The organism is Arthrobacter sp. efr-133-R2A-120, from assembly GCF_030209835.1.
GTDB lineage: Bacteria > Actinomycetota > Actinomycetes > Actinomycetales > Micrococcaceae > Arthrobacter.
Genome location: NZ_JARVRF010000015.1, coordinates 114,770 through 162,484 on the forward strand (window position 1 = coordinate 114,770; position 47,715 = coordinate 162,484).

At 64.0% G+C, this 47,715-nt stretch carries 39 protein-coding genes (1 of these 39 running past the window's edge); 16 read left to right on the top strand and 23 right to left on the bottom strand.

Features of this window, described 5'->3' with window-relative positions:
* On the top strand, positions 1-15 hold the 3' portion of the coding sequence (locus tag QRN52_RS09780) for a hypothetical protein (RefSeq protein ID WP_284752527.1). Its footprint begins 606 nt before the window's first position; 15 of the gene's 621 nt are visible here — the last part of the coding sequence; the start codon falls outside the window, past its left edge; its stop codon occupies positions 13-15.
* A gap of 189 nt (positions 16-204) precedes the next feature.
* Here the strand turns inward: QRN52_RS09780 and QRN52_RS09785 are convergent, their stop codons facing one another.
* A complete protein-coding gene (locus tag QRN52_RS09785) occupies positions 205-1,368 on the bottom strand; it encodes a chitinase (RefSeq protein WP_284752528.1) in 1,164 nt (387 codons plus the stop codon).
* 530 nt (positions 1,369-1,898) lie between these two features.
* On the opposite strand from QRN52_RS09785, the gene QRN52_RS09790 reads away from it, so the two are divergent.
* Positions 1,899-3,299, top strand: coding sequence for a polysaccharide deacetylase family protein (locus tag QRN52_RS09790; protein WP_284752529.1), 1,401 nt, complete (start codon positions 1,899-1,901; stop codon positions 3,297-3,299).
* Positions 3,296-4,675 (top strand): glycosyltransferase family 2 protein, encoded by a 1,380-nt coding sequence (locus QRN52_RS09795; protein WP_284752530.1) that lies wholly within the window; start codon positions 3,296-3,298, stop codon positions 4,673-4,675. The genes QRN52_RS09790 and QRN52_RS09795 overlap by 4 nt, the downstream gene beginning before the upstream one ends.
* A 137-nt stretch (positions 4,676-4,812) precedes the next feature.
* On the opposite strand, the gene QRN52_RS09800 is transcribed toward QRN52_RS09795, so the two are convergent.
* Positions 4,813-5,550, bottom strand: a complete 738-nt coding sequence (locus QRN52_RS09800; RefSeq protein WP_284752531.1) for a hypothetical protein — start codon at positions 5,548-5,550, stop codon at positions 4,813-4,815.
* Between the two features lies 1 nt (position 5,551).
* Between QRN52_RS09800 and QRN52_RS09805 the strand changes: the two genes are divergently transcribed.
* The 7 genes from QRN52_RS09805 (at position 5,552) to QRN52_RS09835 (ending at position 14,249) form a co-directional block, all read left to right on the top strand.
* Positions 5,552-5,785, top strand: a complete 234-nt coding sequence (locus QRN52_RS09805; protein ID WP_284752532.1) for a hypothetical protein — start codon at positions 5,552-5,554, stop codon at positions 5,783-5,785.
* A gap of 536 nt (positions 5,786-6,321) precedes the next feature.
* Positions 6,322-8,976: a LuxR C-terminal-related transcriptional regulator gene (locus tag QRN52_RS09810; RefSeq protein ID WP_284752533.1), complete on the top strand. Its 2,655-nt coding sequence runs from the start codon at positions 6,322-6,324 to the stop codon at positions 8,974-8,976.
* A gap of 122 nt (positions 8,977-9,098) precedes the next feature.
* Entirely contained in the window at positions 9,099-10,433 is a 1,335-nt protein-coding gene (locus QRN52_RS09815; RefSeq protein ID WP_284752534.1) for an aminotransferase class V-fold PLP-dependent enzyme, read from the top strand.
* Positions 10,430-10,942, top strand: coding sequence for a Fe-S cluster assembly sulfur transfer protein SufU (sufU, locus tag QRN52_RS09820; protein WP_284752535.1), 513 nt, complete (start codon positions 10,430-10,432; stop codon positions 10,940-10,942). The genes QRN52_RS09815 and sufU overlap by 4 nt, the downstream gene beginning before the upstream one ends.
* A 68-nt stretch (positions 10,943-11,010) precedes the next feature.
* Positions 11,011-11,148, top strand: a complete 138-nt coding sequence (locus tag QRN52_RS09825) for a hypothetical protein (protein WP_284752536.1) — start codon at positions 11,011-11,013, stop codon at positions 11,146-11,148.
* A 558-nt stretch (positions 11,149-11,706) separates the two neighbouring features.
* Positions 11,707-13,263, top strand: a complete 1,557-nt coding sequence (locus tag QRN52_RS09830) for a polysaccharide pyruvyl transferase family protein (protein ID WP_284752537.1) — start codon at positions 11,707-11,709, stop codon at positions 13,261-13,263.
* The gene (locus QRN52_RS09835) at positions 13,260-14,249 is read left to right on the top strand and encodes a glycosyltransferase family 2 protein (RefSeq protein ID WP_284752538.1); all 990 of its coding nucleotides are present in this window, start codon (positions 13,260-13,262) and stop codon (positions 14,247-14,249) included. The genes QRN52_RS09830 and QRN52_RS09835 overlap by 4 nt, the downstream gene beginning before the upstream one ends.
* A 51-nt stretch (positions 14,250-14,300) precedes the next feature.
* Here QRN52_RS09835 and nhaA read toward each other — a convergent pair whose 3' ends face one another.
* The 3 genes from nhaA to QRN52_RS09850 all read right to left on the bottom strand — a co-directional run bounded on the left by nhaA (position 14,301) and on the right by QRN52_RS09850 (position 16,492).
* Entirely contained in the window at positions 14,301-15,608 is a 1,308-nt protein-coding gene (nhaA, locus tag QRN52_RS09840) for a Na+/H+ antiporter NhaA (protein WP_284752539.1), read from the bottom strand.
* A gap of 163 nt (positions 15,609-15,771) precedes the next feature.
* Entirely contained in the window at positions 15,772-15,993 is a 222-nt protein-coding gene (locus QRN52_RS09845) for an SCO4848 family membrane protein (RefSeq protein ID WP_284752540.1), read from the bottom strand.
* A gap of 1 nt (position 15,994) precedes the next feature.
* Entirely contained in the window at positions 15,995-16,492 is a 498-nt protein-coding gene (locus QRN52_RS09850; RefSeq protein ID WP_284752541.1) for a DUF2505 domain-containing protein, read from the bottom strand.
* A gap of 158 nt (positions 16,493-16,650) precedes the next feature.
* Here QRN52_RS09850 and mfd point away from each other — a divergent pair, with 158 nt between their 5' ends.
* Positions 16,651-20,379 (top strand): transcription-repair coupling factor, encoded by a 3,729-nt coding sequence (gene mfd, locus QRN52_RS09855; protein WP_284752542.1) that lies wholly within the window; start codon positions 16,651-16,653, stop codon positions 20,377-20,379.
* Between the two features lie 3 nt (positions 20,380-20,382).
* Positions 20,383-21,189, top strand: coding sequence for a metal-dependent hydrolase (locus QRN52_RS09860; RefSeq protein ID WP_284752543.1), 807 nt, complete (start codon positions 20,383-20,385; stop codon positions 21,187-21,189).
* A 44-nt stretch (positions 21,190-21,233) separates the two neighbouring features.
* On the opposite strand, the gene QRN52_RS09865 is transcribed toward QRN52_RS09860, so the two are convergent.
* From QRN52_RS09865 to QRN52_RS09900, 8 genes are all read right to left on the bottom strand, one after another.
* A complete protein-coding gene (locus QRN52_RS09865) occupies positions 21,234-23,678 on the bottom strand; it encodes a beta strand repeat-containing protein (RefSeq protein WP_284752544.1) in 2,445 nt (814 codons plus the stop codon).
* A complete protein-coding gene (locus tag QRN52_RS09870) occupies positions 23,675-24,184 on the bottom strand; it encodes a hypothetical protein (RefSeq protein ID WP_284752545.1) in 510 nt (169 codons plus the stop codon). Before QRN52_RS09870 ends, QRN52_RS09865 begins: the two co-directional genes overlap by 4 nt.
* A 1-nt stretch (position 24,185) precedes the next feature.
* Positions 24,186-25,025, bottom strand: a complete 840-nt coding sequence (locus QRN52_RS09875) for a COG1470 family protein (protein WP_284752546.1) — start codon at positions 25,023-25,025, stop codon at positions 24,186-24,188.
* Between the two features lie 86 nt (positions 25,026-25,111).
* Complete coding sequence (locus QRN52_RS09880) at positions 25,112-25,567, bottom strand: hypothetical protein (RefSeq protein ID WP_284752547.1); 456 nt, start codon at positions 25,565-25,567, stop codon at positions 25,112-25,114.
* 257 nt (positions 25,568-25,824) lie between these two features.
* Positions 25,825-26,049 carry a hypothetical protein gene (locus QRN52_RS09885; RefSeq protein WP_284752548.1) on the bottom strand — a complete coding sequence of 75 codons (225 nt, stop codon included), beginning with the start codon at positions 26,047-26,049 and terminating at the stop codon, positions 25,825-25,827.
* A gap of 53 nt (positions 26,050-26,102) precedes the next feature.
* Positions 26,103-26,807, bottom strand: coding sequence for a deoxyribose-phosphate aldolase (gene deoC, locus QRN52_RS09890; RefSeq protein ID WP_284752549.1), 705 nt, complete (start codon positions 26,805-26,807; stop codon positions 26,103-26,105).
* A gap of 95 nt (positions 26,808-26,902) precedes the next feature.
* Positions 26,903-27,808: an FAD-dependent oxidoreductase gene (locus tag QRN52_RS09895; protein ID WP_284752550.1), complete on the bottom strand. Its 906-nt coding sequence runs from the start codon at positions 27,806-27,808 to the stop codon at positions 26,903-26,905.
* Positions 27,809-27,949: 141 nt separating this feature from the next.
* Positions 27,950-28,960 carry a LacI family DNA-binding transcriptional regulator gene (locus tag QRN52_RS09900; RefSeq protein ID WP_284752551.1) on the bottom strand — a complete coding sequence of 337 codons (1,011 nt, stop codon included), beginning with the start codon at positions 28,958-28,960 and terminating at the stop codon, positions 27,950-27,952.
* Positions 28,961-29,093: 133 nt separating this feature from the next.
* On the opposite strand from QRN52_RS09900, the gene QRN52_RS09905 reads away from it, so the two are divergent.
* Positions 29,094-30,551 (top strand): sugar porter family MFS transporter, encoded by a 1,458-nt coding sequence (locus QRN52_RS09905; RefSeq protein WP_284752552.1) that lies wholly within the window; start codon positions 29,094-29,096, stop codon positions 30,549-30,551.
* Here the strand turns inward: QRN52_RS09905 and QRN52_RS09910 are convergent.
* From QRN52_RS09910 to nirB, 3 genes are read right to left on the bottom strand one after another with little or no spacing between them, the layout of a single operon-like run.
* Positions 30,548-31,708, bottom strand: a complete 1,161-nt coding sequence (locus tag QRN52_RS09910) for a uroporphyrinogen-III synthase (protein ID WP_284752553.1) — start codon at positions 31,706-31,708, stop codon at positions 30,548-30,550. The two genes, QRN52_RS09905 and QRN52_RS09910, sit on opposite strands and share 4 nt — an antisense overlap.
* A gap of 10 nt (positions 31,709-31,718) precedes the next feature.
* Positions 31,719-32,753 (bottom strand): uroporphyrinogen-III C-methyltransferase, encoded by a 1,035-nt coding sequence (cobA, locus tag QRN52_RS09915; RefSeq protein ID WP_284752554.1) that lies wholly within the window; start codon positions 32,751-32,753, stop codon positions 31,719-31,721.
* A gap of 13 nt (positions 32,754-32,766) precedes the next feature.
* Entirely contained in the window at positions 32,767-35,406 is a 2,640-nt protein-coding gene (gene nirB / locus QRN52_RS09920; protein WP_284752555.1) for a nitrite reductase large subunit NirB, read from the bottom strand.
* Between the two features lie 280 nt (positions 35,407-35,686).
* Here nirB and nirD point away from each other — a divergent pair, with 280 nt between their 5' ends.
* Entirely contained in the window at positions 35,687-36,058 is a 372-nt protein-coding gene (gene nirD, locus QRN52_RS09925) for a nitrite reductase small subunit NirD (protein ID WP_284752556.1), read from the top strand.
* A gap of 1 nt (position 36,059) precedes the next feature.
* On the opposite strand, the gene QRN52_RS09930 is transcribed toward nirD, so the two are convergent.
* The 5 genes from QRN52_RS09930 to QRN52_RS09950 form a co-directional block, all read right to left on the bottom strand.
* Positions 36,060-37,808 carry a phospho-sugar mutase gene (locus QRN52_RS09930; protein ID WP_284752557.1) on the bottom strand — a complete coding sequence of 583 codons (1,749 nt, stop codon included), beginning with the start codon at positions 37,806-37,808 and terminating at the stop codon, positions 36,060-36,062.
* 267 nt (positions 37,809-38,075) lie between these two features.
* Entirely contained in the window at positions 38,076-39,731 is a 1,656-nt protein-coding gene (locus tag QRN52_RS09935; protein WP_284752558.1) for a glycoside hydrolase family 32 protein, read from the bottom strand.
* Between the two features lie 104 nt (positions 39,732-39,835).
* The gene (locus QRN52_RS09940; RefSeq protein WP_284752559.1) at positions 39,836-41,440 is read right to left on the bottom strand and encodes a glycoside hydrolase family 68 protein; all 1,605 of its coding nucleotides are present in this window, start codon (positions 41,438-41,440) and stop codon (positions 39,836-39,838) included.
* A 506-nt stretch (positions 41,441-41,946) separates the two neighbouring features.
* Entirely contained in the window at positions 41,947-42,711 is a 765-nt protein-coding gene (locus tag QRN52_RS09945) for a YcnI family copper-binding membrane protein (protein ID WP_284752560.1), read from the bottom strand.
* Between the two features lie 827 nt (positions 42,712-43,538).
* Positions 43,539-44,339 (bottom strand): purine-nucleoside phosphorylase, encoded by an 801-nt coding sequence (locus QRN52_RS09950; protein ID WP_284752561.1) that lies wholly within the window; start codon positions 44,337-44,339, stop codon positions 43,539-43,541.
* Positions 44,340-44,484: 145 nt separating this feature from the next.
* On the opposite strand from QRN52_RS09950, the gene QRN52_RS09955 reads away from it, so the two are divergent.
* Positions 44,485-45,900, top strand: a complete 1,416-nt coding sequence (locus QRN52_RS09955; RefSeq protein WP_284752562.1) for an NAD(P)H-quinone dehydrogenase — start codon at positions 44,485-44,487, stop codon at positions 45,898-45,900.
* 189 nt (positions 45,901-46,089) lie between these two features.
* Complete coding sequence (locus tag QRN52_RS09960; protein WP_284752563.1) at positions 46,090-47,076, top strand: S66 family peptidase; 987 nt, start codon at positions 46,090-46,092, stop codon at positions 47,074-47,076.
* Positions 47,077-47,109: 33 nt separating this feature from the next.
* On the opposite strand, the gene QRN52_RS09965 is transcribed toward QRN52_RS09960, so the two are convergent.
* Positions 47,110-47,358: a type II toxin-antitoxin system RelE family toxin gene (locus QRN52_RS09965; protein WP_284752564.1), complete on the bottom strand. Its 249-nt coding sequence runs from the start codon at positions 47,356-47,358 to the stop codon at positions 47,110-47,112.
* Between the two features lies 1 nt (position 47,359).
* Positions 47,360-47,572: a type II toxin-antitoxin system Phd/YefM family antitoxin gene (locus tag QRN52_RS09970; protein WP_284752565.1), complete on the bottom strand. Its 213-nt coding sequence runs from the start codon at positions 47,570-47,572 to the stop codon at positions 47,360-47,362.
* Positions 47,573-47,715: the final 143 nt, after the last annotated feature.

Below are 47,715 nucleotides of genomic sequence, written 5' to 3' on the forward strand. Positions count from 1 at the left end.
AGCCAAGTGAAGTAGCCACGGCGGCCGGGGCCGTCCCAGGAACCCGGTACAAGCAGCCCCTCGAAAACTGGAGGTATCCATGCAGTGGCTTAAGAAATTGTTCCGGCACGGCAACGGCCGGCACCTCGCCCGACCGGCCGACGGCAAGAACCAGAACAGGGCGTAACGTACTGGCCCGGCATGATCCTCTCTTGATCGGCGGGATCAAGGCAGTTTGGCGTGGAATCCTGCACTCAACAAATCGGAGAAGCGCTGGGTTCCTTGATCGATGCCGCTGCACACGTGGCTGGCCGGATCCTCTGGAGTGTCCTGCGGGCACGACATATCCCGGTTCAGGGACCACATGGATACTCGTTGAACCCCCTTGCTGATGGCGAAGGAGTTCAATCCGCGGGCCGCATCAAGGTCGAACACTTCGCCCGGGAGATCGTTCCGGCCGATCATGGGGGTCAATCCCATCTTTCCCCAGATCTGTTCGCTGTTAAGGGCAATCCCCGCACGCTGATAGATGATGCTGAGCTGGTCGTTGGTGGACTGGGCCGCCGAGGTTCCGGCATCGAGCATGCTCTGCGATTGACTCCGGCTTGAACCGTAGTTCATGGTCATGATGTTGACCCCGGACAGCTGGACTCCGGCGGCGAGCATCTGGTCAACGGCTGAGGTTCCGGCGTCGGTCAGCCCTTGCGGGGTGACCGGGAGGGTCAGCCAAATTGAAAGGGCGTGCCCTTCCTTGACACGCTCCTTCTGGAGGGCAGCGACGGCTGCGGCGCGGCGCTGCCAGGCTGCGCTGTCCGCAAGGTTGTCGCCCTCGATGTCAAAGTCGATGGTTGCGGGGTTGTAGCGTTCGAGGACGGCCCGGTAGGCCCTTTCCAGATCTGTTGCGTTCTGGCAGGAGTTGGCGAGCTCACTGTTCACTGAGCCGCCGAAGGACACAGCGAAGGCGCCGCCGTTCGACCGGAGCTTGGCGATACGTTCTTCGAGCTTGAGTGAGGTCTTCGCGGCATCGAGGCTGTATGTGCTACCCCAACTCGGTGTGCAGGCCTGTCCAGCCATTGCCACCACAAACGCCAGAGTGACATTCTTGGTGCCCTCGCCCACGGGTGTCTCGAAAGCGTATTGAGGGACCACAGTGACGTCGACGTAGCCGGAAAACCACGGGGGCTCGAGGGAACCGTTTGCGTCCGTAGTAAACCGCCACACGAGGATGCCTCCCATCCCCACCACCACAAGGACTGCGGCAATGCAGGCCCGGGCGAAACCTGACAGCCGGCGGCGAGGTCCATTGGCTTGGGGCGACAAGCGACGGACGTCCCGCGCGCCGCCCGCCCCAGCCGAAACGGACGTGCCGCTTCCCTGTTTCCTGGACACGCTCTCCGCCATCCTTAAACTCCGACTGCCCTGATTGCACCATTTGACCATGAACAGGCCGGATTCGCCCCTGCCCGCGCCCCCGGGTTTGATCCCCGTGGTTTCGGCGCGTAGCGCACGAGTAGTGGTGCTGTCCGGACGCCAAGGTTGAGTGTAAAGACGGGTAGAGCCTACTCGTGTCCGTTGCCTCCCTAATTCATACGCTGATGGTGTCAGTTGGTTGAGGGCAACGGGGGAGAGACAGGTCTCACAATGGAAACGGACTCTCTGGTCCGAACGGCATCAGGACGCGGCGGATTCATCCGAGAAGGCGTTTGCCTCGAGTCCGAGCCTGTTCTTTGGGGATACAGCACAGTCCCTCCTATGGACCCAGCGCCAATTGACGGTGCTGCCGGACGGCAGCGCGCCCTCGCAGAGAGGGTCCCTGAGCGGGGGCCGGTGGTGAATAAGCCTTTGAGACCGAGGCTTCCCCCAGTCGCCACCGGCCCCTTCAGGAATCCCGGCAACTCGGGTTGGCAATGAGTCCCCGGGTGAAGGGCATCGCATCCGGCCCGGTCCGCACTTCGAGGAAGCGGGCAGGTCTATGGGCTGCCTCGTGGGTGTCGGTGTTGCTCTTGTTGACGGGCGCAACATCGCTGATCAACGGAAGCCAAGCTCCCGTCGGTGGGTCCGCGAACAATACCCCCACACCTTCTATCGCCCCGCTCTCTTCTGTCAGCTTGACGTTCGATGCGGGCCGGGCGAGCCAGATGGAGGCGGCCCGGATCCTGAAGGACCACGGACTCCGGGGCACCTTTTTCATCGACTCGGGCTTTGTTGGCGCACCTGACTACATGACAACGGACAATCTCCATAGCCTGGCCGCGGACCAGAATGAAATCGGTGGCCACACAGTCACCCTTGCCGATGTGACCTCCGTAGAACCCGATGAAGCGTCGAGACAGATTTGCAACGATCGGGTGAACCTCACGGACTGGGGCTTTAAGGTCACTTCCTTTGCCTATCCGTTTGCGGCTTCAACGCCGAAATCGGAGGAACTGGTCGCCGGATGCGGCTACAACAGCGCGCGAGGCCTCGGCGAGATCAGCACTCCTGTTGACTGCGTCGGCTGCGCGGCAGCAGAAACTGTCCGCCCCGCCGACTTGTTCCGGACGCGGGCGACCTCGGAGGTCGGCAGCAAATGGACGTTGGCCGACCTTGAGGCGACCGTAGCGCAAGCCGAAAAGGCCGGCGGCTGGTTACAACTGACCTTCTACGACATCGACAACAGCGGCAGTCCCCGCTCCATCAGCCCCGCGTTGTTCGAACAGTTCGCCACCTGGCTGGCGGCCAAGACCCAACCAGGGACGATGGCCGTGCGCACGGTACACGACGTGATCGGCGGCGTGGCGAAACCCGTGGTGAACGGTCCCGTGGCCGCTCCGGCAGCACCGGGACAGAACGCCATTCGGAATCCGGGGCTCGAAACTGCTGGAAAGTACGGCTTGCCGCAATGCTGGCAGGTGTCGTCCTACGGCAAGAACGCCGTCGTTCTGAGCACTTTGACTCCAGGTCGCACCGGTGCGGTGGCCCGTCGCCTGGACGTGACCGAATACGCCTCCGGTGACGCCAAATTGCTTCCCGTCCTCGATCTCGGAGCATGCGCTCCGAGCGTGAGTGCAGGCCACAGCTATTCGCTCAGGGCGTGGTACCAGTCCAACGCGAAGACCCAATTTGAAGTCTATTACCGCAACAAGCTGGGCACGTGGACCTATTGGACAGCCAGTCCGTGGTTCACGGCCAACACCAGTTACGAGCAGGCGATCTGGGAAACGCCGCCCGTTCCGGCAGGAGCCGAGGCCATCAGCTTTGGAATGAACCTCTTCAGTGATGGCCAGCTTGCTACCGACGATTACGAAATGTACGACACTGTGGGAGCACCGTCGCCGTGATAGTTCTTTCGATCTTTTTGGTTCTGGGAGTCAGCACGATCTTTTGGTCTCTTGCCGGGCTGGTCCGTCTCGCGGGTGAGGAGTCGTGGCGGGCCCGGGAATTGTCCTTCCGGATCCGCGGGTGGATCGCCTTGCTGCGCGGCGTCAACGCGCCGATCCCTCGACGTCAACGCGCCCGCCATCGCGCAAAGGGAGTGCGGATCTCCCCGGCGAATGTCGCGGTCCTCATGGCCGCCCACAACGAGGCTTTGGTCATCAGCGAGACAATCCTTGCCGCGTCCGCTTTAGTCCCTCGACGCAACATCCACGTCGTTTCGGACATGTCCACCGATGACACTGCGGCCATTGCGCGGGCCGCCAGGGTGAAGGTCCTTGACCTGGAACCGAACCGTGGCAAGGCAGGTGCACTCGCGGCGGGCATCGCCCATTTCGATCTGTGCAGGCGGTTCAAGGTGGTCATGCTCCTGGACGCAGACACCCGCCCGATGCCGGATTATCTCGAAACGGGGCTCCCGCTCTTTGACGACCCCGCGGTGGTCGCCGTCGCGGGACGGGCCAAGTCAATCATGAGCCCGGCACCTCCGACGGCGATGGGCCGCTTCCTTGTGGCCTACCGGGAGCGTTTGTACATCGCGGTCCAACTCCTGCTCAAGTACGGCCAGGCAGCCCAGGGTGCCAATGTCGTCTCCATCGTGCCTGGATTTGCCAGCATGTACAGAACCAGCGCGCTCGCGAAAATAGAGGTCTTGGCGCCCGGACTGGTGATCGAAGACTTCAACATGACGTTTGAAATCCATGCAAAAAAGCTGGGACGGATCGCATTCCATCCCTCGGCCGCTGTTGCGTACACCCAGGATCCGGACAATCTGAAGGACTACATCAAGCAGGTGCGGCGGTGGATACTCGGTTTCTGGCAGACCGTCAGGCGGCACGGCCTGCAGTTCAGCCGATTCTGGTTTGTCCTGGGTTTGTACATTGTTGAACTCGTAGCCAGCTGCCTCTTCTTCGTGCTTCTGGTGCCGGCTTTCCTGCTATCGTCCCTCGCTGCTGTCGAGGTGTGGATTTTTGGCAATCGATCGGACGTTTTTGTCTTTCTGTCGGGTGTCCTGCGGCCCCAGGACGTCCTCATTGGGGTCTTCCTGCCGGACCTTTTCCTGACAGTCCTTGCCGCAGTTTCGATGCGCAACCCGCGTTTTCTGTTGATGGCGCCCCTGTTTCCGCTGATGCGGATCCTGGACGCAGTCATCTGCCTCCAGGTCCTGCCCAGGGCGTACTCGTCGAGTTCGTCGGGAGTGTGGGTCAGCCCGGTCCGGAGGATCCAGCGCCAACCCCAGGAAGTCTCGACGCCGGGGCCTTCCGTCGTGCGGACGGGCTAGCGCACAATCTGGCGAAGTGAGCGGACACACGGACGCCCACGCTACACAGCCATCGCGGCTGTGTGGCGTGGGCGTCCGGCACTCCCGGAGTATGTAGTGTCCGGTTGACCCTCAGGGACCTGGGAACGCGTGTCGCGTTAGTTGGTCACTCCCGCGGTGGTGACAACAGAGAGCCACGGACCGGCGGGCACACTGGCGCGGTCAACGAAACGCCACGATACGTGGTCGTTGTCGCCGTCCAGATCAGCGAAGCCCAGGCAGCCGTTCAAGGCAGGTGACACATCCATGCCCGCACCCTGGCTCGGGTCGCCGGAGAACTGCTTGTTGGCAGGACGCGCGTTGTTCGCACCGAAGACGTAGGCGGAATCGTGGTAAAGGGAGCCGCTGGAGGGGCCGGCATCTTCGACTTGTCCGTAGCAGACGCTGCCATTGGGGCCGGTGATCTGGACCCATGCGTTTTTCATGTAGCTGTAGCTCGAGTCCGCGCAGTGGTTGACGCCCGTTTTGGCGTTGTCCGCGGCGGCCCACGGAATCACGTTGCAACGCTCGGCGAAGGCGACACTGTCATTGACGTCGTCGTAAGGCAGGTCCAGGTAGAACGGGTTCTGCAAAGGCTTGGGCTGGTGCAGCGGGAAGTACCCATTACTGGCAACGCGCTGTTCCGTGGCGCATTTGAAGCTCGTGCCGGTCCCGGAACTGACTCCGTCACAACCGCCGTAAGTGCTGCCGGGGCAACCGCTCGCGCTCGACGGAGTGGTTCCCATGTTGATGCCGGTGTGCTGCAGAGCCCACTGGCCGTTGTACGTGGAGCAGACCTGGGAGCCGTCCGAGAGGCTGGCATTGAAGATCTCGCCCACCCAGAAGGTGGTGCTCACGATGTTGGTGTGCAGCGGGTATGTTCCCGTGACGGGCAGGGGCGCTGCCGTTGGTGCGGGTGCGCCGGCGGCTGGAGCGGAAGCAGACGGTGCGGCCGGAGCGGGCGTGCTCGACGGCGTCGTGACCTTGGTAGGGGCCGGCGTCGGCGCCGGGGTGGAGGTGCGCGTTGGCGCGGATGAAGCGGAAGGCGACGAGCTCGGCCGCGAATATGAATCGCGGTCGCCGGCCTGGTAGGAGGATTTGTGTGATGACTGGACAGCGGACATGGTGGCGAACCCGCCGAAGGCAAGGACCGCCAAGGCGACTAGTGCTGTGAACAGGTGTTTCATATTTTGGGTGACATATCTGTTGGGGACATAGACATACGAGACCTGGGCAATGGGTAAGGCGATCTGCGGCCGAACGCGCCGCAGCGTCGTACACGGCCAAATGGTGTGTCACGACAGAGTGGTTACGAAAATCGGCTGCGCTTCAACTCCCCAGAAGTAGCCAGCCGGAACTTACTCTTGCGGCACCAGCTTACACAGTTAGATCACAGGGTGGTAACAGCGGATGCAAATTCGGCGAAGGAACCGGCCTGGAAACGACGCCTTGGCACTTCGCCTGGAGGCCCCGTGGAGCGGGGATATTCCGCGCTAGTAGCCCCGGAAAACCAAGTAGTTACCACTCAATTCAGGGCTGAAACCCGGAGGTAACGTTTGGAAATGACACCGGTCCGTGCCACAGCCGTCAGGAACGTGTGTCCGGCGGCCCGAAGATGAGACAGGACCATGGACGAAACCGAAGGGACCCACACCTCGCCCCCGATTATTCGGGCAGCCGAGCTCCAGGAGATTGTCATTGCCTTGTCAGGGCCGGAACCGGCCGGGATAGTCATCTCGGGACCGGGCGGCTCCGGAATGACCACCCTCTTGGACGCCGCGGCTTCAGTGCTGGGCGGGTCCTTTAGCGTAATCGCCCACAACGTCTCGGAGTCATTCGCGGACATTCCTTTTGGAATCGCCATGGCGCTTGTTCCGGACCTGCCGGCCAGGGCCAAGGTGTGGCCGGGTTCCATCGTGGCAGCTTGCCGCAAAGCAATACGTGGGGCTGCGACATCCGGATCCGCCGCCTTGCTGGTGCTGGACAACATCGATTTCCTGGATGACATGTCCCTTTGGCTCCTGAGCCAATTGCTTGTTGAACCGGACATCCGCCTGATTGCCACACACCGCTCGGACCGGCCCTTGAGGATGGAACTCATGGAGTCCGTGGTTTCACGGCAGCTTGCCGTTGTGACGCTGGATGATCTTACGGAGCAGCAGCTCCGCGAATTCCTTGATGATCGCCTCGGCGGGCGTGCTGCCCGCAGCCTGGTCCGGGACATCCATGCCCTCACCGGAGGAAACCTGCAGACCGCGAAGTTGCTGGTGGACGAAGCCGCGGCGCGTGGCGAGATCGTGGAGCAGGCTGATTCCTGGATATTGTCCGGGCCGATCCGCCTGGACGGTTCGCAAGCGCTCGAGCTGACCCGCCACCGGCTTGAGGGCTATTCCGTGCCGCAGCGGCAGGTCGTGGACATTCTGGCGGTGGGGGAGCCCATACCGCTGGCAGTCCTTGACCAACTTGTCCAAAAGCGGGCGATCGAAGCGCTGCGGGCCGACGGAACGATCCGTGTCCAGAAAGACAGCCAGGAGACGGCAACGCTCAGCCACGCCATCGAGGGAAGGCTGGCCCGGCAGCAGCTGGGAGCTGCACGGATCCTCGAACTACGCCGGAGCATCTACGCGTCGTTTTCACCCGTTGCCGATGACTCGCTCTGGACGCTGTTCCGTCGCGTGGACCTCGAACAGGCGAGTGGTTTGCCGGTGCCCGACGCCGATCTTTTGGCCGTGGCCATTGCCGCAAACGACATTCACGACAATCGGAGGGCCCGGCGGTCCGCGGAAGCGGTGCAGGCGCCGGAACTCGGGCTGGTTGCAGGTGTGGAACTGGCAAGGGCGCTCTACCAAACAAGGGATTTCTCCGGGGCGGTCAGGGTCCTGAAGGGTTTGGTGGCGAACACCCCCGACGTCCTGACTCTGGACTTCGCCCACGCGGTATGGCTCCTGCTGCATGCGCTTTTGCCGACATCGCCCGGGGCCAGTGTGCTGCAGGCGGTCCTCCAGGATGCCCGACGGCGGCTGGAGGCTGCCGCCGTCGGAATCCAGCCGGGCGGGGAGGCCCATCGTGACCATTCGGCCGTCCGGGACGAACTGGATGTTCTCCAGCTGTATCTGGATGCGCAGAACGGCACCTGGCCTTCAGCCAGCGGTGAGCTGTTCCAAAGGCTTAGCCATAGCCAATTGGTCGATCCTGGATTGCGTACGGAGCGCCATCCACCACCGCCTACCCAGGCTGGCGTGCTGTTGATGGCCCTCGTATCCCAAGGGCTGGCCGTCAGCGGACGGTTCGCGGACGCCGTCGCCCTTTCGACGCTGGCCCTCGAAGCCGTGGGGCGGCTGCCACGGTGCCCCGTGGACTTCCACTCCACGGTGCTGACCATCCACGGGTCCAATCTGATCTGGCGCGGGCAATGGGGCGGCCCCGAAATGTTCTGCGCCGGCAGTTCCAGCTACAGCAACCGGATGAGCTATTTCGGCGGCTCCGCCCACCTTTACAGGGCGCTCGTCCTCGCCAGGCAGGGGAGCCTGGAACTGGCGTGTGAACAATTCCGCCAGGCCAAGGCCCGGCTCGATGAAGCCGACCCCGACGGGCTCCTGCCACCGGCCCTCGGAGGACTTGCCGCGGCTGCGTGGTTGCTGGGCGATGTCAACCAGGTACGTCGCGCGTTGGCGGCCTACGACTCGCGGGCCAGCGGCGGGAACTATCTCGCCTCGCAGCTCGCCGAAAGCTATTCGTCCGCCGCCCGGTCAGTGCTGGTTGGCGCGGAACACTCGCACCGGAAACTGCTCCAACTTGCCGGTTCTGCCGCCAAGAAGGGACACCGGGCCCTCGAAATGTTGAATCTCGGCCTGGCTGCCCGCACAGGCAGCCGGGGATACAGGCAGCTGGGAGCGGGAGTGTCCGAACTGGTGTGGAGCGTCGAGTCCGGCATACCGTCGGGACAGGAAGCAGGACAGGAAATGGGAACAGGGCAAGTCAGCACGGGGGAATCTCAGCAAGCGTTCGACCAGGAGGAAGCGTTCGCTTTTGACGAGCCCCACCCGGTCGGTCCGGAGACCGGGTCCTCGGTCCTTCCCGGCATTGTCAAGCTTTCACAGCGTGAACGGGAAGTCACCGCCTTGGTGGCCTCCGGGCTGAGCAGTGCTGAGGTGGCTGCTCGATTGGGTATTGCGGTGAACACGGTCAACGCCCACCTGCAGCGGGTTTACGGCAAGCTCGGGGTTTCGCGCAGGCAGAAGCTCTCCGAACTGTGGGACGAGTTGGCGAAGCCGGAGGAGTAGGGTCGGCGCTCCGCGGATGAAGGCAGCGAAGCCGATTGGTGGGACAATTACTAGGTGACGCCGCCACTCCTGGCGGTCAGCCGCTGGCGATTGCCACGTAGTCCTAACAAGGAGCACCGGTTTTGACAATGGTTTCCACCCCCGCGAGGGGAGATGCCCAGGTTTCCGCACTCGATGACGATGAAGTCCGTCGCATCCGGAACGACTTCCCCGTTCTTGAGCAGGAAATCAACGGCAAACCGCTGGTCTACCTGGATTCGGGAGCCACCTCGCAGAACCCCCGGAGCGTTCTCGAGGCTGAGCAGGAATTCTATGAACAGCGGAACTCCGCCGTCCATCGCGGCGCGCACCATCTTGCGGTAGAAGCCACGGACGCCTTCGAGGAAGCGCGTGCCACCGTGGCACGTTTTGTGGGAGTGCAGGACGATGAGCTGATCTGGACCGCCAACGCCACCGCCGGGCTGAACCTCCTGGCCTATTCGTTTTCGAACGCCAGCGTGGGGCGGGCAGCCGGCGACGCCGGGCGTTTTGCCCTCAAGCCGGGCGACGAAGTGCTTGTCACCGAAATGGAACACCATGCCAACTTGATCCCCTGGCAGGAATTGTGCCGGCGGACCGGAGCAAGCCTTAAGTACATTCCCTTGGACGACGCCGGTGCGCTGCGTCTTGAGGAAGCAGCACGCCTCATGACCGCGCGCACCAGGATCCTGGCCTTCACCCACACCTCCAACGTGCTTGGCAACATCAACCCCGTGGACGTGTTGGTCCGGATGGCCCGGGAAGTGGGCGCCTTGGTGGTCCTGGACGCCTGCCAGTCCGCGCCGCACCTGCCCTTGGACTTCAAGGCCCTTGACGTGGATTTCGCGGTATTCTCCGGCCACAAAATGCTGGGGCCAACGGGTATCGGCGCGGTCTATGGCCGCAGCGAACTACTCAATGCCATGCCACCGTTCCTGACCGGTGGTTCCATGATCACTACCGTGACCATGGAGGAAGCCCACTACCTGCCCGCCCCGCAGCGTTTCGAGGCCGGAACCCAGGCTATTTCTCAGGCGGTGGCACTGGCTGCCGCAGCAAACTACCTCAGCGAAACAGGAATGCACCGGATCGCCCTTCGTGAGGCGGAGCTTGGCCAAAGGCTTGTCACAGGCCTTAGCGCTATCGACGGCGTGCGAGTGCTGGGACCCGGTCCAGGAGAAGAACGGACCGGACTTGCCGCGTTCGACGTCGCCGGAGTGCACGCGCACGACGTCGGGCAGTACCTCGATGATCTGGGCATCGCCGTCCGGGTGGGTCACCATTGTGCCCAGCCTCTGCACCGCAGGCTGGGCCTGAGCGCTTCCACCAGGGCCAGTACGTACCTGTACACCACATCCGAAGAAGTCGACCTGCTGGTCGAGGCCGTCGCGCAGATCAGGCCATACTTTGGTGTAACCGCTGCCGGAGCCACATCATGAGCGGCCTGGATTCCTTGTACCAGCAGCTGATCCTGGAGCACTCCAAGACCCGCAGCGGTGGAGACCTCGCCAAGCTTCCGGCCGCGGCAACGGGCACTCCCGGCCCGGGACAGGGCGGAACGGGACAGAGCCACCAGCTCAATCCCATTTGCGGGGACGAAATCACCCTCCGGCTGAGTCTCGGCACTGACGGTGACGGACAGGCTGTCACGGAGATCCATTGGGACGGTGACGGCTGTGCCATTTCGATGGCCTCCGCGTCCATCCTCAGTGAAATGGCACCGGGCATGTCCCCGACGTCCCTTCGCCACACGATCGATCACTTCCGGGAATTGATGCGTTCGCGCGGCAAGCTGGAAGCGGATGAGGAACTGCTGCAGGACGCTGCCGCCCTGGCCGGGGTTGCCAAGTATCCTGCCCGGGTAAAGTGCGCCATGCTCGCATGGGTTGCCGCGGAGGACGCGCTGCGCCAAGCCGAGGCGGGCCAAGGGGTGTCCCAGGCTCTCTAACGCGGGTAGCCCGAGGTCGAGTAGCGTCCACTCTATTTCGGGCTCCGGGCCGGACTTAGCCTCGAAGCATGATTACCTTGGAGAGCAGGCGCGAATGGCGCCGGAGCCAGCATCGGGTCCGCAGGGCGGAATTCGTGGTTGTGGGATTGTTGCTCGTCCTCGTCGCCGCGACAATTCTCGCCGCCGTCGCGGGACTGATGCAGTAAGGGCCGGACGCACCAACGCAGCCATGCTGCGGGGTTCACGACCGACTATATGACGTTGAAAAGCCTACGAGATGACGTTGAAAAGCCTACGAGGCAAAGAAAAGCTCGGACCCGCAAAAACCGGTCCGAGCTTTTTTGTACCGTTGGCCTAGTCACCGCATCATTTGGGTACCGCTGCGATGAGCACCGAAATCGACATGAGACCGAGAATTGCCCAAACAAAGATCAATGACCAGTTCTTCTCTTGGGCTTTCCTGTGGGCCCCATGCCACACTCGTTCCATACTATTCGCGTCCATAGCAGCAAGGTATTCCTGCCGAAACCGGCCAAACAGCGTGCCAACCACCCTACTTGAAAGACTCATTACTCCATTTGAAATATCGGCTACTCGTATCATTCCCGTCGTGGCATTTCCTGGGTGTCAGCACTCAAAACCCGGAGAATCGTCAAGGTTCGGAGTCCCCGGAGAAGAACGATAGGCTGTTTCAGCGCATCCGGAAGTGGTTGGGAGCCTAGCCACTGCAACCACTGCGTGCATGGTTATGGAAGGACCGAGCGTTGAAGATTCTTGTACAAGGCGATTTGGGCCAGGTGGCCTACCACGTCGGTGACGAGGCGATGGCAATCGCAGCGGCTGATGAACTTCGAGCCCGGTTGCAAGCCGGAATCGTCCTCCTCACCCGCGACCCGGGACAAACCGGGGAGCTTTACGGCACGGCCGCGATAGACACCTTGGTGTTCCCCTGGCCGCCGGCAGAGCGCAGCAACCACTTGGAGCTCGTCCGCCGGGCGGCTCGAGGAGACAGGACGGCCTTGCCCCCGCAAGATTCGGTGTGGCGGGTCATTGACGAAGTGAAATCGGCCGACGGCGTGCTGATCGCGGGCGGCGGCAACATGAATTCATTGTATGGATGGTTGCTCTATGAACGTGCGGCGCTGGGCCTTATAGCGAAGGAACTGGGCAAGCCGTTGGTTGTGAGCGGACAGACTTTCGGTCCCACGCTGTTACCCCAGGATCAGCAAATTCTCCATGAACTCTTGGATTACGCGGCGTTGGTGGGTGCGAGGGAGCCATCTTCCTATGCGCTGGGCTTCCAGATGGGCCTGGGTTCCGGGAAGCTCATCAGGGTCCTGGACGATGCCAGCTTCCTGGTCCCGCCCGGATCGGTAGGCGCACTGCCCGGATCGGTAGACGCACTGCCCGGATCGGTAGGCGCGGAAAATCCAGCCGGGGAAGAGTTCGAGTATCCGGCCGGCCCTTTCATTGCGGCGACCTTTGGTCCCGAATCCTGGCGGGACGGAACCCGCAGCCTTGCAAAGCTGGGAGAGGTGTTGGACCGGGCCGTGGAGCTGACCGGCCTTCCGGTCTATCTGATCCCGCACGTCGGCCCCCTGGGCCAAGATGGCCAGGGCGGTGACCACGAGTCCCATGAAACTGTACTGGCACACTCCCGGAGCGGCCGGGTTCACGTTTGCCCCGTGCTTCCGGCCCCCGCGGCCGCGGCATTGACGGTGGCATCGGAGCTAGTGCTGACAAACCGCTACCACCCTGTGGTCTTCGGCCTAGCTGCCGGCGTGCCGGTTGTTGCGCTCGCGAATGACTCCTACTCGGATGTGAGATTGCATGGAGCCATGGGCAACTGGGGTGTGCAGGACTGGGCCTTGCCGCTGAGCAGCCTCGACATCGACGGTTTCGACCTTGCGATCGCCGAAGCATGGACGAGGCGCGCGGAAATCCGCGAGCACCTCGACTCGCTGCGTCCCCAGATACACGCCGTCCACGAGAACTGGTGGGACGCCGTCGCAAGCATTTTCTCGGCGACAGGCGTCGAAGCAGCAATGGGGCTGGGGGACGTCGTGACGCTTGAATCGGACTCGGAGTGGGCCAAACAGGCCCGCGGCCAACGGGCCCAGTTCCGTGCATTGAGCGGCGGTATCGCCAGCCTCTGGACGGAGTGGGACGACGTCCGCTCGCAACGCGATCTACTGTTGCATGAACGGAATGAAGCCCTGGATGAAAAGGAACGAATCGTGCAATCACGATCATTCAGGACCGCTTCCTTGTTGCGCAAAGGTGCCAACGTGCTGCGCCGTGTTTCCGGAGGCCGTCGATGAACGCCCAGGCCCGCGTCGCCGTCGTCGTACGCACAAAAAACCGGCCGGTCCTCTTGCGCAGGGCGCTCGCGGACATCTTTGACCAGTCCTTCGAGGATGTTGCGGTGGTCGTCGTGAACGACGGCGGGAATCCTGTTCCCGTAGACGCGCTCGCCAGGACCTGGGACCACCTTCCCGCCGGCAAGCTGACGATCCTCCATCACGAGGCCAGCAAAGGCATGGAGGCCGCGTCCAACGCGGGAATCCATGCCACGGACTCGGAGTTCATCTCCATTCATGACGACGACGATCGTTGGCACAGGGACTTCTTGAAGAAGACCGTGGGCTTCCTCGAGGGGGCGCCGCAGGCCCAGGGCGTGGCCGTCCGGACGGATATCGTCTATGAGGAAATCCGTGGCGGAGTCATCGAGCAGACCGGCTCCCAGGGGTTTGAGCATGAGCTTCGGGCGATCACCTTGTCCGATATGCTTCGCAGCAACCGGGTGGTGCCGATTTCCTTCCTGTACCGCCGTTCCATCCTGGAGCGGATCGGGTGTTACAACGAAGCGCTGGACGCCGTGGGGGATTGGGAGTTCAACCTCCGTTTCCTTTCGGCGTCTCCCATCGAATTGCTGGACGGCGAGCCCCTTGCCTACTGGTGCCATCGACCATCAGAGCGCGGCGACATGGGAAACAGTGTCATCGCCGGTGCCGATGACCACCAGAAGTTCGACCGCTATGTGCGTGATGTCTACCTTCGCGAAGAGGCAGGCAAGACTGGATACGGAACCTTGCTCTATTTGGCCCAGATGCACGGCCAGCAAGAAGGTGCAATCCGTGAGTTGCGCGAGTTGGCGGAGCGGATAAATTCAAGTGTGGACGAGCTGGGCCGAAGGGTGGCGTCCTTGGAAGAAACCGTCCTGAACAGGACCAGCTTTACCGATCTTGCCAGACGTCCCGGCCGGGTGACCGGCAGGATCGTCCGGTTCTTGCGCGGCAATCGATGACGTCCGGCTTATCCTCGAACCGCCCAACGCGGGCGAACGTGACCAGGTGCATCAGGCGCGGGTAAAAACATCGGGGACGCCATCGCCGTCGGCGTCCCTTTGCTCCTCCCACGCGACGCTGCGGTAGTGCCGGTTGCGGGCTTTGAGCACGACGGCGGCAAGCACCGCCGCGGCGAGGGAACCGGCGAGGATGGCCACTTTCGCGTGGTCATCGTGCGGGGAACCGGTACCGAAGCCCAGCTCGGCGATGAGGAGGGAGACGGTGAAACCGACGCCCGCCAGCATGGCCAGCCCCGCGACGTCGATCCATGTCAGGCCGTCATCCAGCCGCGCGCGGGTGGTCTTGGTGATGAGGAATGTAGTGCCGAAGACTCCTGCCGTCTTGCCCACCACGAGGGCCAGAACGATCCCTACAGCTACCGGGTCGCTCAGGGCAGCTCCGAGTCCCTCGGCGCCGCCCAAAGCCACGCCGGCAGAGAAGAACGCGAAAACAGGTACGGCAAAGCCTGCGGAGAAAGGACGCAAGCGGTGTTCGAAACTTTCGGCGAGCCCGGCCGCAGGTTCACCCTTCTTGCCTGAGGCCACGACGGGTACGGCGAAACCGAGCAGGACCCCGGCGACGGTGGCGTGGATTCCCGAGGCGTGGACGAAGGCCCAGGTGGCCGCCGCCAAGGGGAGTAGCAGGTACCAGCTGCGAACCCGTTTCTGGACGAGGAAAGCAAAGAGGGCCAGGGGCACCGCAGCGGCCAGCAGCATGAAGGGTTCGAGGCCGTTCGAGTAGAAGAACGCGATGATGCCGATGGCAATCAAGTCATCCACCACGGCCAGGGTCAGCAGGAAGGTCCGCAACGCGGCGGGCAAATGCGTGTTGATGACTGCCAGGACAGCCAACGCGAACGCGATGTCCGTGGCCGTCGGGATAGCCCAGCCCTTGAGTGTTTCCGCGCCCGAGCCGAGGTTGATGACCACGTAGATGAGCGCGGGAAGGACCACGCCGCCCACTGCCGCCGCCACCGGGACGATTGCTTTTGCGGGCTTCCGCAGTTCCCCGGCCACGAATTCACGCTTGAGCTCCAGCCCGGCGATGAAGAAGAAAACGGCCAGGAGCCCGTCGGAGGCCCAGTGGCCAAGGCTCAATTCCAGATGCCAGGGAGCGTAGCCGATCTTCACTTCGCGCAGTGCGAAGTAGCCGTTCGGCAGGGGTGAGTTTGCCCAGACGAGCGCGGCCACCGTGGCGGCGAGCAAGAGTGCGCCGCCGACGGTTTCAGTGCGCAGAATAGCCAGGATCCGTTGGTACTCGGGGAAGCTGGAGCGGCTCAAAACCCTGGAAGGGGCAGCGCGGTGCGGACGGTTCGCCATGTGGCTCCTTGGGGAGTTTGGGGTCGACAAAACTGTTGCCGACCAGACTTCCCGGCGCACCTGTGTTCAATTTTAGCCGAGGCCCCCAACTCACTCGCATTTGTTGTCGTTATGAGCCGTCAAAACGACAACAAACGCGAGCTAGTTGGGCTCGGAAGGGGCGTTAGGTGAGCAGCCCCGTGATCCCGATGACCGCCGTCGCGAGTCCGAGCACCATGGAGATGGTGACCAACACGACGTGGACCGTGAGGAACTTCGTGGCTTTCCCGTTGGCGTCGCGGGCACGGGAGTCGGCCATGACGCGGCGCAGGAACTGTGGCCACACAATCAGTGACCACGCGCCTGCGACGATCAGCACAATCGACAGCCCGGCTGCCAGCTGCACGCTAGTGGCTTTCGAGCCAGGCCTGGGCCTGCTGGGACTGGATGTTCAAGGCCTTGCCCACCATCGGTTCGGCTGCGTCGGCGATCTTGCCGCCGAGGAATGGAACCGACGACGTGACGGCACCTTCGAGCTCGACGCGGGTGTTGCCGCCGTCGGCCACCAGGCGCTGCACTGCGGTGACATCCAGCGGTGCGCCGGAAATCTTCAGGGAGATGTGGCTGGTCCGGGAGCCGTCGGCCGTCGGGGCGTCCCATTTCTCGGTCTGGGTGACGGTGAGTTTCTCGCCCACGAATTTGCGGGCGATCTCCGGGAGGCGCGTGGTGGGCAGGGTGCGGACCGTTGTGGTGGTGAAGGGTCCGGCGACGTCGCCGTCGATCTGGAATGATTCCAGCGTGCCGCCGACATACTCGCTCGTGTGGCGCAGGAAGTCTTCGTCAATGAAAGTAGCTGCTACGCGGTCGACGCCGTAGGGCAGGGTGGTGGATGCGTTCAGGGCCATGGGGTCCTCCGTGAATATCTCGGTTGAAAGCTCTTGCGGCTCCCAAACATCCTACGGTGTGGGCGGGGTAGGCTAGGAACGCCCCGGGATTCGAGAGAATTTCGGGTTTTCGTGCTGCCTTTCCCTATCCGACTTCCCTCTTCCGAGGAGTGCCATCCATGAGCCCCAAAGGCCAACCATCAGCGGTCAACTCCGGAATCAGCCCTGCCGGCACTGTCGCATCCCTTGATGGATTGCGGCGTGCCCTGGGTGAGGACCGGACGTTCGCGCGGGTCAGGCCTGAGGCTTCGCGGGCGTTCGGCGAACGCAGCAGCGACTACCAGATCAGCGCCCCCGCAGGCTTGAGGGCCGCGCTGCTGGCGGAAATGGCCGACGGCCTCGCCTCCCGGAAGCTTGAAGACAGCGCCGTGGTGTTGGCCGTCACGGCAACGGGTCGAGAAGCCGAGGACCTCACCGAGGCCTTGGCCGCCTATCTCCCCGCGGACTCAGTGGCGGCCTTCCCCAGCTGGGAAACCCTGCCGCACGAAAGGCTCTCCCCGCGCTCGGACACCGTGGGCCGCAGGCTCTCGGTCCTTCGCCGCCTGGCCCACCCGGAGAGCTCGACGGCGGGACCCCTGCGGGTGGTCGTGGCGCCCGTTCGCGCCGTGGTCCAGCCGGTCGTGGCGGGCCTCGGAGAGCTGGTCCCCGTGACATTGAGGGTGGGGCAGGAAATGCCCTTCAGCGACGTGGTACGCCGCCTTGCCGACGCTGCCTACTCGCGCGTGGACATGGTTACCCACCGTGGTGAATTCGCCGTCAGGGGCGGTATTTTGGACGTGTTCCCACCCACCGAGGACCACCCGATCAGGGTGGAATTCTTCGGCGACGAAGTGGACCAGATGCGCTGGTTTGCGGTGGCCGACCAGCGTTCGCTCTCGGGTCCGGCCGTGCACCACCCCAGCGAGTTGCACGCCCCGCCTTGCCGGGAAATCCTCATCACGCCGGCGGTCATGTCCCGCGCCGCGAAGCTCAAGGCCGACATGCCGGCCGCCGCGGACATGTTGGAAAAGATCGCGGGCGGCATCGCCGTCGAGGGCATGGAGTCCCTGGCGCCGGTCCTGGTGGACGCCATGGTGCCTTTCGTGGACCAGTTGCCGGCAGGTTCGATCGGTGTGGTCATTGAACCTGAGAAGGTCCGCACCCGCGCGCATGACCTCGCCGCCACCAACGAGGAGTTCCTCGAAGCGGCCTGGTCCACGGCGTCCGACGGCGGGGCGGCGCCCCTCGATCTCGACTCGGTATTGGGCTCCCAAGCCGCTTCAGCGTTGCACGCGGCCAGTTTCCAATCCTTGACGGACACCCGGAGTGCGGCGCTGGCCCACGGCGTCTCCTGGTGGTCCATCACGTCGTTGGCGACCGACGAAGACCTGGTCCTCGACATCGACGTCCTGAACCTGCACGCCCGTGAACCGCGCGGATACCAGGGCGACGTCGCGGAAATGCTCGAATTCATCGGTTCCCATGTGCGGGACCAATGGCGCATCGTGGTGGCGACGGACGGCCCCGGGCCTGCCCAGCGCCTCGCAGAATTGTTCCATGATGCTGATATCCCGTGTTCCCGCGTCGACTCCCTGGCCCACGAACTCCAGGCAGGCATCATCGAGGTGACCACTGCCGCCGTCGGACGCGGTTTTGTCCTGGACGGCCTCAAACTGGGGCTCCTCACGGAAGCGGACCTCCTGGGCCGCTCGTCGGCCGGCTCCACGAAGGACATGCGGCGCATGCCCTCGAAGCGGCGCAACGCCGTCGACCCCCTCCAGCTGCACGCAGGCGACTTCGTGGTCCACGAACAGCACGGGATCGGGAAGTTCGTGGAGCTGATCCAGCGCAAGGTGGCCGGCTCATCTGCCGGTTCCTCCGGGGGAGACGCCGGTCTTCGCGAGTACCTCGTGCTCGAGTACGCGGCGTCCAAGCGCGGTGCGCCCGGCGACCGGCTTTTCGTGCCCACGGACCAGCTGGACCAGGTGACCCGCTACGTCGGTGGCGACACGCCGTCGTTGAGCAAGATGGGCGGGGCGGACTGGGCGAGCACCAAGTCCAAGGCCCGCAAGGCCGTGAAGGAAATCGCGGGCGAGCTCATCAGGCTGTACTCCGCCCGAATGGCCTCGCGAGGGCATGCCTTCGCTCCGGACACGCCATGGCAGCGGGAGCTTGAGGAAGCCTTCCCCTATGTGGAGACGCCGGACCAGCTCACCACCATCAACGAGGTCAAGGCCGACATGGAACGCGAGATCCCCATGGATCGCCTCGTCTCTGGCGACGTCGGCTACGGGAAGACCGAGATCGCCGTGCGTGCCGCATTCAAGGCGGTACAGGACGGCAAGCAGGTCGCAGTTCTGGTTCCCACCACGCTGCTCGCCCAGCAGCACTATGAAACGTTCACCGAGCGCTTCTCCGGATTCCCTTTGCGCGTCAAGCCGCTGTCACGGTTCCAAGGTGCGAAGGAAGCCAAGGAAACCATGGAGGGAGTCAAGAATGGCTCCGTGGATGTGGTCATTGGCACGCACCGCCTGCTGTCCAAGGACTTCGAGTTCAAGGATCTCGGTTTGGTGATCGTCGATGAGGAGCAGCGCTTCGGCGTGGAGCACAAGGAAGCCCTCAAAAAGATGCGCACCAACGTGGATGTCCTGGCCATGAGCGCCACTCCCATCCCGCGCACCTTGGAGATGTCCCTCACGGGCATCCGCGAAACGTCCACCCTGGCCACGCCGCCGGAGGAGCGGCACCCCGTGCTGACGTACGTCGGGCCGTTCACCAACAAGCAGACCTCCGCGGCGATCCGACGCGAACTCATGCGCGAAGGCCAGGTGTTCTTCGTCCACAACCGGGTGTCCTCGATTGAGCGCATCGCCGCCCAGATCCGGGAACTCGTCCCCGAAGCCCGCGTGGAAGTGGCGCATGGTCAGATGTCAGAGAGTCGCCTGGAAAAAATCATCGTGGACTTCTGGGAGAAGCGCTTTGACGTCCTGGTCTGCACCACCATCATTGAGACCGGCCTGGATATTTCCAACGCCAACACCCTGATTGTGGACGGCGCGGACAAGTACGGGCTTTCCCAGCTCCACCAGTTGCGCGGCCGCGTGGGCCGTGGCCGGGAACGTGCCTACGCCTACTTCCTGTACCCCTCCGAGAAGCCGCTGGGCGAAGTGGCGCTCGAACGCCTCAAGGCCGTCGCGGCCCACAACGAGCTTGGCGCGGGTATGCAGTTGGCCATGAAAGACCTCGAAATCCGCGGTGCCGGCAACCTGCTGGGCGGGGAACAGTCCGGGCACATCCAAGGAGTCGGCTTCGACCTGTACATCCGCCTGGTGGGCGAAGCCGTGGCCGAGTACCGCGGCGAGGCCGAAGAGAAGGCCGCCGACATGAAGATCGAGCTGCCAGTCAACGCCCACTTACCGCACGACTACGTGCCCGGCGAACGCCTGCGCCTCGAGGCCTATAGGAAACTGGCCGCGGCCATCACCAACGAGGCCATCGACGAGGTACTGGCCGAACTCGTGGACCGTTACGGTGAGCCGCCGCTGCCCGCGAAGAACCTGATCGCCGTCGCGCGTTTCCGGGTGGGTGCCCGCGAAGCCGGGCTGTCCGACGTCGCGCTCCAAGGCAACTTCATCCGCTTCTCGCCCGCCCAGCTGCCCGAATCCAAGGTCATGCGGCTCAACCGCATGTACCCGGGATCGCAGATCAAGCCGGCCCTCGACGCCGTGCTGCTCCCCAAGCCCAAGACGGCAAGGATCGGCGGCCGCGACCTGCAGGACGCCGAAATCCTGGAATGGGCCAACACTGTGATCGAAGCTATCTTCTTCCCGGCTTCGCCGACGTCCAGCGCTTCGCAGACCGCAGGCTAAGCGATGATGGGAGGACACCACGCCGCGTCCGGGGCTGCGGCGTGGATAGCTATCGCTTCAACCGGCCCGTACGCCTTGGGCTGGTACCCGCTGGACGCCACCGGAACCCTCATCGGGGCGATGACGACGGCGGGAACTGCTTTGGTGTGCGATTGGGACCACCGCTCAAGCACCATCGCCCACTCACTGCCGCCGTTGTCGAACGTGATCGCCGTCGGGATCGAGAAGGCCAGCGGAGGGCACCGGCAAGGAACCCATTCACTCCTGGGCGCCTCGGCCTTCGTGGTGCTCGCCGCCATGGCCGCCCAGTTCCAGCTGGATACTCCTGTGGGCCGTTTGTCCGTGGGGGCCGGGCTGTTATGCATGTTCATGATCAACCTGGCCGCAAAAGCACTGAAGCTGTTCCCGAACTCGGGGTGGCTGGTCAATTGGGTTTTTGCCCTTGCTATGGCCGGACTGGTGACCTGGTTCGCTCCGCACCAATGGAGCTGGTTGCCGCTGTCCATGCTCACCGGCGTGATAGTCCACATTGTCGGCGACATGATCACCACCGGGGGAGTGCCGCTCCTGTGGCCCATCGTCATCAAGCCGCCGAAGTTCTGGCGCAAGCTGCCCCTCGTGAGCGGAATCTGGCGGGCCAACGGCGCATTCTCCATTCCCTTGCTCGGCAAGGCCGGTTCACGGCGGGAATGGCTGGTCCTGATTCCAGTGGGTGGTTACGCGATGGTTGGATTTGGCCTAGCGGCGTGGGCATTGCTCCGAAACCAGTGGCCGGCGCTCCTGGCGCTCATGCTCGGCTTGGGTGGATGACGGTGGATTTCAGAACCTGCGGGTTCTGACGCCGGGACCCGACGTCAGAACCTTGACGTACCTGCTGATGTAAACGGCGTTGTGCCGAGTGGGTTCGCAGCCAGGTCGGACAGTCCAGACGGCGGGGTGTAGGCCGGGGTTCCGGCAACACTCGACGCTAGAGTCCCGGTTTTGTTGGTGCCGAGGACAATCGTGAGCTTGAAGAGGGTCGGATCCCACTGAACCGAGGAAACCTTCCCGTTGCCCGAGCCCTGGAACGTTGCCGTCGCGGAGCTAACATAGTTTCCGCCCAAGGCCACGGTCCCGATGTTGAGGGAGGGACATGCACTGCTGGAGACCGTCAGAGTGTCGTTGGACCCGTTGTCATGGAGGGTGACCACGACATCGCTGTTGCTGTTCAGGACCTGAGTTCCGGTGTTATTCCAACCTGGGCAGAACTTGGTCGCATCCATGCGCTCCGAATAGGTAATGGTCACCGAGTCTAAGACGTCAGCTGTGCCAACAGTGTTGCCACCGTTCGACAGTGCAACCCCTGTCACTGTAGGCGGCACGACGTCCTTCGTGCTGCTTGCCGTACCCGCGGCGCTGACATTGCCGGCGGGGTCCGTGGCTGATGCCGAGTAACTGATGGCACCGGGGTTGAGCGTGCCCAGGTTGAGTCCACTGATAGACCAGGTCCCCGAGCCCGTCGCGGTGACAGTCTGGCTGACGGTGTGAGTGGGGGTGCCGACATCCGTGACAGTCAGACTGACTAACGCTCCGGCGTCGGAGGTTCCGCTGACCGGGACACTGGCTACGTTCGCGCCGTTCACAAAGGCAGGAGCGTTGACCACCGGAGTAGCGGAAACCGTGTCTTTCGTGTTCGTCGCCGTAACGGTGGCGCTCACGTTTCCGGCCGCGTCGGTCGCTGTCACCTGGTAGGTGGCCGTGCCTTGGTTCAGCCCCGTGAGGTTGAGTGCAGTCGTGGACCATGCACCAGTGCCACTGGCCGTCACGGTTTGTTGCACCGTGTGCGCCGGACCGGGGTCCGTGACAGTCAGACTGACTGATGTGCCAGATTCGGCGGTGCCGCTGACGGGGACGTTGGCCACATTGGCGCTATTCACGAATGGTGGGACGCTGATCGACGGCAATCCGGGCGCGATCGTGTCCTTGGTTTTAGTAACCGTGGTAGTAGTCCCGGTATTGCCGGCGGCGTCCGTGGCGGTGGCCGCGTACGTGACGGCGCCCTGGTTGAGGGCTGTCAGGTTGAGCCCGGTTGTGGACCATGCGCCGGTGCCGCTGGCCGTCGCTGTTTGCGTTACCGTATGGGCGGCCCCGGCGTCGGTGACGACCAGGGTTACCGCCGCGCCAGCCTCCGCCGTGCCGTTGACTGGCACGTTCGCAACGTTGGCGCTGTTGACGTACAGCGGGGCGGAGATCGTTGGGGCGGCCGGGGCCACTGTGTCCTTGATGCTGGTGACGGTTACCGTCGAGCCGGTGTTGCCTGCAGCGTCCGTGGCTTTTGCGGCATACGTGACGGTGCCTTGGTTCAGGGAGGTCAGGTCGAGGCCGGTTGCCGTCCACGCTCCGGAGCCGCTGACTGTCACTGTACCTGCCAGCGTGTGGGCAGCACCGGGATCCGTGACTGTAAGGGTCACCGTTGATCCGGGCTCAGCTGTGCCGTTGACCGGGACAGCGGCAACGTTGGCGCTGTTCACGTACGTGGGCACGATGATCGAAGGCGCGCCGGGTGCCACCGTGTCGATCTTGATCGCAAGATTCTGGGAGGCGCAGGAGTTGCCTGCGTTGTCGGTCGCGAAATAGGACACGACATGCGTTCCGTCGCCACTGACGGTAACGGCCGCGTTGGCGGCATTCACCGTGGTCTGGCTGCCGGAATCAACGGCGTAGGTGATCGATGCGACGCCGGAGCCGCCTGCGTTGTCCTGGGCTGTCAGGTTGACGATGACAGGGCTGCTGTTGTTGAAGCCGGACGCGTTGGGCGTCGGGGAAATGGACGCAACGGAGGCCACCGGCGGTGTGCTGTCACTGCTGACGGCGTCACTGCGAGGGCTTTCAGCGCCGGTCCAGAGTGCGATGACCGGGGTGACGGTGTAGAACCATATTCCGCCGGGGACGTTGTGTTCGGCACAACTGAGGACCGTAACGGTGCCTGCGCAGGCCCCTGTCGCAGGGGTTTTGGATCCGCCGGTGGCCGCGTTGTACCGGGCCACGGTGTAGCCGGTAACGGCCCTGCCGCCCGCCGTCGTACCAGGTGTCCAGCTCACTGAGATATCGGCGCCAGTGGCAGAGGCGGATGGCTTGCTTCCAGGCATGACGGCGTCCCCGGCGGCAGCGGCGAAGTTGCTGCTGCTGATGGACTGCCAGAACGCGTAGGCCGCCGAACCGATGCCGGACACCAGGAGGATTCCGATCAGTACCCACGGCGCACGGGTCCTAAGCCAAGCGACGGTGAGGGGCATGTGGTGCAGTGGTTTAGTGCTCATTTTCGGACCGCCAACGTGACTGGAAGGTGGAACGTGGCACCCTGGCAGGCCGGCTGGGATGTTGCATCCATGCCCGCCGCCCCGGGGAGGGTGACCAACGCTGTCGAATTCGCGGGGATGGAAACGGACGGGCTGAGTGGACCGGGAGAGCCGGCGAAGGTGACGCCCGTAGTGGTGCAGGCAGGATGCGCGGTGTCGGCGGTGACGGGTCCGTCGCCCATGACGCTGTACACCTGGACCGGGTAGGGGTTCGGGTTGGTCACCCGAAGCACTACGTCGGCTGTCCCACCCGGGATCAGCATCGACGTCGGGGTGTCACCGGGAACGAGCGCGTCGACGGTCACCGTTTGCATGTCGCCGGTGGCAGCGGAGCCGCTGCCGGAGCCGTTCGTGGCCCAGTATGCAAACGCCGTCCCCGTACCGAGTGCCAGGGTGAGCGCGCCTGCCAGGAATGCGGCCTTGACGCCCCGGCCTCCGCTGATCTTCAGCCGTCCGTTGGAAGTCATGTCAGTTGCCCTGTCCCGTTCCGGAGTAGGAAAGCTGGAGGGTTGCGCCTTTGCAACCGTCCTGGTTGAGCGAGCTATTCAGCATCTTTATCTGGGGCCATTGAGCCGCCGGAATTCCGTTCCCGGAAAGGGAGGAATTGCCCGGCGGGGAGGCGATCGGATAGCTGCCGCTGAATTGTGTCACTGCGTAGTCCGAAGGATTGCACGGCCGGTTGTTAGCCATGGCCTGGGCAGTCCGGGTGACTCCCGTGACGGAAACAGTGAGGCCAGTGACATTGAGGCTGGAATTGCCCGGGTTCGCCAACTGGAGATCAATCGGCACGCCGTAGCCCGGCGCGAGAACTCCGGTGGGGCCGCCTGAGATGGTGAACGGCTGGTGCTGGCCGGCGGTCACCGTCAAGGAAACGACGACGACGGCGGACTGTAGCGTCCCGCTGCTGCCCTTGAGGCTCAGGGAGTAGGTTCCAAGAGGTGTGGCGGAAGTGGTGGACACGTCGAGAGTTGCTGACCCTGATCCGGGCCCGGTGGCTACGACGGCGGGAGAAAACGATGCCGTGGCACCTGCCGGCAGCCCAGTGGCCGACAAGGAGACATTCCCGGTGAACCCGCCCGAAGGCTGGACCACGACGTTGTAGCTTGCCGGCGTTCCCTGAACGGCGGTCCTGTTGGTGGGTGCCAACTGCAGCGTAATGCCTTTGGGCGGGTTTTGGGTGCCGTTGCTGTTGGCGGCGAGCACTACGCCTGACGTGAGGGTCACCAGAAGAAGGCCTGCCAGGAGCATCTTGGCTCCGGTGCGGACGGTGCGAATCGGTGAGCCGAATAGCTCCGGAATCCTTGGCACCTGTGCCTCCTTTGGGTTTGTTCTGCGTGGGTTTCTGTGCGGACGGCAAAAGCTGGTGGGCCATTGCGGGCCCACCAGCTGGATGGCTAGAGACTTCCGACCGTGACCGTCACCGTGGCGCCCTTGCAGGAGTCTTGGCTGGCGGCGTCGTTGAGGAAGGTCAGCGTTCCGCTGCCGACGGACGTGTCGGTTGAGTTGTGTGCCACGGGCGAATTCGAGGTCGAGGCGGTAACCGTGAACCAGGAAGCGAGGCAATGCGTGGGATCGCTGGTGGATACCGTTGCGGTGAGGGCTCCCACAACTGTGTCGGTGTTGCTCGCATTGTCGGCCGTGTAGGCGACAGACGTCGAGTTGCCTGGTGCCAGGCCGGCCGCGAAGGTGGCGTGCAGGGTGACCGTGCCTCCGCCTGCCGAGTTGGCCGCCCCTCCCGACCCGGTGCCGGTGGTGGTCCAGTAGGCGAAGGCTGCTCCGCCGCTTGCTGCCACAAGGGCAACCGATGCTGCAACGGCGTAGACTTTTCCCTTTTTGCTCAATTTGCGCATGAGTGAAACTCCTTTTTGAATTGGTATTCCCCAGAACAGGCGAAGCGGCAAGGAATTCGCAATTACCAATTCTTGCTTCGATTGCCCATTCAATCGATGACCAAATGCTGGCATGCGCAGTGTTTAACTAACAACGAGTGGTGTTACCCGTTTTTCGCAGTCCAATGCGAGTGGTACTACTTGGTTTCGAAGGAGTCACACTTAAACCACTGTGGCCCCGGACCGAAGTCCGGGGCCACAGCTTTTGCAGTTAGGTCTTAGCTTTCGCCAGCCGAGTTGGAGCGGCCGAGGATGGTCTGCGGGATCCAGAAGGCGAGGCCAAAGAGGACCAGGCAGACGGCCATCGGCCAGGTGTTCTCCAGCGTCAGGAAGGTCAGCGAGTAAATGGCGCCGAGGAACAGGACCATGCTGAACACAAAGAGCAGAATGCTCTGGGCCAGGGGGTTCTCTTTTTCGATGGGCTGGCTGGCGTTCTGGGACATGCTTTCCTCCTCGGCCCCGTGGGGCTCAAAAACTATGGCGGCTTCCGTGACATTCAGTACGAGGATGAACCTTGTTCACCCTTGACGATGGCAATTCCGGAGCTCGCACCGATACGTGTTGCACCAGCAGCAATCATAGCCTGTGCATCGGCCAAGGAACGTACTCCACCGGAGGCCTTGACGCCCAGCTCCGGGCCCACCGTCCTGCGCATGAGCGCAACGTCTTCCACCGTGGCGCCGCCACCGTTGAAACCGGTTGAGGTCTTGACGAAATCAGCCCCGGCCTCGACAGATGCCTCGCAAGCGAGGACCTTCTCCTCGTCATTCAGCAGGGCAGTCTCGATGATGACCTTCAGGATGGCTCCGCCGGCGTGGACCGCCTCCGCTACGGCGGTGATGTCATCCACCAATGCGCCCTTGTCCCCGGCCCGGGCCGCGGCGATGTTGATCACCATGTCGATTTCGTCCGCACCATCCAAAACGGCACCGCGTGCTTCGAAAGCCTTGACGTCGCTGGGAGTCGCGCCCAGCGGAAAGCCGACAACCGAACAAGTGAGCACTCCGGAACCTTTGAGGGCCTTCGTTACGGTCTTGACCCAAATCGGATTGACGCACACCGACTTGAACTTGTACTCCGCCGCCTCGGCACAGACTTGGCGCACCTCGGCCTCGCTGGCCTCTGGCTTGAGGAGAGTGTGGTCGATGTATGAAGCGATGCTTGCACTATTGTCCAGTGCGGTGGAGGCTTCGTTGCTCATGGAGGTCCTTCCGTGGCGGGCCCGGTGCGCCGCAAGGGTCGCGGCTCGTCAAATGACCATCTTGCCACACCGCCCGGCTGCCGTGGAGGCTCCCCTCAAGCAGCGGCGGAACGTTCGGAACGCTCGGACCGTGTGGCACTGGAAGCGCGGAGCCTGGCGTCTTCCTCAAGCCGGGAGGCGCAATGTGCCGCCGCGGCATTCGAGGACAAGACGAGCCCAAGGCGCATGCCGTCCCGGGAGGCGGCGTCGCCGATTGCCCAGATGCCGGGCACCGAAGTGGCGAAGTCGCGCCCCACCCTGATGCCGCCGTCGGGCGCTGTTTGCAGGCCGGCACTTTCAGCGAGCCCGTTGCGGGGGAGCCGTTCCTCGGCGAGCACCACAAGATCACCGTTCATGCTGCTCCCGTCTTCGAAGACGATCCCGGTAGCAGGCAGGACCGAGCCGGCGACGGAAGGCATGACGGCAGCTGGACGCAAAGTGGTACGGATGGGCCGGACTCCGCGGGCGCGGAGCACGGCCTCGGCCTGGCCGGCTGCCGGACCGGTGCCAACCAGTATCCCCAGCGGACGACGGCCCAGGACCCGGGTGATGTCCTTGACCGCGGTGCCGATCTGCTCGGCGTCGTCGATGGTGGAGTAGCTCAAGCTACGCGCAGCGCCTTGGACGGGCGGGAACATCGGGGAGGACCCGGTCGCAATGACCAGCTGATCATAGGGGAACTCGAGGCCTTCGGTGGTGGTGACCGTGCGGGTCTGGACATCGATGAAGCTCGCGGCCTGGCCGAAACGCACGGAGACCTGGGGGAGGGCGGCTATCTCCAGCAGCGCATCAGGGCAGTCGTCGCGGTTGCTCAGGACCGTGATGGTGCCGTGGAACGCTGCCGTTCCCGGCTGTCGCGACGTAGTGCTACTGCCTGTCAGTTGGCGGACCAGGGCCTGGGCTACGGGCCCGGCTCCTGCGATGACGAGGTGGATGGAACCTGCGGACGGGGTGATGGACATGGTGGGTCCCTTCGCTGAACTGAGCTGTGGTTGATGCGCCTGTACCCAGCGTAGGCGCGGGGTTTTTCGCTGGTGTTTCCCCGCTGTTGCCATTTGCCGATGCCCCGTTCCCTGATGGTTACCGGCCGGTAATGAGCTGGGTCACATGGGGGCGGGTGCCGTTGAGTTTCGGACTACCAGTTCGGGCGTGAGGCGCGTGTCCGCGACGGGAGCATCGGGATTATTGAGCCGGTCCATGGCCACGGCTCCGGCGACGCTTCCCAGTTCCACTGCGTGGAGGTCCACCGACGTCAGGTCGATTCCGTGGAGCCGGCCGGTCCGTGAATTGTCGTAGCCCACGAGCGACAGGTCTCCGGGAATGGCCAGGCCCCACGCGTAGGCAGCTTCGCGTACCGCCATCGCGAACTGGTCATTGTGGGTGAAGATGGCCGTCGGGCGGTCCGCGGAGTCAAGCAGTTCAGCTGCGGCACGCTGTCCGGCGGCTTGCGTGAAGTCATCGGCCGGTATGGTCCAGGGCACCCTACCGGCGTCGCGCATGGTCTTCTCATAGCTTCTGCGGCGGACCGTGTGGCCGTCATAATCGGGTCCGGCAAGATGGGCGATCCGGGTGTGTCCAAGGCTGAGGAGGTGTTCGGTGGCGGCGCGGGCGCCGGCGTCGTCGTCCGAATACACGCTGTCCACGCCGGGTACGGGCCGCGCGACACTGACGATCGGGACTATTTGGGCCAGTTCCCGCACTCGTTCGTCCGGGTCCAGCAGCGTTGCTGCGATGATGATCCCCACCCGCGCCTCGATCAGCGAGTCCACGGCTCCCGGGTCCACGCCGTCGATAGACTGGGAGACGCTCAGGATGAGCCGGTTGCGGGCCTGAGGAAGTGACATCCTTACGCCGCTGAGGATGTCGGCGTAGACCTCGTTGTGGATGTCCATCAAATAGAGCCCGACGGCGGAGCGATGCTTTCGTGCCAGGTCGGCAGCTGCCGCGTTGGGCCGGTAGCCGAGACGTTTGGCCGCGTCGAAGATGGCCTGTTTCGTCTCGCCGCTGACACCCGGAGCGCCGCGGAATGCGAAGGACACGAGCGTGCGGGAGACGCCGACTTCACGAGCCACATCGCTCTGTGTTGCGGGACGAAGCTGCCGGTCAAGACCCATGCCCTCATCTTCCCATGACGGAGAAGTCTCAATTAAGTCATTTGTTAGATTGACCTTACATTTAAGTCTTTCGCGCGTTAGTCTGTTATTCAGAGCGGGTGTATGACCCGCATCACAAGACAAAGGAGTCCTGATGTCTGCTACGCAAAGCCATAGGGGAATCGGCAGCGCAGTCGCGCTTCCCCCACTGACCAACGGCCCGCATCGTAAGCGCCTTGGCCTGGTCGCCCTGATTGCCACGTTCGGTGGCCTGCTATTCGGTTACGACACGGGTGTCATCAATGGCGCCCTGAGGCCAATGACGGCCGAGCTCGGTCTCACCCCGTTCACCGAGGGCATCGTTGCCAGCTCGCTCGTTTTCGCCGCGGCGATCGGTGCGCTCTCGGGCGGGCGCATTTCCGACGGGTGGGGGCGCCGCAAGACGATCATTCTGCTGGCGGTGTTGTTCTTCGCCGGCACCGTGGTGTGCGTATTCACGCCGAGTTTCGGGGTGCTCGTCGTCGGCCGGATCCTGCTCGGTCTCGCCGTCGGGGGCGCCTCAGCGGTGGTCCCGGTGTTCCTGGCGGAGATGGCCCCGTATGAGATCCGTGGCTCCCTCGCGGGCCGCAACGAGCTCATGATCGTCGTCGGTCAGCTGGCGGCCTTCGTCGTCAATGCCATTATCGGCATCGTCTGGGGCGACATCCCCGGTGTGTGGCGCATCATGCTTGCGGTCTGCGCGTTGCCGGCGATCGCGCTGTTCTTCGGGATGCTCCGCGTGCCCGAATCGCCGCGCTGGCTCGTGGAGAAGGGTCGGCACGATGAGGCCCTCGCCGTGCTGCGGTCCGTCCGCTCGGAGGAACGTGCACTTGCGGAGCTTGGCGAGGTCGAGAACGTCGCGAAGGAGGAGCAGGAGAGCCAGCAGATCGGCTGGCGTGCGGTCTTCAGCAACAAGAACCTGTTCCGCATCCTCCTCGTGGGAATCGGCCTGGGCGTCGCCCAGCAGCTGACCGGCATCAACTCGATCATGTACTACGGCCAGACGGTGCTCGTCGAGTCGGGCTTCAACGAGAGCGGCGCGCTCATCGCGAACATCGCGCCCGGCGTGATCGCCGTGATCGGCGGCGTCATCGCTTTGACCCTGATGGACCGGATCGACCGTCGCAAGACCTTCATTCTCGGCCTGACGCTGACCACCAGCTGCCACCTGCTGATCGGGTTCGCCTCAATGATGTTGCCCGTCGGCAACCCGATCCGCCCGTACGTGATCCTCTTCCTGGTGGTTGCCTTCGTCGGGTCCATGCAGACGTTCCTGAACGTCGCGGTGTGGGTCTACCTGTCGGAGGTCTTCCCGCTGCACATGCGCGGCTTCGGTACCGGCGTCTCGATCTTCTTCCTCTGGGTCGTGAACGGTTTCCTTTCGCTGTTCTTCCCGTCGCTGGTCGCGGGCCTCGGGATCACCGGCACGTTCTTCCTCTTCGCCGTCGTCGGGGCGCTGGCACTGATCTTCGTCGTCAAGCAAGTTCCCGAAACCCGTGGCCGCACCTTGGAAGCACTTGAGGAGGACGTCACCACTGGTGCCATCTACCTCGTCCACAAGAACCAGGGCTAGATCCGCAGCCGGTAGCCCCGTTTGACCACGGTTTCCACGAGCTTTCCGTCAGGGAGCGAGGACCGCAAACGGCTCACCGTCATGTCCAGGGCGTGGACCGAGCCACGCAGTTCGAGAAGGTCGGAAAGCGACTCGCGGGACAGCACTGCGCCCCCGGCTCCCAAAAGCGCCCTGAGCAGGAGCAGCGGAGCCGGGGCCAGTTCCACCACGGAACCATCGATCCTCAAGCAGCGCCCGCGCAGCTCGATATGCCCTGAGGGAGTGTCGAGCCGGCGCACATGGTTCAGGGCCAGATGTTCGGTGACGAGGCGGATGAGCGCGCCCATGCGGTAGCGGTCCGGGATGAGCGGGGCGAGTCCGGCGTCGATCAGCGGCTGTGCGGTGACGGGCCCGACGGCGGCAACGGTCACTTGGGTCTTGAGGGCTTCGATCAGTTGGCGGTACATGCCCATTTCGTGGGCCGTGCTCCACATGGCGTCTACCGCGGGCGCGCTCGTAAAGGTGAGCACATCCAAGTCTCCACTGCAGGCGGCTTCGATGAGGCGCGGTAGCTTGTCTTCGCCGTCGGGCTTTACCCAGCGGTACGGGGTGACGGTGAGGACCGTCGCGCCGGACATCCGGAGGCGCTCCAACTGGCGGACGTCGGTGTAGCCGTGCAATTGCACGGCGACGGTCTTCCCCCGGACGCCTTCCTGAAGGAGCATGTCCACGAGTGTGGCGGTGGTTTCGTCACTGCTGATTCCGACGTCGGCAAGGCCTGCCGCGCGGACCGCACCCCGGGCTTTTGGTCCCCGCACGAACATGCGGCAAGCGGCCAGGACGTCAAGAAGTTGCTCGCCGATGCCGAAGGAGTCGGCGGCCTCGCACCAGCGCCGCATTCCGTAGGCGGTGGTGGCGATGCAGATATCGGGCTTGGCCGCGATGATCGTTTTCGTGTCCTCGATGAGCGTGACGTCTTCCTGGACCGGCGCGATCTTCAACGCCGGAGCGTGCAGCACCGAAGCACCGCGCCGTTCGAGCGCCTCGATCAAGTCACGTGAACGCCTGTGCGAAGTCACTCCGATCCGGAAACCGTCCAGCGGCGCATCGTCGCTTGGTCCGGGCGCAGCCAACGGCGAGCCTGCAACGATGGAATCAAGGGCATTCAACGTAGTCATGTGTGTTCTTTCAGGCTTCAAGGAGGGAAGCCGCGAGGCGGTCCAGGTCTGCGGTGGCTTCGGTGTGATCGCGGTTGGTTTCGGCCACCCGGACCACCTCTCCGATGACCAGGACGGCCGGGTTGGTGCAGCCTGCGGCCGCGGTTTCGATGGTGCCGAGTTCGGCGATGGTGGTGCGTTGTCCGGGGCGGTAGCCGCGTTCAACGACGGCCATGGGCATCGCGGGATCCATCCCCGCCCGCCGGAGCCCGGCAGCGAGTTGGGGGAGGGTACCGATGCCCATGAGGACCACGATGGTACCGCCGAGCCCGGCCAGATGGGTGTGTTCCTTCTCGGTCAGCGGTGCGTGGCCGGATACCACGGTGAACATGTGGCTGACCTCGCGGTGCGTGACGGGAATGCCGGCGGCCGCCGGGACCGATATGGCGCTCGTGACGCCCGAGATGACGCGGACGGGGACGCCCGCCTGCGCGCAGGCGCTGACTTCTTCGCCGCCGCGGCCGAACACGTAAGGGTCACCGCCTTTGAGCCGGACCACATTCTTGCCCGTCAGCGCGGCGTCCACCATGAGCTTTTCGATGTCGCATTGGGCGACCTTGTGGTGCCCAGGGCGCTTGCCGACATCCACCAGTTCCGCGGACGTCAGTTGCGCCAGTTCCGCGTAGGGGGCAAGCCGGTCGTAAAAGACGACGTCGGCGGCCCGCAGCGCGTTGACCGCGCCTACGGTCAGGAGGTCGAGGGTGCCGGGACCGCCGCCGACCAAGGTGACGTGCCCGGACTCGCCTGCAGCCGGTTCGCTGGCGACGGGGATCCCCGCTTCCCGGCAGCGTTCGAGCAGGGGTTCCCAGCCGGGCTGGCCGTCGTCGACGGCCGCGACCAGAAAAGGGCGTTCGGGCAGCGGGCCGTCAGAGTCGGCTCCGTCGGGGGTGCTGAGCCGATATACGACGGCGCCGGCGGCTTCGAAGCGCCGCACGGCTTGCCGCGCGGCGTGGGCAGAGCCCGTGACCAGAACATCGCGGCCTGTGAGGTCGATGGTGAGCTGCATGGCTTTGTGCTCCTTAGTCCTGGCCGCGAACGGGGATCGTGCTGGCGATGAGGACGCCGCCCTTTTCGTCGTTGGTGGCGGGGCGGATCTGGCCGCGTTCGGGGACGAAGGCGATGGCCTCGTCTTTTTGGTCGGGGGCGTTCACGAAAGAGCGGAAGCGGCGCAGGCGTTCGGGATCCTTGAGCGTCTCGGCCCATTCGTCCTGGTAGGTGTCGATATGGCGGGCCATCGCGGCTTCGAGGTCGTTGGCGATGCCGAGCGAGTCGTGGATGATGACGTCTTCGATGTGTTTGAGGCCGCCGTCGAGTTCCTCCTGCCAGCGGGCGGTGCGCTGGAGCCGGTCGGCGGTGCGGATGTAGTACATGAGGTAGCGGTCGATGTACTTGATCAGGGTGTCGTCGTCCAGGTCCTGGGCAAGGAGCTGGGCGTGGGCGGGCAGGAAGCCGCCGTTGCCGCCGACGTACAGGTTCCAGCCCTTGTCGGTGGCGATGACGCCGACGTCCTTGCCGCGGGCTTCTGCGCATTCGCGGGCGCAGCCGGACACGCCCATTTTGAGTTTGTGCGGGCTGCGCAGTCCCCGGTAGCGCAGCTCGAGGTTGATGGCCATGGCGACGGAGTCCTGGACGCCGAAGCGGCACCAGGTGGAGCCTACGCAAGATTTCACGGTGCGCAGGCTCTTGCCGTATGCCTGCCCGGATTCGAAGCCGGCTTCGACGAGTTCCTTCCAGATCTCCGGGAGTTGTTCGAGGCGGGCGCCGAACATGTCGATGCGCTGGCCGCCGGTGATCTTTGTGTAGAGACCGTATTTCTCGGCAACCCGGGCGATGACCCCCAGGCCCTTAGGGGTGATTTCGCCGCCGGCGATGCGGGGGACTACAGAGTAGGTACCGTCCTTTTGCATATTGGCCAAGGCGCGGTCATTGGTGTCCTGCAGGGTGCCGCGACCGGCACCGAGGACGTATTCGCTGTTTTGGCTGGCCAAGATGGAGGCGATGGTGGGTTTGCAGATGTCGCAGCCCGCACCGGTGCCGTATTTGGCCAGGATGTCCTCGAAGGAGGTCAGTTCCAGCACACGGATCGCGTCGAAAAGCTCCTGGCGGGAGAGGTCGAAATGCTCGCACAGGGCCTTGGAGACCTCGATGCCGGACTTCTTCAGTTCCCCTTCAAGGAGCTTCTTGAGCATCGGGACGCAGGAGCCGCACTGCGTTCCGGCCCGCGAACACGTCTTCAGTTCGCCGAGTTCCTGGACGGGGGCGTTGCCTTCGCAGGAGCCGCAGCCGTTGATGGCATCGCGGACGCTACCTGCGGCCACGTTGTTGCAGGAGCACAGGATCGCGTCGTCGGGCAGTTCGGTCTCGGGGGCGTCACCGCCACCGGCAGCGGTGAGGTAGGCGCCGGGTTCGGCGGGCAGTTCGCGGCCGAGCAGGGGGCGCAGGCTCATGTACGGTGTGGCGTCGCCGACGAAGATCCCGCCGAGCAGGGTCTTGGCGTCGTCGGTGGTGACGATCTTCTGGTAGACGCCCCGGGCCGGATCCGCGTAAACGATTTCCAGGGAATGCTCGGTCTTGGCGAACGCGTCGCCGAAGCTGGCCACGTCCACGCCGGAGAGCTTGAGCTTGGTGGCCGTGTCGAAACCGGGGAAGGTCGCTTGCCCGCCGTGCAGGCGGTCGGCGACGATCTCGGCCATCGTGTTCGCCGGGGCCACGAGTCCCAGGCACATGCCATCGAAGTTGGCCACCTCACCGATCGCCCAAATGCCCGGGACCGGGGTGGCGCAATGGTCGTTGATGACAACGCCACCCTTCTTGCCCAGTTCGAACAGCTGTTCTTTGCCAGCGGTGGGCCCGTCTACGGTGCCTTCCGTTTCGCGGAACAGCTCATCGCGGGGACGGATGCCGATGGACGCGATGACCATGTCGGCGGGGATGACGCGGCCGTCCTTCATGAGGACGCCGGTGACCTGGCCGTCGTCGTCGGACAATACTTCGGCAGGGTAGGTTCCCGTAAGGACTTCGAGTCCCTTGGCCGTGACCAGCCGGCCCAGCGCCTGGCCGGCGCCCTCATCGAGCTGGGCGTTCATGAGCCAGCGCGAACCGTTGATGACGGTGGCCTGCGCGCCCAGCTCCATGGTGCCGGCCGCGGCTTCCAAACCGAGGAGGCCGCCGCCGATGGTCACGGTCTTCACGGTCCGGCCGAGCTTCTCCGTGAGTTCGGCGATGGCCTTGTTGATGGCCCAGACGTCGTCGAGGGTGCGGTAGACATGGGCGAGCTCGCCGCCGGGGAAGGGGAGCTGTGCCGCGTCCGAGCCGGTGGCCACCACCAGGTGGTCATAGGCGTAAGTGTTGCCGGCTGCGGTTTCCACGGACTTGGCATCGGGGTTGATCTTGACCACCCGCTCGCCCGTGCGCAGCTCCAGCGCATCATGCTCCCACATGGACATGTCGCCCAAGGTGAGGTCGTAGTCCACATCGGTCAGCGCTTTGCTCAGGGTGACCCGGTCATACGGAACGTGCGCTTCCTCGGTCAGGACCGTGACGTGCCAGCCCTCGAGACCGCGGGTATGCATCGCATCGGCAAAACGGTGGGCCGCAGGGCCCCCGCCGGCGACAACAATACGGCGCTGGTTTTCTGGGGTGGAAGTGTGTCCGGTCACTGGTGGCCTTTCGCATACGCCGCAGAACGTGCTCCGCAACTTGTCACTTCAGACTACGGACGGGCAGTTTCTCTTCAGTTTCCCTTTTGTTTCGTGGTCTTAACTTCTGGGTCACGATTGGATGTCGGCACCTGTGAGGTCTCTTTTACGCACCGGACACATTGACTGCGTTCCGGTGAAACACTCCCCGCCTACCTTGAAGGTATGGCCGCTGGGCGGCCAACGCCTGAAAGGAAAGGACAGCATTTGTCCGGCTGCAGGCATAGCGAGAGGGGTTGACATGACCGTCATTCTGGAACGGGAAGAACAACTGACGAGCGCGCCGACCGCGTCCAGCTGGCACCGTGTATGCCCGTTGGACGAACTTGAGCCGGCTTGGGGCGAGGCAGCGTTGATCGACGGCGTGCAAGTGGCGATCTTCCGCCTCGATGCCGACAATGTCTACGCAGTCGCCCAGCAGGACCCCGCAACCCTGGCCAATGTCATGGCCCGCGGGATCACCGGTTCCCGGGGATCACGCCCCACCATCGCCTCCCCGTTGCACAAGGAGGTCTACGACCTGCAGACCGGTGAGTGCTATTCCAACCCCGGGCTCCGGCTTCCGGCATTCAGGACCCGCATGGTTGACGGCTTCATCGAAGTCGAACTCTAGCTCAGAGCCCCAGCGCCTCGCGGACGTCCGCGAGTATGTGGTCCAAAGTGGTTCGCGCGGCGTGCCGGGTTTCTGCGAGTTCCGCCGCGGAACCGACCGACTTGATGACCTCCAGGTAGCACTTGAGCTTTGGCTCGGTGCCACTGGGCCGGATGATGACGCGGCTTAGGTCCTTGGTCAGGTAGAGGAGACCGTCCGTTGGCGGCAGTTGCTCGCCTCCCTCGGCCAAATCCACAAAGGTCTCGATGGCGGATCCGCCAAAGGACTCCGGCGGATCGGCCCGAAGCCGGTTCATCATCGCGTCCAGCAAACCAAGGTCCGCCACGCGGATGCTGAGTTGGTCACTCGCGTGCAGGCCGTGCACCAGGTAGATCTCGTCCAGGGTGTCGAAGATCGTCTTTCCTTCGGCCTTGGCCGCCGCCGCTAGTTCGGCGATGAGCAAGGAGGCGGAAATACCATCCTTGTCCCTGACAAGTTCGGGCGCAACACAGTAGCCCAGGGCTTCCTCGTAGCCGTACACAAGCCCCGGCACCCGGGAAATCCACTTGAATCCCGTCAGCGTTTCTTCATGGGCGAAGCCGGCCGCCGCCGCAATGCGGGAAAGCAGCCGGGACGAGACGATCGAGTTGGCAAAAACGCCGCGTGTCGCATCTCCTTGCCGCGCATCCGCGGCGTGCCGGGCCACCACATGCGCCCCAAGCAGGGCGCCCACTTCGTCGCCCCGCAACATCCGCCAAGCACCCGTATCAGGGTCCTTTGCCGCCACAGCCGCGCGGTCGGCGTCGGGGTCGTTGGCCAGCACGATGTCGGCACCCAGGCGCGCCGCTGCCGCCAAAGCCAGATCCAGTGCGCCGGGCTCTTCCGGGTTGGGGAAACTGACCGTGGGAAAGTCCGGATCCGGCGCTGCCTGCTCTTCCACGAGCGAGACGTCCGTGAAGCCTGCCGCATTCAGCACCGACACCGCCGTCTCGCCGCCCACGCCATGCATTGGAGTCAAAACGATCTTCAGCTCACGGGCCGGGAAATTCCCGACGTCGGCGAGGCCGGCCATCGCGGCCTCATACTCGCCGGTAATGGAAACAGGCAGCTCAGTCCAGCCGGACCCGGCCAGTTCGATGGAATCCAAGGGGCCCACGGCTTCGATGCTTGCGGCGATCTGCGAATCGTAGGGTGCCACGATCTGGGATCCCCGGCCGCTTTCCTCCACGGCCCGGCCGCCTAGGTACACCTTGTATCCGTTGTCCTGCGGTGGGTTATGGCTCGCCGTGACCATGACACCGCCGTCGCAATCAAGGGCGCGGACGGCGTAAGCCAGCAGGGGGGTCGGAAGGGCCGAAGGCATCAGGAACGTGTCGATTCCCGCGGCTGTGAAGATGGCTGCGGACTCTCGTGCGAAGACGTCCGAGTTGTGCCTCGCGTCATAGCCGACGACGGCGCGCGGCCGCGTTCCCGGGGAAGCCGCCCCAACGGCGTCCTTGAGGAAGGCGGCCAAACCTGCTGCTGCCCGCCGCACCACCACGCGGTTCATCCTGTTGGGACCAGGACCGAGGGCGGCGCGGAGTCCCGCGGTACCGAACTGCAGTGTTCCACTGAAGCTGTCTTCAAGCTGTTGACGGGCTGCAGCGACACCGCTGGAGGCGAGGCCGGCCAGTTCGGACAGCGCTGCCGCGGTGACCGGGTCCGGGTCCTGGGCAGCCCATTCGCCGGCGTCGGATATCAGCTTTTCAAATTCGGCATCGCTCGATGTCATAGGGATAAAGCTATCGTCAAAGAGAATGAATGCCGAGGTCAAGGGCTATGTCAGCCGTCACAGTATGGTGGCCCCATCCCAACTGACTAGCATTAGTTGTCGTTATGAGGCGTCTAAACGACAACTAGTGCGGGGGCCCACGCCGCCAGGGTTCCCTGGCCGTGGGGCCACACCGGCGAGGGCCCCGGCCTGAGCTTGCGAAGGCTGGGAGCCGGTGGGGACTTGCGAGGCGAGGGTGGCGGTGGGGATTAGTTGGGTTCCCCGGCGTCAGGGTTGCTGCCGCGTGCTGGTGAGTACGAAGCTCGCCGCGCCGCCTGCGCTGAAGGCGGCCGCGCCCGTGTTGCCCCAATGCGGGAAGAAGATGTCCGAGATAACCGCCGCTCCGTCGCCCGTGAAGACCTCCACGGATGAGGAATCCAGGAGGATACGCAGGCGGACCTTGCCGTCCTTCATAGGCACGAAGACTTGATGGTAGGGGCTGAATTTCGGCGAGAAGTTGGAGGTTCCGGCCGCCGAACGGACCACTTTCAGGGTTTGGCTTGCGCGGTTGTACGAGATGCGGAGGCCTGCCTTCCCGTCCGCCGAAGCCCGCAGCACCAATCCGGCCTCAGCTGCGCCCGAAACGTCCATTTCGGCGTCGATCAGCTGGGTTCGGGCCCCGAAATCGCTGCCCAGGGGCTCCGTGGAGTCGGTGACGGTGAGGTTTTTGCCATGTACTTCACTGGTCTTGGTGTTCGTGAGCGCGTTCGCGGCAGCCTGGGCGATGGTCGAATGGATCTCGAAACGGCTTCCCGCGGCCACGAGGGTGAGCTGGCGGGGGATGGCCATGGACCCGCGCCACGGGGTGCTCGGGACGGCTTGCGCATAGTCCCAGTTCCCCATCCAGCCCAGAAGCACCGGCTTTCCACCAGGAGCCGCGGTGATGGTGTTGGCCGCATAGAAGTCCGCTCCATGGTCCAGCCACTGTGACTTCGTCAGCGGGTCGCCCGGCTTTGCAGCGTTTTCCGCCGTGAACCGTGTGCCGTCGAAATCGCCCACGAAGTACTGCATGCCGGAGCCTCCCGCGATGCCTCCCGGGTTGATGCTCAGGATCATGACCCACTTCTTCAGGCCGTTGCCGCCGTCGACGTCCATCTGGAGCAGCTCGGGAACTTCCCAGAGCCCGCCCTGGGCGCCCACTCCCGAGAAGTCGCTGAGGAAGTTCCAGTGCAGCAGGTCGGTGGATTTGAAGAGTTTTACCACCTGGGCGTCAGCAACCACCGTGGTCATGACCCAGTATTTGCCGGGCTCGTACCAGGTGATCTTCGGATCCCGGAAGTTGTTCGACGCGGGCTGCAAGCTGAGTACCGGGTTGCCTTTGTACTTGGTCCAGGACTTCCCGTGGTCCAGGCTGTAGGCCACGGACTGGGCCTGGCTGCCCTTGGGCAGCGCCCCGCCGTCGCCGTATGAGCTGGTGTAGAGGGCTACCAGCGGCGGGTTTTCAGCGCTGCCCAGGCCGGAGGCGTTCTTGCTGTCCGGAACGATGGCGCCGGAAAAGATTTCCTCGCTGGCGGAGCCTTCCATGGCTACCGGCTGTTGGGTCCAGTGCACCAGATCCGTGCTGGTGGAGTGGCCCCACGACATGTCTCCCCAGAAGTTGCCGTGCGGATTGTGCTGGTAGAACGCGTGGTAAGTGCCGTTTTCGTAGACGAGTCCGTTGGGATCGTTGATCCAGTTTTGCGACGCCGTGAGGTGCGCGGCGGGCCGCCACGGGTCCGATTCGGATGGTGCGGGGGCAGCCATCCCGACGGCGGTGCCGCCGGCGGATGGCGACGCGTCCGGCGTCGGGGTGCAGGAACTCGCGAACACCGCCAGGGCGACGGCGACGACGGCGAGTACCGCCCTGCGAGCGGGCCGGAACGGGTGTTGGGGAGAGTGGAGCATGGGACTTCCTGGGTTGTGGAGCGGGGCGCCCGGGTGAACCGGGCGCCCCATGTTGCCGGGCAGGCAGCGAATCCTCTGCCTGCCCAGCTGGTTTTGACTGTGGCCTACTTGTAGAGGCCTTCCCCGCCGACGCGGACGTTGGTGGGGAGGTAGCCGAACGGGCCGAGGCCGTTCTTGCCGAAGCTGCGGTCCACCTGCGTGACGCCACCGGCGAAGTTGATCTTTACCGTGGGGGAGAGGGACCCTCCACGGACGCCGTCAACGTTGTCGATGAAGGACTGCACCAGGCCGCCCGGCTGCACGTAGTGCGAGTAGGCCTGGAACTGGCGGCCGTTCTGCTGTGCCGACTGGGTGCCGCTCGGGTTGTTCGCCGGCAGGTTCAAGTCGGTCGGCGAGCCGAGGGCGAGGCCCGAGCTGTTCACCGGCTGGAAGTCCGAACGGACACCGTTGCCAACAAAGCCGTAGACGCCGTCGGGACCACGCATGCCATCGGCGTACGTGAACTGGTGGCTGATGGTGAACAGGTAGTACTTGTTCTGGCCGTTTTCATTCTGGATGAAGATCTGCGGGCGCTCGGTCTGGTCGTTGACGCAGTTGGCGGACAGGATCGGCGGCAGGAAGTGCCACTGGGTCAGGTCCTTGTTGTCCGCGACGGCCAGGCCGACACTCGCGGTCTGGAACCAGGAACCAGTGGTGGTGTTGACCGTATTCGTGTTTTCGGCGTGGGGATCGCCGGGGCGGTAGCCAAGGTCAGCGTCCGTGCACTTGTACTCGCCGCGGTTTCCGGCGGTGTTGCCTTCGAAAACCATGTACGTCTTGCCCGGGTGCGCCGGGTCTTCGAAGGTGTACGGGTCACGGAAGGCAAAGCCGGCGTTCTGGGCCTTGGTCTGGTACAGCTTTCCGTCCGGCTCGAGCAGCTTGGTGTGCTGGAAGCCGTCGAAGGTCACACCGTTCTGGTCGGCGTGGATGTTGCCGAGGGCCTTGGCGATGACTGCGTCGGGAGCGATCCCGCCGCCGCCCGCGTTGCGCTCTGCACGGTCGTAGAACGTGGTGGCCGTGTAGAACACGTTGACGTGGTCACCCTGCATGAGGCGGGTGGAACCGGACCATTCGGTGTTGCCGATCGAGGTGTTGTCCAGGAACAAGTGTCCGCCGTAGTTCCACTTGTCCTTCGCGGGGTCTGCGTTGGTCTTGCGGAAGAAGTAGCCGATGCGGGCATTCCAGTGGCGCTGGTCGAAGCCGTAGCCCGCGTGGCGATCGGCGACGAGGGAGAAGATAACGTCCCAGCCCTTGTAGCTGATCTGGTTGGCGTTCTGGTCGGTCAGCGACCACGTGTCCCAGACCCAGACGTCGTCGTTCATGGCGGGGAAATCCTTGGGGATTTCCGGCATGGTGACGTTGGGGCTCATGGAGTTCTGGCCGGGGGCCACGTTCGGATTGCTCTGGGCCATGATCTGCTTGGCATCCGCCCGCGTCCATTTGGACGTGAAGGCTGCTGCAGGGTCAAAGGCCTCTTGCGTGTGGACCGTCGGCAGCGGGAATCCCGGCGTCGGGGCCGGCATTGTGGTGGCCGGCTTGTCGGCAGGCAGGTTTGCCTGGGCTGCCGGCGATGCCATGAGCACCGTGGCAGCCACGCCGGCAGCGGCCGCAAAGGCGGCCGCCGACCGCAGGCGTCGGCGTGGCCTGTTGGGGGTTGAGTGAGATTTCATGCTTGCTCTTCTCGCGGAGGTTGGACTACGTGGAATGGGCGCAAGCCCTGGTCCGAACTCCGGCGTTCCCGGTAACACCAATGGCGTCGTCAGGAACGCCATCGTGTCGGGTGGATGGGGGATTCTTAGGAAGCCCCCATCCTTCGGTCCGGCACGTCGACTTGCCGGGACCGTTCAAAGCTTGACGTGCGCTGGATGCGGTTGCAACCCGTGTTTCGAGCGCCGTTCCGGGCCTTAGGCAACATGTCAGACATATGTGCGCAAGCGTTTACATTCTTACACCGCGCGCGTGCCATGGAAAGCGCGACGGGTCAAATGTTTCTGAATAAATCTGATTTATTTTTAAAGTTCACATGCCATTAACGCGGGGGCGAATTGACTTGACAGGCGTCGGAAAATTGCTGTGGCGACGACTGTCGTTGGTGGGATTCGTGGTCGGCTGCAGCGGGATGCAAAACTGCCCGCGCCGGGGTCCGGTGCGGGCAGTTCGCTTGTTCGATGTGAGGCTAGTTGGCCTTCGTGGAGCGGGTTCGCACCAGGGCGGTGACGCCTGCGGCCAGGCCGATGAGGCCAGCCGCGAGTCCGAACCAGCCAGCCGTGGATCCGGCGTCGCTGGATGTCGCCGATGCTGCAGCTGACGGGGCTGACGGGGCTGACGGGGCTGACGGGGCCGGGGTCGCGGACGGGGACGCCGTGGCCGTCGCGGATGCCGCGGCTTCGTCGCTGGCTGTGGTCACGAAGGAGGGTGCCGGGTGCTCGGGTTCGGGCTGGCCTTTGACGGTCTTCTCGTCCCACTTCACCACCGTGCCGTCGGTGTACGTCTGGGTGGCCGGCAGCGTCACGGTGGTGCCGGCGTCGGGCAGGACACCCACGGAGATCGAGAAGGCCTGGTATTCGTTCTGGCCGATCTGGTGTGCGGCGTCCGCGGTCCAGACGACCGAACTGATCGCTTTGGTCACCGTTGCACCGGCGACAGTGACGGGCTTTGGCAGGGTGGTGGTGACGAGCTCGGCCGTCCAGCCCTCGACCGGCTTCACGGACACCGAGTTGAAGGGTGCGTCCGTCGGCAGTGAGACCTCTAATTTGTTGGTCTTGGCCGTCGGGGATTCGTTGGGAACGTTGAAGGTCAGATGGGTGTAGCCGCCCGCTGCCGGGTCGTCGGGATTGACGTTGACGTGCGCGGACGCGGCTGAGACGCCGAAGGCGAGCAGCCCGGCGGCCATCGTCGCGGCGCAGGCGGTTTTGAGGGTACGGCGGTGGGTAGTCTTCATGGCAATGGTGCCCTTTCACAAAGGAAAAGCGGTTGGGGACCGGGCGGACGGAGGTCCGGACCGGTGAAGGCAGCGAGTTGCCGCCTGTCCCTGCCCGCAGATGAAAGGGGGCAGTCACAGGCGGCCGGAACCAGGGCAGGCGGGCCGCGCCGGGAGGGAAGCCGAAGGCCGGGGAGGCTGCGGGAACGCACAACCTGGGTCGGGCACGGAGCGGGGGTGCGAAGTGGGTGGATCGCTCTTGGAGCGGGCAGTTGGACTAACGGGCGCAGCCACGCCGCCAATGCCCATAGTGCTTGTTCGCCGCGCGCGAGGACCAGGGCCGTGCCCAAGGTTGCGAGTGTGTGCGCAGCGAGCATTTGCCAGTCGCTGGCCGAGGCGTGGGTTGAGGCGATGGCGCTTACGGTATCCGGGGCTGGCGCCAGTGGAACATGTCCTGCATGCCCGGACTGCAACGGTTGCGCGGTGGAAGTTCCAGATAGCGCACAGAACGCCCAGTGAAGGCAGAGTTGCCCGGCCCCCAGTAGCCCGGCGAAGACTGGCAGCGAAAGCCGGGCACGCGTCAGGATGGCGACGGGGAGGATTGTCAGGGCACAGAGCGCCGTCAGAATGGCCGGTGCCGGAAGGTTTCCGCCGCCGGCAAGGTGCCCACCCGCGGCAAAGCCCAGAATGATTGATCCGATCAGGCCCGTTCGCAAGAACCGGAAAGGCGCGGATGTCATGATCGGCGGTCCTTTCCGGTTCGAGCGCTGTGGCGGAGAATCAGTCAAATTCTACCGGGGCTGCTTAGTCCGGAATTGCCGGGGAGCCTCGACGCCCCGGGTGCTCGATCAGAGCTTGGCGATGATGTCCGCCAGGAGGCGCGAAATGCGTGCGCCCGCCGTCTGCCCCGCCTCGATGACTTCCTGATGGCTCAGCGGTACCGGGCTGATGCCTGCGGCGAGGTTGGTCACGAGGGAGATGCCGAAGACTTCCATGCCCGCGTGCCGGGCGGCGATGGCTTCCAGGGCGGTGGACATGCCCACCAAATCCGCGCCGATTCGCTTGGCGTATTGGACCTCGGCCGGCGTTTCGTAGTGCGGGCCGGTGAACTGGGCGTAGACGCCTTCGTCGAGCGTGGGATCCACTTCGCGGGCCAGGCCGCGGATGCGCGAGGAGTACAGGTCCGTGAGGTCGACGAACGTGGCGCCTTCAAGGGGGGAAGCCGCTGTCAGGTTGATGTGGTCACTGATCAGCACAGGAGTTCCAGGGGTCCAGGCTTCATTCAGGCCGCCGCAGCCGTTGGTCACCACGAGGGTCTTGCATCCGGTTGCCGCAGCCGTGCGCACGCCGTGGACAACTGCGCGGACGCCCTTGCCTTCGTAGTAATGGGTACGCGCACCCAGGACAAGGGCGCGCTTGCCCTCCTTCGTCAGGACCGAGCGGATGGTGCCCACATGCCCCTCAACGGCAGGCGCGTGGAAGCCGGGAACTTCCGACGCCGTGAGGGTCGCCGTCGTTTCGCCTATGAGATCCGCAGCCGCGCCCCAGCCTGAGCCGAGCACGAGCGCGACGTCGTGCGATTCGACGCCTGTCTCCGCCGCGATGTAGTCGGCCGCAGCTTTGGCGGCCTCGAATGGGTCTGTGTTCATCAGCTCTGTGTTACTCACTGGTACAAACTACAGTGCTGCGCGCGCTGTTGAACAGGGCGGTGTTGGCTAGGTAAACGGCCTTTACAGGCGTTCTCAGGTGGGGCTTAGTGGCAGGTCCGCCCGCATTAAGTGAGAATGGAACATTGTGACCATGCATCCTGACTTCAGCTCACCACGAATCGCGATCCTGGGCGGAGGTCCAGGCGGATATGAAGCGGCCATGGTCGCGGCCCACTTGGGAGCGCGGGTGACGCTCATCGAGCGCGCCGGGCTCGGCGGCTCGGCCGTCCTCACCGACGTCGTACCTTCCAAAACCCTGATCGCGACGGCGGATCTCATGACCCGCGTCGGCGAGGCGGGGGAGCTGGGAGTCAAGTTCGCGGTCGACGGCAGTGACGTGGCGCCGGGCATGCGCGCGGACCTCGGCCACATCAACGACCGCGTCCTGCACCTCGCGCGGGAGCAGTCGGACGACATCCGGGTGGGCCTTGAGCACCTTGGCGTGGAGATCCTGATGGGCTCCGGAAAGCTCCTGGACAACCACACCATCGAGGTCATCACCTCGGACGGCGTCAAGACGATTACGGCTGACGCCATTCTTCTCGCCGTCGGCGCCCACCCCCGCGAACTGCCCACGGCAAAGCCCGACGGCGAACGCATCCTGAACTGGGCACAGATCTACAACCTCGAGCAACTTCCGGAAGACCTGATCGTCGTTGGTTCCGGCGTAACCGGCGCCGAATTCGCTTCGGCCTACAACGGGCTTGGCTCGAACGTCACCCTGATTTCGAGCCGCGACCAGGTGCTGCCAGGTTCGGACACGGACGCGGCCCAGGTCCTCGAAGGCGTCTTCAAACGCCGCGGCGTGCGCGTTCTGTCCCGCTCGCGCGCGGAGGCCGTTGAAAGGACCGACGCCGGCGTGAAGGTGACGCTCGGCGACGGCAGCACGGTCTCGGGCAGCCACTGCCTCGTCTGTGTTGGCTCCATCCCCAACACTGCCGGAATCGGGCTGGAAGAGGCGGGCGTGGCTGTCACGGAGTCCGGCCACATCAAGGTCGACGGCGTCTCCCGCACCACGGCGCCGAACATCTACGCCGCTGGCGACTGTACGGGGATCCTGGCCCTCGCCTCGGTCGCTGCCATGCAGGGCCGCATTGCAGTTGCTCATTTCCTGGGCGACGCCGTCATGCCGATCAAGCTCCGCCAAGTGGCCTCAAACATCTTCACTTCGCCGGAAATCGCCTCCGTGGGCGTCTCCGAAGCCGACCTCGAATCGGGCAAGTACCAGGGCGACGTGGTCATGCTGTCCCTGCTGAGCAATGCCCGCGCCAAGATGCGCAACACCAAGGACGGCTTCGTCAAGATCATCGCGCGCAAGGGTTCGGGCACTGTGATCGGCGGCGTCGTCGTCGGACCGAACGCCTCCGAGCTCATCTACCCGATCGCGGTTGCCGTGAAGCAGAAACTACACGTCGACGACCTCGCGAGCACCTTTACGGTGTACCCCTCCTTGACCGGGTCGATCTCGGAAGCGGCGCGACGGTTGCACGTGCATATGTAGGTTGTTGTTCGCATTCGGATCTGCGACACAGAAAATGCCCCACGACGCGCGTATTCGCGTGTCCTGGGGCATTTTGCGTCGCGTGAAACCAGATGCGCGTCCTCGGCACCCAACCCCAATGCGTTTATACCCTCGCTGAGTACGTAGGCAAGCGGCGTGGTCAGCGTTGCGTTTGCTAGCGTCGAGCACATGCTGTCTATCTACCCGCCCAAATTTCGTCGCGGTGACTTTGTGCGGGTGGTCGCGCCCGCACTGAGCCGCGCCGTGGTCATGGAGCACGACCACACCAGCCGCATCGAGGGGCGTTTCGCCGAAATGGGGTTGCGGCTTTCCTTCGGGGAGCACGTCGACGAAATGGATGGGCTTCTTTCGTCGTCGGTGCAGTCGCGTGTTGACGATCTTCATGCGGCCTTCTCGGATCCGGAAGTAACGGGAATCCTGACAGTCATTGGTGGATTCAGCAGCAACGAATTGCTTCCGTATCTCGACTGGGAGCTCATCGCGGCGAACCCGAAAATCCTGTGTGGCTACTCGGACATCACGGCACTTCAGAACGCCATCTACGCACGCACCGGACTGGTGACATACTCCGGGCCGCACTGGTCCACATTTGGCATGCGGGACCACTTTGCGGAGACTCAGGCCTGGTTCATGGAGGCGCTCTTTGGCGGGGAGCCCATGGACGTGCGTCCGGCCACGGCTTGGACGGACGATGCATGGTTCCGTGACCAAGACGGCCGAACGGTGATTCCCGGCGATGGCTGGTGGCCGCTGCAACGCGGTGCCGCGAGCGGACGGATTGTGGGCGGAAACCTGTGCACGCTGAATCTCCTCCAGGGAACGGCCAACATGCCATCTTTGGAAGGAGCACTCCTCTTCGTGGAGGACGACTTCGAAAGCCACCCGGCTACATTTGCGAGGGACCTGACCTCTCTCCTGCAGACGCCTGAGGCAAAGGGAGTTCGGGGTCTCGTGATAGGACGCTTTCAGCAGGCAAGCCGAATGACCCGGGATCTGCTGGCACTGATAGTTGCCAAACATTCCGTCCTTTCCGGCCTTCCCGTGCTCGCCAACGTTGATTTTGGCCATACCTCGCCTATCTTCACCTTCCCGATCGGAGGCGACGCCGAAGTCTCGGTCGGTGAATCAAGCACTTTGAGGATCACGCGCCACTGACGACGGAGAAATCTGTAAGCGGACTTACTCCCTTTAGATTTCGCGGCGATGACCGGCCTGAACGACGACGATGACGAGTCGGCCGTCGTCGATCCGGTAGAGCACCCGATAATCTCCCGTTCGGACGCGCCACTCGACCCGCCCTGCCAGCTTCTTGACGCCGGGCGGGCGTGGAGTCTCGGCCAGCAACTCGATGGCTGCTTGGACCCGGCGGCGACCCTCGGGAGGAAGCTTGCGCAGTTGCCGAAGGACCGCTGGCAGGACCGTGATGTTGTAGCTCACGTCAGGCCAGATCGCGCTTGACGTCCTCCCAGGGGATAGGGGTCTCACCGGTCTGTTTCATCTCCTCCCATGCCATGTTGACGGCCCGGATGTCTTCAAGTTCTTCCGCGGCTTCGCGAAGGTGCTCCAGCTCGGCGGAATCAATCACTGCCGCGACCCGAATTCCGCGGCGAGTGAGGAATACCGGTTCGCGCTCACGATGTGCCGTGTCCACAATGGCTACGTCAAGTGCAGCAAAACGTACGTTGCGTACAGAACTGTCGATAACGTATTTTCTGTTCCAGATCGGAAGCGGGTTATTTTGATGCTCCTATAGCTGTCAATGGTCGTTGAGCCAGCTTTCGTAGCGTTGGTGAA

What these genes read in the sequence shown, in the direction of transcription:
- QRN52_RS09945 (WP_284752560.1), bottom strand. Translation starts at nt 42,711, where the DNA reads ATGAAGACTACCCACCGCCGTACCCTCAAAACCGCCTGCGCCGCGACG.
- QRN52_RS09935 (WP_284752558.1), bottom strand. Translation starts at nt 39,731, where the DNA reads ATGCTCCACTCTCCCCAACACCCGTTCCGGCCCGCTCGCAGGGCGGTA.
- cobA (WP_284752554.1), bottom strand. Translation starts at nt 32,753, where the DNA reads ATGCAGCTCACCATCGACCTCACAGGCCGCGATGTTCTGGTCACGGGC.
- QRN52_RS09880 (WP_284752547.1), bottom strand. Translation starts at nt 25,567, where the DNA reads ATGCGCAAATTGAGCAAAAAGGGAAAAGTCTACGCCGTTGCAGCATCG.
- QRN52_RS09835 (WP_284752538.1), top strand. Translation starts at nt 13,260, where the DNA reads ATGAACGCCCAGGCCCGCGTCGCCGTCGTCGTACGCACAAAAAACCGG.
- QRN52_RS09810 (WP_284752533.1), top strand. Translation starts at nt 6,322, where the DNA reads ATGGACGAAACCGAAGGGACCCACACCTCGCCCCCGATTATTCGGGCA.
- QRN52_RS09930 (WP_284752557.1), bottom strand. Translation starts at nt 37,808, where the DNA reads ATGACATCGAGCGATGCCGAATTTGAAAAGCTGATATCCGACGCCGGC.
- QRN52_RS09900 (WP_284752551.1), bottom strand. Translation starts at nt 28,960, where the DNA reads ATGGGTCTTGACCGGCAGCTTCGTCCCGCAACACAGAGCGATGTGGCT.
- deoC (WP_284752549.1), bottom strand. Translation starts at nt 26,807, where the DNA reads ATGAGCAACGAAGCCTCCACCGCACTGGACAATAGTGCAAGCATCGCT.
- nirD (WP_284752556.1), top strand. Translation starts at nt 35,687, where the DNA reads ATGACCGTCATTCTGGAACGGGAAGAACAACTGACGAGCGCGCCGACC.
- mfd (WP_284752542.1), top strand. Translation starts at nt 16,651, where the DNA reads ATGAGCCCCAAAGGCCAACCATCAGCGGTCAACTCCGGAATCAGCCCT.
- QRN52_RS09895 (WP_284752550.1), bottom strand. Translation starts at nt 27,808, where the DNA reads ATGTCCATCACCCCGTCCGCAGGTTCCATCCACCTCGTCATCGCAGGA.
- QRN52_RS09885 (WP_284752548.1), bottom strand. Translation starts at nt 26,049, where the DNA reads ATGTCCCAGAACGCCAGCCAGCCCATCGAAAAAGAGAACCCCCTGGCC.
- QRN52_RS09805 (WP_284752532.1), top strand. Translation starts at nt 5,552, where the DNA reads ATGTTGGTGTGCAGCGGGTATGTTCCCGTGACGGGCAGGGGCGCTGCC.
- QRN52_RS09850 (WP_284752541.1), bottom strand. Translation starts at nt 16,492, where the DNA reads ATGGCCCTGAACGCATCCACCACCCTGCCCTACGGCGTCGACCGCGTA.
- QRN52_RS09860 (WP_284752543.1), top strand. Translation starts at nt 20,383, where the DNA reads ATGATGGGAGGACACCACGCCGCGTCCGGGGCTGCGGCGTGGATAGCT.
- QRN52_RS09910 (WP_284752553.1), bottom strand. Translation starts at nt 31,708, where the DNA reads ATGACTACGTTGAATGCCCTTGATTCCATCGTTGCAGGCTCGCCGTTG.
- QRN52_RS09825 (WP_284752536.1), top strand. Translation starts at nt 11,011, where the DNA reads ATGATTACCTTGGAGAGCAGGCGCGAATGGCGCCGGAGCCAGCATCGG.
- QRN52_RS09960 (WP_284752563.1), top strand. Translation starts at nt 46,090, where the DNA reads ATGCTGTCTATCTACCCGCCCAAATTTCGTCGCGGTGACTTTGTGCGG.
- QRN52_RS09950 (WP_284752561.1), bottom strand. Translation starts at nt 44,339, where the DNA reads ATGAACACAGACCCATTCGAGGCCGCCAAAGCTGCGGCCGACTACATC.
- QRN52_RS09940 (WP_284752559.1), bottom strand. Translation starts at nt 41,440, where the DNA reads ATGAAATCTCACTCAACCCCCAACAGGCCACGCCGACGCCTGCGGTCG.
- QRN52_RS09865 (WP_284752544.1), bottom strand. Translation starts at nt 23,678, where the DNA reads ATGAGCACTAAACCACTGCACCACATGCCCCTCACCGTCGCTTGGCTT.
- sufU (WP_284752535.1), top strand. Translation starts at nt 10,430, where the DNA reads ATGAGCGGCCTGGATTCCTTGTACCAGCAGCTGATCCTGGAGCACTCC.
- QRN52_RS09870 (WP_284752545.1), bottom strand. Translation starts at nt 24,184, where the DNA reads ATGACTTCCAACGGACGGCTGAAGATCAGCGGAGGCCGGGGCGTCAAG.
- nhaA (WP_284752539.1), bottom strand. Translation starts at nt 15,608, where the DNA reads ATGGCGAACCGTCCGCACCGCGCTGCCCCTTCCAGGGTTTTGAGCCGC.
- QRN52_RS09905 (WP_284752552.1), top strand. Translation starts at nt 29,094, where the DNA reads ATGTCTGCTACGCAAAGCCATAGGGGAATCGGCAGCGCAGTCGCGCTT.